The following is a 52,647-nucleotide window of genomic DNA, read 5'->3' on the forward strand; positions in this document are numbered from 1 at the left end:
CGATTTCTGGAGGTGGCTCGGGAGTTCGACGTCGAGAAGGTGAAGTTCACCGGGGGCGAGCCGATGCTCCGTGAGGACTTAGAGGAGATAATCCGCCGGACGCCCGACGAGATGGAAGTGTCGATGACCACCAACGGCACGTTCCTGCCGGGTCGCGCGCCCGACCTCGTGGACGCCGGACTGGAGCGAGTGAACGTCTCCCAAGACGCGCTCGACCCGAAGGCGTTCGCCGAGGTGACGAAGAGCGGCGCGTACGACAGAGTGATGGAGGGGGTCGAGGCGGCGCTCGACGCCGGACTCGACCCGGTGAAGCTCAACATGGTCGTCTTCGAGAAGACCGCGGGCTACGTGCCGGAAATGGTCGAGCACGTCGCTGAAAACGACGGACTACAGCTTCAGCTCATCGAGTACATGCCGGAGTTGACGGGCAAGCCCGAGTGGGCAATCGACATCGAGCGCGTTCACGGCTGGCTCGAAGAGCAGGCCGAGGAGGTCGAGATTCGGCGGATGCACGGTCGGCGCCGGTACTGGGTCGGCGGGTCGGCAGAGTCGGGCGAGGGCGGAATGGTAGAAATCGTGGACCCCGTGGAGAACGAGAGCTTCTGCGCGAACTGCCATCGCGTGCGCGTCACGCACGAAGGATACCTCAAGGGGTGTCTGAATCGAAACGACGACCTCAGACCGATGGGCGAGATGACCAAGCCCGAGATTCGCGAGACGTTCCGCGAGACGGTCGCGAACCGGGTGCCGTACTACGGCGAGTACATGGTCCGGGGCGACGACGACGAGTGGGAAATCAACGACGAGTACATCGAAGCCTGATTTTCGAGGGATTCGAGCGTCGTTTTCGAGGAATTCGGGTCCAGATCGAGGAGTTCGGAACCAGCCTGCGGGCCGCGAGGTCTCGCGGCCCGCAGGCTTAACCGGATTCCAAGCGTTTCGCCGGTATGAGCGACCTCGTCGAAATCCTCGGTGACGTGGACGTGGACGACCACCTCCGGGTGACACTGGACGACGGAACCGAGTTCGAAGGGTGGGCGAGTCCCGTCGATTACGTGCCCGAGGAGTCGCTGCGAATCGAAGTTCGACCAGAGGGCGGGACGACCGACCGCTACGAAATAAGCGCGGCGTACGACGACGGATGGACCGACCCGACGGTGCGCCACGCGGAAGCCGACGCCGAGAGCGGGTCGTGGGGGGACCTCGGGGGAGTCGAGGGCGTCGAAGTGGAATCGGAGAGCGGGCAGATGCAGGGTCGAACGGACGCGCCGTAGCTTCCTCGATTCGTTGCGTTTATATAGGTACCGCGGATAGGTTTGGATGCAAACCTGTAGGGGCGTCGGGTCCCGAGTCCGGAAGGGCGAAAATGAATGCACGCGTGTCGAGGTAGCCTAGTCTGGCCCACGGCGCAGGGTTGCTAACTCTGTGGCGTCAAGCCTCGAGGGTTCGAATCCCTCCCTCGACGCTTTCAACACATCAAACTATGAGCACGGAAGAACCACAGGAGGAAGACGAGGACCTCCAGTACTTCGTCCGCATCGGTCGAACAGACCTCGATGGGACGAAATCTGTCGAGCGGTCCCTGTCCGAGATGAACGGGATCGGTCGCCGAGCGGCGCGCATCATCGCCGACAAGGCGGGCGTTGACCGAACGGCGACGTTCGGCCGCCTCGACCAGGAGACTATCGACACGGTCGTCGAGACCGTCGAGAGTTTCGCCGACGAGGTCCCCGAATGGCTCACGAACCATCGCAACGACTACTTCTCCGGTGAGACGACTCACGAGATCGGCAACGACCTCCAGATGAGCCGTCGCCAGGACATCAACCGGATGAAGATGATTGACTCGTACCGAGGCGTCCGCCACAAGCGCGGCCAGAAGGTCCGCGGGCAGCGAACCCGTTCGACCGGCCGTACCGAGGGCACCATCGGCGTCAACGTCGAGGAAATCAAAGAAGAACAGGCCGCCGAAGAGGCCGCCGAGGAGGGTGACGAATAATGGCGCTCGGACAGAACACCAAGTTCTACGAGACGCCGAACCACCCGTTCCAGGGCGAGCGAATCTCCGAGGAGCACAGCCTCCTCGACCGCTACGGGCTTCACAACAAAGAGGAGCTGTGGCGCGCCCAGAGTGAGCTTCGCGGCTACCGCCGCGAAGCCCGGAACATCCTCGCACAGCGAGCGCAGGGCGAGGCCGACGCCACCGAGGGCGAGGAGTTCGTCGGTCGCCTCAAGCGACTCGGCATCCTCGACGACGGCGACGAACTCGACGACGTGCTGTTGCTCGACGTGACCGACGTCCTGGAGCGCCGTCTCCAGACCGTCGCGTACCGAAAGGGGCTGGCCCAGACGCCACAGCAGGCGCGCCAGTTCGTGGTCCACGGACACGTCACCGTCGAAGGACAGCGCGTTCAGGCACCGTCCCGAAAGGTCGAGGTCGCCGAACAGGACACCGTCACGTTCGACGAGAACAGTCCGCTGGCCGACGACCTGCATCCCGCGAGAGCGGAGGGTAACGAATGAGCGCAAACGACGACGAAAAATGGGGCGTAGCCCACGTTCACGCATCGTTTAACAACACCATCATCACGGTCACCGACCTGACCGGCGCGGAGACAATCGCGAAGTCCTCCGGCGGAACCGTCGTCAAGCAGAACCGCGACGAGTCCTCGCCGTACGCGGCCATGCAGATGGCCGAGACAGTCGCCGAGGAGGTCAAAGCCGCTGGCATCGAGGGCGTTCACGTCCGCGTGCGCGGCCCCGGCGGGAATCTCCAGCAGAACCCCGGACCGGGCGCACAGGCGACGATTCGTGCGCTCGCCCGTGCGGGTCTCGAAATCGGTCGCATCGAAGACGTGACCCCGATTCCCCACGACGGCACGCGCGCGCCCAAAGGCAAGAGTGGATTCTAACCCATGACCGAGGACTTCGACGTTGAGTTCATCGAACGCGGGGACCGGAAGTCGCGGTTCCTCGTCCGGGGCGTGACCCCGGCGTTCGCCAACGGGATTCGGCGGGCCATCGTCGCCGACGTGCCGACGCTCTCGATAGATTCGGTGCGGTTCATCGAGAACTCGTCGGTCATGTTCGACGAGCAAATCGGGCTTCGGCTGGGTCTCGTCCCCCTCAGCACGCCGCTGGGCGAGTTCGAGGAGGGCGACAGCGTCACCCTCAGTCTCGACGTGTCGGGACCGGGGACCGCCTACTCGGGCGACCTCGTGAGTTCCGACGAGATGGTCCAACCGGCCGACGACAACGTCCCCATCATCGACCTGAAGGACGACCAGCGCCTCGAACTCGAGGCCGACGCCGTCCTCTCGACGGGGAAGGACCACGCCAAACACCAGGGCGGCGTGGCGGTCGGCTACCGACATCTCCAGCGCGTGGAAGTCGTCGGTGACCGCGACGAGTACGACGACGCCGAGGAGACGAACATCATCCGCGGCGTGATAGCCGACGACGGCGAACTCGTCCCGACCGAGTCGTTCGACCACGACCTCACCAACCGGTATCCCGGAAAGGAGGTCGAGGTCCACGACGTGGACGGCGCGTTCGTCTTCCACGTCGAGACCGACGGCTCGCTCTCGATAGACGAAATCGTCACCGAAGCCGCCGAATCCATCGGCGCTCGCGCGGACGAACTCGAACAAGCGGTACAGCTTTAGAACCATGCAGGCCACTTCGAACCACGTTTCGGCGCTCGCGCCCGGCAGAGAGCGGAGCGACCGTCCTCCCGTCGGGCGAACCCCGAGTTACATCGAAACTGGTTTGAAGGGCCACCCAGTACACACTGATGCCCACGAAGGGGCGCACGTGTGTTCTACGTGCAGGGATAGCCAAGTCAGGCCAACGGCGCAGCGTTCAGGGCGCTGTCTCGTAGGAGTCCGCAGGTTCAAATCCTGCTCCCTGCACTTCAGTTCTCATTCCAATCAGGAGGCAGTAGTATGAGTAAGACAAATCCGAGGCTCACCAGTCTCATCGCCGAGCTGAAGTCGGAGGCCCGCGATTCGGGCGCCGACGTGTGGAGTACTGTTGCGGACCGCCTCGAGAAGCCCCGGAGCACGCACGCGGAAGTCAACCTCGGTCGTATCGAACGATACGCCCAGGAAGACGAAACCGTCATCGTGCCCGGTAAGGTTCTCGGAAGCGGTGCCATACGGAAAAACGTCACCGTCGCCGCAGTGGACTTCTCGTCCACGGCGGAGACGAAGATTCAGCAGGCAGACGGTGAGACTCTTGAACTTGAACAGGCAATCGAACAGAACCCCGACGGGACGAACGTGCGGGTGATTCGATGAGTATCGCAGAATTCGACGCCAACGTCGTAGTCGATGCCCGCGACTGTATCCTCGGTCGCGTGGCGAGTCAGGTCGCACAGCGCGCCCTCGACGGCGAGCGCGTCGCGGTCGTCAACGCCGAAGACGCAATCATCACGGGGAGCAAAGACGACGTGATGGAGACGTACGAGACCCGCGCCAACCTCGGTTCGGACCGCGGTCCGTACTACCCCAAGCGCCCCGACATGATATTCAAGCGAGCGATTCGCGGCATGCTTCCCTACAAGAAGGCCCGCGGGCGCGAGGCGTTCGAGAACGTCCGCGTCTACGTCGGCAATCCCTACGACGACGACGGCGAGATACTTGAGGGAACGTCGCTCGACCGACTCTCGAACATCCGATTCGTCCAACTGGGCGAAGTCAGCGAAAACTTAGGTGCTAACGTCACATGGTAACGAACACCAGTGGAAAGAAGAAGACGGCCATCGCCCGCGCCACCGTCACCGAGGGCGAGGGTCGCGTGCGAATCAATTCCCGACCAGTCGAACTCGTCGAACCCGAGATGGCCCGCCTCAAGATGCTCGAACCGTTCCGCATCGCGGGCGACGACCGGCGAGACGCCGTCGACGTCGAAATCGACGTGCAGGGCGGCGGCATCAGCGGGCAGGCCGACGCGGTCCGCACCGCCATCGCCCGCGGGCTGGTCCAGCACAGCAACGACGCCGAACTCCGTGACGCGTTCATCGAGTTCGACCGCTCGCTGCTGGTCAACGACTCCCGGCGCTCCGAGCCCAAGAAGTGGGGCGGCCCCGGCGCTCGCGCTCGATACCAGAAGTCTTACCGTTGATTACCATGACAGGAAACCCGAACTCGATTACGGAGGCACGATAACCCATGATGGTACCAGTCCGCTGTTTCACGTGCGGTAAAGTCGTCGGGGAGTACTGGGAGGAGTTCAAGGCGCGCTCCGAGACGAAAGAGGGCGACGAGGACCCCGATAAGGTCCTCGACGAACTCGGCGTCGAGCGTCAGTGCTGCCGTCGGATGCTCGTCTCGCACAAGGACCTCGTGGACATCGTCTCACCCTACCAGTAATGGCTCAGCAACGTTACTCCCGATACGAGAAGGCACGCATCATCGGGTCGCGCGCCCTGCAAGTGTCGTACGGCGCGCCCGTGCTGGTCGAGACCGACCAGACCGAACCCATCCTCATCGCGGCCGAGGAGTACGACGCTGGCGTCCTTCCGTTCACGGTTCGACGAGGCCAGCGATGACGTTGGTCAGCGACGTTCGACTCCGCCAGATTCTCGACTCGCGCGGGAATCGCACTGTTGAAGCCGACGTCGTGACCGAGAGCGGCGGATTCGGCCGGGCGGCCGCACCCAGCGGCGCTTCGACCGGCGAGTACGAGGCAATCGAACTCGACCCCGGCCAAGCCATCGCTTCGGCCCGCGAACACGCTGTCCCTCGCTTAGAGGGGAAGGTGTTCGTCGGCGACCAGCGCGACGTGGACCGCACGCTTCGGGCGGCCGACGCCACCGACGATTTCTCTGAAATCGGCGCGAACAGCGCTGTCGCCATCAGCATGGCCGCCGCGAAGGCCGCGACCGACGTGCTCGGCACGCCGCTGTACCAGCACCTCGGCGGCGCGTTCCGCGGGGACTCGCTCCCGACGCCGCTGGGTAACGTCATCGGTGGCGGTGAACACGCCGCGGACGCGACCGCGATTCAGGAGTTTCTCGCCGCGCCGGTCGGCGCGCCGAACGTCCAAGACGCGGTGTTCGCGAACGCCGCGGTCCACGCCGAAGTCGGCGACCTGCTCGACGAGCGAGGAATCGCCGCCGGGAAGGGCGACGAAGGCGCGTGGGCACCCTCTATCGACGACGCCCAGGCGTTCGAGTTGATGGCCGAGGCGACCGACGCGGTCGAAGACGAGTTCGGCTTCGAAATCCGATTCGGTCTCGACGTGGCCGCCTCCGAGATGTTCGAGGACGGCGAGTACCACTACCGAGACGAGACGCGCGACACCGACGAGCAAATCGCGCACATCGCCGACCTCACAGACGAGTACGACCTCGCGTACGTCGAGGACCCGCTCGACGAGGACGACTACGACGGCTTCGCCGAACTCACCGAGCAGGTCGGCGACCGGACGCTAATCTGTGGCGACGACTTGTTCGTCACCAACGTCGAGCGACTTCGAACGGGCATCGAGCGGGGCGCGGCCAACTCGATTCTGGTCAAGCCGAATCAAATCGGCACGCTGTCGGACGCCTTCGACGCCGTGGAACTCGCGGTCGAGAACGGCTACCAGCCGGTCATCTCCCACCGGAGCGGAGAGACCGAGGACACAACCATCGCACACCTCGCCGTGGCGACCGCCGCGCCGTACATCAAGACGGGCACGGTCGGCGGCGAGCGAACCGCCAAGCTGAACGAACTCATTCGCATCGAGCAGAACGTTTCACAACTATGAGCGAAAACGAGAGCGAACAGGTAGAAGAAGAAGGCCTCGAAGCCGCCGAATCGGAGACCGACCTCGAACCCGAGGGCGAATCCGGTGCGGAGCCGTCGGTAGACCCCGACGACGACGTGGCGGCACAGGCTGACGAGGAGGAAACGACGGCGGCCGACGAGGCCGAAGACGAGGGACCGAACCTCGACGAGAACGTGATGGAAAACCAGGAGGAAGCCGACCTCCTCATCCCGGTCGAGGACTACCTCGGCGCTGGCGTCCACATCGGTACTCAGCAGAAGACCCAGGACATGGAGCGGTTCATCCACCGCGTTCGAACCGACGGTCTCTACGTCCTCGACGTGTCGAAGACCGACGAGCGAATCCGCATCGCCGCGGACTTCCTCGCGAACTACAACCCCGAGCAGGTGCTCGTCACCTCCTCGCGCCAGTACGGTCGGTTCCCGGCCGAGAAGTTCGCCGAGGCCGTGGGGGCTCGCGCCCGCACGGGACGGTTCATCCCCGGTACGCTCACCAATCCGAAGTACGACGGCTACATCGAACCGGACGTGCTGGTCGTGACCGACCCCATCGGCGACGCACAGGCCGTCAAGGAGGCCATCACGGTCGGCATCCCGGTCATCGCGATGTGCGACTCGAACAACAACACCAGCAACGTGGACCTCGTGGTCCCGACGAACAACAAGGGTCGCAAGGCGCTGTCGGTCGTCTACTGGCTACTCGCCAACGAGACGCTCGACCGCCGCGGTGCAGAGCCGACCTACGGTCTCGACGACTTCGAGAGCGGCATCTGAGTTGGGTTGTTGGAATTTTGGAGCGGGCGTTTTTGTAGGGTGTTTTCGTGAGGTGTTTCGGTTTTGCGTAGTCGTGGCTGTGTTCTGAGTGGTCGTGGGATTCTGTACGAAGCCAGCTACTTCCGATACGGGTAGTAGAACCTCATCTTTCGAAAACTGGGAGAGTATACGTGGAGCTTCGGACACTGGGAGAGAATACGTGAGGCTAGCTACTCCCGGTACCTATGAGGACCGCACCGCGACAGCCACACGCCTCCCCAACCGATTCCTTCGTTCGCGCCTTCGGCGCGTCACTCAGTCATCCCTCGCGCGTCTCGGCGCGCTACGAGAGCGCGCCGGCACGCGCCGTGACCCACGGACGAGGATTCGCGTGATTCGACTGATTTCGTGGCGCGTGCGGTCGCACCCCTCGTGGGTGCGACAAACCGCGCGAGGGATGACCGAACGAGTGAAACGAGTGAGGAAATCGGTTGGGGAGGGTGTGGCTGTCGCGGTGCGGTTTCCCCGAGGTACCGGAAGCAGGTCGATTCGTACTGAATATCGCGACTGCGGCGCGGCTGACCGAGACGTAGTCGTGTACCCGGAGTAGGTAGCTTCGTACTGAATATCCTCGAACCTCCACCGCGACCGAAACTCCTGCTGTTACTGATACCGACCACCGAAAACAGACGCATCCAAATTACGAGTCGTCCAGACACCCTTCGAGCGGGTCGATGACTTCGTCGGCAACCGAGTAGGGGTCGGTCTCGCGGGCCATCACGCCCGCGACGAGTTCCGCCATCCCGCCCCGTCGCTCGATTTCGTCCTCCAGCAGTTCCCCCACATCGTCGCGCAGCAGATTTCGAATCTCCTCGGCGTACCGCGTTCGGGCCTTGGCTTCGAGGCGACCCGAGCGTTCGAGATACGCGCGATGGTCGGCGAGCGTCTCCACGAACTCCGGAACGCCGTCGCCGTCTTTGGCGACCGTCTCGACGATTCGAGGGTCCCAGCGTTCGCGCTCGTCGTCGCCGTCTTCGCTGTCTTCGCTTCCGCCCTGACTCCGACTCGCGCCGTGGTGGCCCGTCGAGAGGGTCGCGGCGCGGTCGTCGCGCATGTGGAGCATCTCGCGGAGTTCTTGGACCGTGCGGTCCGCGCCGTCGAGGTCGGCCTTGTTGACCACGAACACGTCGCCGATTTCGAGGATGCCCGCTTTGAGCATCTGGACGTTGTCGCCCGATTCGGGCGGGACGAGGACAGCGACCGTGTCGGCGGTCTTCACGACGTCTATCTCGTTCTGGCCCGCGCCAACGGTCTCGATGAGAATCTTGTCCTTGCCGAAGGCGTCGAGCGCCTTGACGGCGTCGGTCGTCGCGGTCGAGAGGCCGCCGAGCGTCCCGCGGGCAGACATCGACCGGAAGAACACGTCCATGTCGCCGACGTTGCTCGCCATCCGGATGCGGTCGCCCAGCACCGCGCCGCCGGTGAACGGTGAGGAGGGGTCCACCGCGATGACGCCGACGGTCTCGCCGCGCTCGCGGTAGTAGTTCGCCACCTTGTCCACCAAGGTTGATTTGCCAGCGCCCGGACTCCCGGTGATGCCGACGACTTCGCTACTGCCGGTGTGGTCGTGGAGCGCCGAGACGAGGTCGCGGTAGCCGGGGTCGCGGTTCTCGATTTTGGTGATGACCCTGGCGAGCGCGCGGTGTTTGCCCGCGAGCAGGTCGTCCAAGAGGTCGGCGTGTTCGCCGCCGATGCGTCCGGTGTCGCCGGTCATCGTCGCGGGGCGTTCTCGCGGACGAACTCGATGGTCTCTTCCATCGGCGTGCCGGGGCCGAACACCTCGGCGACCCCCATCTCCTTGAGTTCGGCCTTGTCGTCGTCCGGAACGACCCCGCCGACGAGGATGAGAGTGTCTTCGAACGCGTCGTACTCCTTGAGACCCTCGATGACCTTCGGGACGAGGGTGTTGTGTGCGCCCGAGAGGATGGAGATACCGAGCACGTTCACGTCCTCTTGGACCGCGGCCTGCACGATTTCGTCCGGCGCGTTGTGAAGCCCCGAGTAGATGACTTCGAATCCGGCGTCCCGGAACGCGCGAGCGATGACGTGCGCTCCCCGGTCGTGGCCGTCGAGACCGACCTTGGCGACGAGGCATCGAATCGACTGCTGGTCCGAATCTGCGCTCATACCCCACAGTTCCGTCCGTTCGCGTTTCACTTTAACGGAAATATTTGCCAACTTCGGTTGGACTCCTGCAAGTGGATTTGGAGACGACTTGTGCTGGTGTCCTTCCGAATCGGCGCGCGCTGGCGCGACCTCGTGTCGCGCCACCGTCGCGCGAGGGACGAGTAGCGCAGGCCTCCGGCCGAGCAACGCAGGAGGCTGGGGAGGTGTGAGGCCTGCGGTCGCGGTGCTGTGCGGTTCTCAGAGGTACCGGGAGTAGCTAGCCGCAAAAGGGAACTCACTATTTTTCCGTCTCCGTCTCCGTCTCCGTCTCCGTCTCCGTCTCCGTCTCCGTCTCCGTCTCCGTCTCCCCGCAACCCCACCGCTGATAGCCCTGCAAGCACCAGACAGGAACGCACTTACGAAAGTAGTCCCAACCTCGAATTATGGCAACTGCAACCGCGAAGCGCCGGGTCAAGGACAATCCGCGCGCCGCGACCGTCGTCCTCTCGGTCATCGGCTACGTCCTCGTCCTCGGGACGTTCGCAGGCCTGCTTCCCATCTACCCCGAACTCGACCGGGCGACCGTGGACCTGCTGAGTCACGCCATCGCGGTCGTGAACACGGTCGCGCTGACCGCGCTCCTGCTCGGGTGGCGGTGGATTCGTCAGGGCGAGATTCGCAAGCACCGGGCCGCGATGCTCACCGCGTTCTCGCTCATCCTCGCGTTCCTCGTCATCTACCTCGTGAAGGTGGGCGGGGGCGGCGAGAAGTCCATCGACGTGACCGGACTCGTCTACTACGCCTACCTCCTGATGCTCGCGATTCACATCTTCCTCTCGGTCGTCTCCGTTCCCGTGGTGGTGTACGCCGTCGTGCTCGGCCTGACCCACACGCCCGAGGAGCTACGGGACACCGCCCACGCTCGAATCGGTCGCATCGCGGCCGCGGCGTGGAGTCTGAGCCTCGCCCTCGGCATCGTGACGTATCTCATGCTCAACCACATCTACGGCGTCGACGAGTACATGGCTGCGCTCGTGCCCGTCCTCGCGCTCCGGCGATGACCGAGAACGGCAATTCTCTCCGTTCCCAAGTGGCCGACGCGCTCGGATGCCCGGTCGAGTCCGCCCGCGAACTCGACGGCGGGGAGGTCGGCCGGGTGGTCCGCGTGACGCTGGCTGACGGCCGCCGCGTCGTCGCCAAGACGAGCGACACGCCCCTCGACGTGGAGGCCGACATGCTCGAATTCCTCGGAAGGCGCGGCCTCCCGATTCCGGAACTCCACCACCGGAGTGCGGACCTGCTCGTGATGGCGTACGTTGAGGGCGATGGGAATCTCACGCCGAGCGCGGAGGCCGACGTGGCCCGTCACCTCGCGGCGCTCCACGAGGAGCGACCCGAAAACCCCGCGAACTGCGGCGACTTCGGCTTCCCGTTCGACACGCTCGACGGCCCGTACCGCCAGCCGAATCCGTGGACCGACTCGTGGGTCGCGTTCTACCGTGACCACCGACTCCGCCGGATGGCGGAGAAGGCCCGAAACGCGGGCCTCCTCTCGGCCGACATCGCCGAGCGAATCGAGCGCCTCGCGGGAAATCTCGATTCGTGGCTCCCCGAGTCGCCACCCGCCGCCCTGCTCCACGGCGACGTGTGGGCCAACAACGTCGTCGTGCGAGACGGGGCGATCCGGGCGTTTCTCGACCCGGCGTGTTACTTCGGACACGCCGAAGTCGAACTCGCGTACGTGGACTTCGGGAGCGCGCTCGGCGACACCTTCTTCGAGACCTACCGCGAGGAGTGCGGCATCGACCCGGGGTTCTTCGATGGTCGATGCGAAATCTATCAGCTCTATCCCCTGCTTGTCCACCTGCTGTACTTCGAGGACGAGGGCTACGCCTCCGAAATCGACCGCACACTCGACGCGGTCGGGTACTGAAATACAAAACCACTAACACGTCTCGTCCCGAACGGTTTATTCGACAGATGCTCGACGAATGGGAGTTCCGGACCGACCGCGGTCGCGGCGAAGTCTCCGGCGGTGCGCTCCGAGTCGAGAACTCGCTCGTGGGGGTGGCCCGAAAGCGGTTGCGTGACCGGAACGGATTCTTTGTCGTCTTCTCGACGCTCACGACGCTCGTGGGAGTCCCGCGAATCCTCGACGCCGGGCGAAGTCTGATTGCAGGGAACCTCGGACTCCCCGAGGGGCTCCTGCTCGTGGGCCTCGCCGTCGCCGTACTCGCGCTGGCTTGGCGGGTTCGCTGGTCCACGACCGTTCCCCTCCATCGAGTCCAATCTGCCGAGCGCGTCGATGACGAACGGATTCGCGTGACCTACACCGACGGCGGCGACGCCGACGACACCGACAACTTCGAAATCGAGACGCCGACCGAAGACGACGCCGACGAGGCCCTCGAAATTCTCCGGCTGAAGGGCGTCGACGGTGAGACGGCGGCCGAATCCGACGGGCCGAACTCCCGCTACGCCGCCGTCCGAGAGCGACTTTCGAAGCTTCGCGAGTGACCTCCTCGCGAGTGAGTCGGTCAGTCGCTCAGTCGGTCTCGGGAATCGCGTAGGCTCCGGCCGCGAAGAACGCGAGCGCTAACCCCGCGAGAACGAGCAGGTCGCCGCCGAACGCGCCACCCGAGAACGTCAACTCCCGGACCCCGCGAGCGAAGTACGTCAGCGGCGAGAGGTCCATCGCAGGTCGGAACCACGCGGGCAGGAGGTCGGGAGTCACGAACGTCTCCGAGAGGAACAGAAGCGGGAGCGCGATGGCGTTGCTCGCGGCGATGACGCCGTCTTGGGAATCGGCCGTGCTTCCGAGAACCGCGCCGAGTCCGCAGAACACGACGGACGCGAGCGCGACGAACGCCGCGACGAGCAGGAGGCTGACCGGCCCGAGCGTGAGCGTCGCGTCGGTCACGAGCGCCATCAGGCCGAGGATGATGAGTCCCGCGAGACCGATGATGGCGGCGTTGACGAGCGTGTGAGCCAACAACCACTCAGCGCGCGTCAGCGGCGTGGTCGCGAGTTTCTCGAAGCGGTTGCCCTCGCGGTGGCGCGCCACCGTGCTTCCGACTCGCGAGAGCGGCGTGAACAGCACGACCACCGCGAGGTAGCCCGGCAGGTAGTAGCCCGCAGGCTCGGCGAACAGGCCGCCGCCGCCGGGGTTCGTCCCGACCAGCACCGCGAAGATGAGGATGAGGATGACCGGGAAGAAGAACGTGAAGAACACCGCGGTCCGCCGCCGGACGAACGAGTGCCACGCCGCGGTCGCCTCCGCCCGGACCCGACTCGCGGCCGTCATCGGTCGCCCTCCGCGACGGCGGTCTCGCCGTGGTTTTCGCCCACGTCGTCGTTCATTCCGGCGAGGGCGGTCGGGTCGCCGTCGGCGACCGACCGCCCGGCGAGTTCGAGGAAGGCGTCTTCGAGGTCGGGTTCCGTCCAGGCCAGCGCGTCGTACGCGACCGCCTCGGCGTCGAGCGCGGCGACGACTTCGCCGATGTCCTCGGGGGAGACGCCCCGGACCACGAGACTGTCGTCGGTCGTCTCGACCTCGAAGCCCGCGTCGGCGAGCGCGGACGCCGCGGCGTCCGCGCTCGCGGGGATGTCGGTGGTATCGGTCGTTAGGTCCACCACGACCCGTGTTCGCCCGCCGAACTCGGCCACGAGTTCGGCGGGCGACCCGACCGCGACGAGGCGGCCGTCGGCGAGCAGGCCGACCCTGTCGGCGAGTCGCTCGGCTTCGGCCATGTCGTGGGTCGTCAGGAACACCGTCGTTCCGCTCGCGGCGAGGTCCTCGACGAGGCTCCACAGCGCGCGCCGCCCCGCGGGGTCGATACCGGTCGTGGGTTCGTCGAGAAATAGCACGTCGGGGTCGTTGACGAGCGCGGTCCCCACGCAGGTCCGGCGCTGCTGGCCGCCCGAGAGCTTCTCGTACCACGTCGCGTCGTCGTCCATCCCGACCGATTCGAGGACCGAACCGGGGTCCCGGGCCTCGTCGTACAGTCCCGCGTAGTACGCCACGAGTTCGCGCGCGGTCAGGCGCTCGGGCGGGTCGAACGACTGTGGGAGCAAGCCGAGTCGGGACCGGTCGAGGTTTCGGGGGTGGTCGCCGAGCACCGACACCGACCCCGAATCGAGCGTCGTCGTGCCCGTGAGCGCCCGGACCAGCGTGGTCTTGCCCGCGCCGTTCGGGCCGACGAGCGCGAACACCTCGCCCGCGCCCACCGAGAGCGAGACGCCGTCGAGCGCCGCGGTGTCGCCGTACTCTCTGCGGAGTCCCTCGGCGACGATTGCGTCGGTCATAATCGAGGGTTAGTCGGTTCGCAGGTAAGGAGTTCGGTTTCGGAGCTATTCGTCCATCAACCCCTCCTTCCGGCGCTCGAACTCCTCGGTGTCGATGAGGCCGCGCGCGCGTGGGCTTCGCCGAGTCGTTCGAGTCGCTCGCGCTGGCTCTGCGAATCGCTCGCGGTCTCCTCGGAGTCCATCCCGTCACCCCCGGTGTCGGGCGTCTCCTGCTTGTGACGGTACGTCGCGTACTCGACCGCGCGCTCGACCGCGTCCCGGTCGAACTTGGTCGGTGTCCAGAGATGGTAGCTCGTGCCCTCGAACGCGAGTTCGACCCGGTGGCGGCGGACGGCCCGGTGGTAGCTCGCGGACGAAACCGATTCGTACGCCAGACTGAGCGTCTTGTCCTCGTCGCCGACGCCGACGACGAGACACACTCGGAGGTCGGTGAACAGGAACACGCCGCCGCGGTCGGGCGAGACGGTCGCTTCCGGGCCGCCGATACCGACGCCTTTCTCGTCGGCGTCGAACAGGAATTTCGGCTCCTCGCCGCGCACGAGGCGTCCGACCACCGGCGTTCGGAGACCGGAGACCGCGTCGGCACTCCCGGAGAGGCGGTCGGCGGTCACCGAGTCGTGGTCGGCCCGCGACGCGAACATCGACGCCAGTCCGCGGGCGTCCTCGCCAGACGGTGGCATGGCGACTCGACGCACAGTTCGGCGTCCGACCGCATGTATCTATCTCGAATTATCATCTGGAATAATGACCGACGGCGCGGCCGACTCCGACGCTGGCGGTCGATTTCTCTCGGTCACTTCCCCACGGTCGGCCGCCAGTACAGCAGCCCGACGGTGAGGACGAACACGACGGTTCCGAGCGCGTACGACCACTCGTTGGCCGCCGTGGCGACCGCACTGCCAGCGCCCGCGACGCCCGTGAAGACGGTCGCCAGTACGGGCCACGTACAGCTCACGCACGACAATAGCCCTAGCGCTCCAGAAATCGCCGACCCCGCCGCGTCGAGGACCGTGGCGTAGACCAGATACGCGAGCGCGGCGTAGCCCACCAGATTGTACGGCATCAGCGCGAGCGTCACCGTCTCGCCCGCGTAGGTCAGCGCGGGACCCCATCCCGGCGGGAGCCACGCGACCCGCCACCCGAGCGCGTGGTGACTGCCGAAACCGACGATTCCGCCGGCGTACGCGAGAACGAGGAAGTAGCCGACCGCGAGCGCGCCGCCGAGGTAGCGCGCGCGGGTCGAACGAGCGACCGGATTCGTTCGAACGAGCGCCCAGACGCTCACGTTCAGCCAGACGAACGGGTAGACGAGGTAGCGAAACTCATCGACCTGCACGTCGGCGAGGAGGAGGTACGCGATGGTGACGACGAGTTCGGTGTTGACGAGTAGGCCCGCCCAGAGGAGCGTGTCTCGGCTCGGGCGAAATCGGCCGAGGTCGAAGTCGATGGTTCGGGTCATGGGCTCACAGCACGAGCGCGTCGGCGACGATGGCGAGCAAGAGCGCGCCGAGGTACGCGTTCGACGCGTGGAACGACCGGAAGGCGGCCTCCTCGGTCCGCTCGTAGTGGAGGCGGACGACCGCCCAGAGGAACACGCCGCCGAACGCCACGCTCGTCAGCGCGTAGAGCCACCCGAGGGTCGTGACCGTTGAGAGCGCGCCAGCCGCGAGGAGGGTCGCGCCGAGGTACCAGAGGATGTGCTTGCGCGTGACCGCTTCGCCGCGGACGACCGGCATCATCGGGAAGCCGCCACGCGCGTAGTCGTCCTTGTACGCGAGCGCGAGGTTGTAGAAGTGGGCGGGCGTCCAGAGGAAGATGACCCCCGCGAGCACTATCGCGGGCAGACCGATATCGCCCGTGACCGCGGCCCAGCCGATGAGCGCGGGGAGCGCCCCGGCGAAGCCGCCGATGACGGTGTTCTGAACCGTGTTGGGTTTGAGCAGGAGGGTGTACACCACGCTGTAGAAGACGATGGCGAACAGCCCCAGCACCGCGGCCAGCACGTTCACCGAGAGGAACGCAGCGAGCGAGAGCGCGGCCAACAGCAGGCCGAACGCCATCGCGTTTCGAATCGGAATCTGGTTGGTCGCCGCCGGTCGGTCGGCGGTCCGGGCCATCTTGCGGTCCACGTCGCGTTCGAACACGTGGTTGAACGTGCCCGACGCGCCGATGGAGAGGACTCCGCCCGCGAGCGTGGCGAGGACGGTGGTCACTCGGAGGCTGGGACCCGCCGCGAGCGCCATCCCGGCCGACGCGACCAGACACAGCAGCCACATCAGCCGGGGCTTCATGAGTCGGAAGTAGGCGTTCGCGGTGCGGGCGGCGCGCGCGAGCGGGTCGTCCGATAGCTCGCGGGCCGGGGCGGGAGTCTCGCTGGCGGGCGGGAGTTCGTCGGGGTCCTCGACGCCCCGGGGTTCGTCGTGGGTGTCGGGTTCGAGCGTCCACGCGAGCGCGAGGACGACGCCCGAGAAGATGCCCATCCCGGCGAGCAAGTGGACTGCAGACAACAGCGCGGGGGTACCGGTCGTCGCGGCGAACGCGCCGAGCGCGACCTGCACGGGGTAGAGCGCGGCGGCGACGCCGACCGCGGCCCTGATGCGCCGGGAGGTTCCGGACGCGAGCCACGCGAAAATCGCGGTCGCGGCCAGCAGGAGGCCGACCGCGAGCGCGGCGACCCGGTGGCCCCAGGCGACCGCGAGCATCGGGTCGTCGAGCGGGACGACCCACTGGCCGTGACACGCGGGCCACGTCTGACACGTCGCGGCGGCGTCGGTCAGCGCGGTGGTCGCGCCCACGACCACCAGCAGGTAGACGCCCATCGCGGTCGCTGCGAGCAAGGAGACGAACCGCCGGGAGTGGCTCTGTTCGGTCACGCGAATCGTACTCGGAGCTTGTATCTCGCCGTATTTAGTAGAACCGAAATCGGGGTCGGACGGCCCGGAAGTCAGTAGGTATTTATGGAAATCACCCTAAGCCCGAAGTAGCATGAACTCCAAGCGGACAGCGTTCGCAACGCTTCTGGGCGTCGGGGCGCTCGCCCTGTTCGCCGACCCGGTACTCGCCCAGGGCTACGACTCCACGACCGAAGAGCTGATTCGGGGACTCAACACCCAGCTCCTCTACATGGCGATTCCCATCACCGTGCTGGTCGAGGGAATCCTCATCTACACGGTGTGGAAGTACCGCAACAACGACGACCCGAAGCCGACGAAGGAGAACCGCCGTCTCGAAATCTCGTGGACCATCGCGACCGCGCTCGTCCTACTGGTGGTGGGGTACGCCTCCTACGGCGTGATGGCGAACGAGTACGTCGCGACCACCGGCGACGACCTGAACCCCGGCGAAGACGCGGTGGAGGTCGAGGTCGTCGGCGAGAAGTACCTCTGGAACTACAACTACGAAGGTGAGAACGTCTCGACGCAGGGCACCCTCGTCTTGCCGAGTAACACCGACATCTACCTCCACGTCACCTCCACCGACTGGATACACGCGTTACACGTTCCCGAACTCGGGCTGAAGCAGGACGCGATGCCCGGCCAGCACAACACCATCAAGACGCAGATAAACTCCAGCGCCGAGGGCGAGACCTACCAGCTCTACTGCGCGGAGTACTGCGGTGTCGGCCACTCGAAGATGCTCGGTGAGGTCGAAGTCGTCTCCGAAGACGAGTACCAGGACTGGCTCGACGAACAGAGCGGCAACGCTTCGAGCTAACGCCGCTGGCTGTCTCTCTTTTCTCTCCGCGACTCTTACACCGATAGCGAGCGATGCGAGTCGGCTGGCAGGCGCGTTCGGTGGCGCGCCGCTCGGTGACCCATCGGCTTTCAAGAATCGGCCGGTGACGCATCCACCGGGAATCGCTCGGTGAACCGTCCGCTAGAAAACCCGGACGTGGAGTTTCCGACGCCACGGTCCGGCCGGACCTCTCGACCGCTCAGACCGCACAGATTTGGTGGAGGTCGTCGAGCGAGTCGATGTCCCACGTGGGCCAGACGTTGAGGTCCCAGTCGCGGCGGTGGGGCCGGCGGATGAACGCCGAATCGACGCCAGCGTTCTCCGCCGCTCGGATGTCGGATTCGTTGTCGCCGACGAACAGCACCGAGTCGGCCCCGAGGTCGGCGACCGCTTGGTCGATGTAGTAAGAGTTGGGCTTGCGCCGCTGGAGGCTCTGGACCGTGGGTTCGCGGCCGTAGGCGGTGTCGAAGAGGTCCGACACGCCGAGGTGGTCGAGCACGAAATCGACCGTGGCCTGTTGGTTCGAACTCACGATGCCCATCGGCACGTCGAGGTCTCGGAGCGTGTCGAGGTCGTCGTAGAGCGCCTTCCGGCCGGTGCGAATCTCGACCTGTTGGGCGCGGGTCAGCGTCCGGTCACGCGCGGCGAAGAACTCTGCGATGTCGAGACCGTAGGTGTCGCACACGTCCCCGACCGATTCGGGGGTCGCGCCGATGGTCATTCCCTCGACGTGGTCGGGGTCGGGGTCGGTAATGTCGAACTGCGCGAAGGTGTCCTGCACGGCCTCGTGAAGTACGTCGTAGCTCGTACGGCCGACGAGGACACCGTCGTTGTCGAAAACGACGGCGTCGTAGCTCATACCGGATATGTGGTGCTCGGACTCATAAATGTTTCACACGGCCGGACGCGACCGTAACGAAGCGACCCGTTCGAATCTCACGAGATTTTCGACTCGGCGACCCACGAGGGTAATCAATAGTAGTTTCGGCAAAGGTATTTTATAACCTGATACGGTTATATCGTTCATGAATCGACGGCGATGCGTACAGGCGCTCGGACTCGGAGGAGTCCTGTCGCTCGCCGGGTGCGTCGGCGACCCGCCGTCGGACCGAGACGAGCGGCCGACCGACCGCGACCTGACCCTCGCGACCGCCACGACCGTTCACGACAGCGGTCTGCTCGGGGATATCGTTCCGGAGTTCGAGGACGCGTTCGGCGTGACGATGAAGACGGTTGTACGCGGAACCGGCGGCGCGCTCCGAACGGCGCGGGACGGCGACTGCGACGTCGTCCTCGTCCACGCCCGACCGTTGGAAGACGAGTTCATTCGGGCGGGACACGGCGTCAACCGCCGGTCGGTCATGGTCAACGACTTTCTGGTGGTGGGACCGCCCGACGACCCAGCGGGCGCGGCCGGGCGCGACCCCGTCTCGGCGTTCCGCGCGATTGCCGACGCGGAGGCGACGTTTTTCTCGCGCGGCGACCGGTCCGGAACCCACGTCCGCGAGCGGCGAGTGTGGGACGAGGCGGGACTCGACCCTTCGGGGTCGTGGTATCGCGAGACGGGTCAGGGGATGGGCGACACCCTCGTCGCCGCCGGGAGGTCGGACGCGTACACGCTGACCGACCGCGGGACGTTCCTCACGGTGAGCGACGACGCGCTTGCGACTCACGTCGACCGCGGCATCGACGACCCGCCGTCGCTCCTCCGAAACGAGTACGCGGTCGTCCCCGTCAACCCGGCGCGACACGACGTGGCGTATCCGCTCGCGCTCGGGTTCGTCGGCTATCTCACGGGTCCCGGCCGGTCGCAGGTTCGAGGGTTCCGAGTGGACGGCGACCGGGCGTTCCGCCCGCTCGACTCCTCGGGCGAACCGAACTTCGAGCAGTACGTTCCCTCCGACTGGTGCGCGTGAGGACCGGCGCTCTCGGACTGCTTCGGACGAATCGTTACTGCGAAAAAGAGTCGCTTACAGCGTAATCGCAGCGCCCGCGTACAGCACGACGACGAGGAAAATCCACACCGCGTCCACGAAGTGCCAGTACATCGACACCGTCGAGACCGATACGTCGCGTTCGGCGTTGTACTGCCCGTACAGCGCGCGGACGAACACGATGCCGATGAGGACCGCCCCCAGCGAGACGTGAAGCCCGTGAAGACCGGTCAGTCCGAAGAACGCGCTACTGTAGATGCCCGACGTGAGCGTGAAGCCCTCGTGGACGATGAACTCGTAGTACTCCAGTATCTGTCCGCCGATGAACACGATGCCGAGCAGGAGGGTTGCCGCGAGTCCGACGATGAAGTTCCGTCGGTTGTCCTTGTGGAGTTCGACGTGCGCCCAGTGAAGTGTGATACTCGACAGCACCAACAGCAGGGTGTTGGCGAGCACGAGCGAACTCAGGAGCGGCGGGAGTTCCGCCCCCGTCGGCGGCCACGTGCCCACCCGGATGAAGAAGAAGTACACGAAGCCAGCGCCGAACGTGGCGACTTCCGTCCCGAGGAACAGTATCATCCCCCACCGGAGCGCACTCCCGCCGTGTCCGTCGCTGGTCCAGTACGCCTTGACGAAGGCGTGGTACACCCACCCGTACAGGCCGACGAGGAACACGCCGACCGACCCGGCGAACACCCCCGCGCCGTAGATGGTGTCGAGTATCGGTTGGTCGCCCATCGCGAGCACGAACAGGGCGGCCCCGACGTACACGCCCGCCGCGCCGACGGCGGTGATGAAGGGCCACCAGCTCGCCTCGCCGAAGCCGCGAGGCCAGTCCTCGACCGCCGGGAGGTGGTGGCCGTGCTCTTCTGCTGAGTCGTCCGCTACTGTCATACCTGCCAGTTGCGGGTCGAATAGTAAAAAGCCACCTGAACGCGTCCGTGGTCGGAGACGTTCGATATGATGTCTTTCTTGAAAACTTTGCTTAGCCGCTTTGAGCTGTGAGGTCCAACTCTAACAACAGCCAGAAAGCCCCCGCCCGGTCGCCACTGGCGGACAAACCGCGTCCGCCAAGCCCTCGTTCGCTTCGCTCACGAGGAGGCCGTTGTTCGGCATATCTCGGCCTCTCCGCACAACCCGGCCGAGATAGTGGCCGAGCAAGCGACCAAGCGTTGCGCGACCGGGCGGCCCCTTTCAATCCCGTGAGGAACGAACGGGATGTCGAAAGACGAGTGAAACGAAGTCTTTCGGAATCCCACCCATCGAACGCGTCACCGGCTGATTCCGGCGGACGACTATCCGAGCGCTGCGTTCGAAGTCGGCTTTTTCGGCGGCGTTCGCCGCCGAAAAAGCCGACGCTCAGTTCATCGCTCGACTTCGGGGTTTTCGGGGACTTGCTCGCGCTGGCGGCGGAGCTTCTCGGGCGTCTGGGCGTAGACGTGCTCGAAGATGTCGTCGGCGTCGAGTCCGGTTCGCTCCTCGGCGGCCACGACCGCCTCGGCCACCCGGTCGTCGGCCCACTCGCGGAGGTGGTCCTCGTCGGTGTCGGTCCAGCCGTGGGCGTCTTCGAGGTACTCCCGGGTGCGGTCGACCGGGTCCTTTTCGGCCCACTCGGCGACCTCCTCGTCGTCGCGGTACTTCGAGGGGTCGTCGGTCGTCGTGTGAGCGCCCTGCCGATACGTGACCGCCTCGATGAGTCGCGGGCCCTCGCCGTTTTTTGCGGCGTCGAGGGCGTCCCGGACCGCGCCGTACACTGCCAGCACGTCGTTTCCATCGACGCGCACGCCGTCGAATCCGTAGGCGTGGGCCTTCTGGGCGATGGTCGCGCTCGCGGTCTGGCGCTCGCGCGGGACCGAAATCGCCCACTGATTGTTCTGACAGAAGAATACGGTGGGCGCGTCGAACACGCCCGCGAAGTTCATCCCCTCGTGGAAATCGCCCTCGCTGGTCGCGCCGTCGCCGAAGCTGACCAGCGCCGCGCAGTCGTCGCCCTTGTAGTCGGCCGCCATGCCAACACCGACCGCGTGAGGCAGTTGGGTGGCGATTGGAATCGCGGGCGGGAACGTCCGGAGGTCGGCCGGGTCCTCGCGGTCCACGTAATTGCCCTCACCGAGCAGGTACACCAGCACGTCTTCGAGCGGAAGTCCGCGCGCGAGGTACATCGCGTGGTCGCGGTACGTCGGGAAGCAGTAGTCCGACTCAGCGAGCGCGTACGCCGCGCCGACCTGCGCGGCCTCTTGACCCTGAAGCGGCGCGTACGTCCCGATGCGACCCTGCCGGTGGAGTTTGACTGCCTTCTCGTCGAACGTCCGGGCGAGTACCTGCAGTCGGTAGAGGTCCTCGACCGCCGACCCCGAGAGGTCGGGAGCGGCGCGTTCGTCCACGGTCCCGTCCGGAGCGACGATGCGGTTCACGTCGGGTGCCTGTATTGCCATGTCGTCAATCACCGACTTCCTACCGATTAAACGGGACGAACCGTTATAAAGTGTCGCTGACTCTGAAAAATCCCGAAAGTTGCCTACTTCACTTAAAAAGGATGTTCCCAATCGTTCGTGAGAGTCGCGGCAAAACGCTCCGCAACTGAAGAATCGTCGGCCCTTCGATTCGAAAGGCTTACGCGCGGCCGAGGTGCACGAGAGCGTATGACACAGTGGATTGGCGAGACGTTCACCAGTGACGCCGGGTGGTCGCACCTCGAAGACCTCGTGGACCTCGAAAACCGGATGGCCGGGAGCGAGGGCGAGCGCGAGGGGGCCGAACTTACCCGCGACGCGCTCGAATCGGTCGGCGCACGAGACGCTCGCGTAGAGGAGTTCGAAATTCAGGGCTGGACCCGAGGCGACAGCGGGATTCGCGCGGGCGACACCACCCAAGACTGCATCGCGCTCCCCCGGAGTCCGGCGGGAACCGCGGAGGCGGAACTCGTGGACCTCGGCTACGGACTTCCCGAGGACTTCGAGGAGAACGACATCGAGGGGAAGGTCGTGATGGCGGCCTCGAACGTGCCCAGTTACTACGACCGATTCATCCACCGCCGCGAGAAGTACTACTACGCGGTCGACGGCGGCGCGGCGGCGTTCGTCTTCAAGAACCACGTCGAGGGGTGTCTGCCGCCCACGGGGAGCGTCGGGACCGAGGACGACCCAATCGGGGACATTCCCGCAGTCGGCGTCTCCAAGGAGGTCGGCGCGCGCCTCGCGCGCCGATTCGACGGCGAAGACATCGCAGTCGAGGTGGACGCCGAGATTCACGACGCGACGAGCCAGAACGTCCACGCTGAACTCGGACCGGACACCGACGAGGAGGTCCTCGTGACGAGCCACATCGACGCCCACGACATCGCGGAAGGAGCCGCCGACAACGGTGCCGGAACCGCGATGGTCGTGGAGATGGCGCGCGCGCTCGCCGCGCGCGAGGACGAACTCGACACGAAGGTCCACCTCATCGCCTACGGCTCGGAGGAAGTGGGTCTCGTGGGGTCGGGTTACGACGCGGAGCGCACCGACTTCGATTCCGTGAAGGCCGTCCTCAACAACGACGGGGTCGCGCGCGGGCGCACGCTGTCGTTCTACACGCACGGGTTCGACGCGCTCGACGACGCCGCCGAAGCAGTCGGCGACGACTTCGGCCACCCGGTGAAGACTATCCCCGAGCAGGGACCCCACAGCGACCACTGGCCGTACGTCAAGTGGGGCGTCCCCGGCTACCACGTCATGAGCGAGACGGGTGACGAGGGCCGCGGCTGGGGCCACACCTTCGCCGACACGCTCGACAAGGTCGAGGCCCGGGACCTCCGCGAGCAGGCAATTCTGCTGACCGAGCTCTCGGTTCGACTCGCGAGCGACGAGTTCGAAGTCGAGCACAAAGACCCCGAGGAAATCGCGGCCGCCCTCGAAGCCGAAGACCAGGCCGCGGGCATGAAAATCATCGGCGACTGGCCGTACGACGAGTCGTAGCCGTTCGAGCCCGCGGCCGACTGCGGAACGCTCGTCCGAACCACTCACCGAACTCCGTATCCTTTTCACGGATGGGGCGCAAGACCCAACTAATGGGAGGCGACCGTACAGAGAGTTCGACGGGGCTGGGAGTGGTCGGCGAGGGGTCGCTCGCCGAACGTATCGCGACCGCGGCCCCGGCCGAGTCGGTGGTTCAGGGTTCCGCGACCGACGCGCTCGCGGCCGCCCCCGAGGCGGTCGTCGCGGTCGGCGAGTCGGCGCTGTTCGAACTGGTCCGCGAACGCGTCTCCGTCCCGGTCCTGCCGGTCGCGGCGGGACCGGGCTACTGCGCGGTCCCCGAACCTGACGCGGTTGCAGGCGTCGAATCCCTGCTCGGCGACGAGTTCGACACCGTCTCTCGGATGGTGGTCTCCGCCTCGGTCGGTCGCGAGCGCGCGGGCCGCGCGCTCGCCGACGTGATGGTGGTCACGTCCGAGCCCGCGCGCATCTCGGAGTACGCGGTCCGGTCGCACGGCGAGGAAGTCGGATGCGTCCGCGCGGACGGCGTGGTGGTCTCGACGCCGGTCGGAAGCCACGGCTACGGACGGAGCGCGGGCGGACCGCTCCTCGAACCCGGAACCGACGCGCTCGGCGTGGTTCCCGTCGCTCCGTTCGCGGTGAACGTCGATTCGTGGGTGCTCGACGCGACCGACCGAGTCGAACTCACGGTCGAGCGCGACGAGGGCGAGGTGTCGCTCCTGCTCGACGACCGAATCGTCCGACCCGTGCCGATAGACACTCCGGTCGAAGTGGTTCGCGACGGGGCGATTCGATTGGCGCGGGTCGCGGAGACCCGGTCGTTCTTCGCGCGGTAGCCCGAGACACCGCGCGTGGAAATCAAGGTTTAATACGACGCCTTCACGAGTATTCGGTATGGAATCGCTGTCTATGTTCGGACCGGTGGACGCCGTCGTGGCACCCGTCATCGAGTACGTGGTGCTCGCGCTCGTGCTGGTCAACATGGGGACTCGGCTGTTCGCCTACCGGAGCTACCGTAAACAGGCCCGAAGCGACGACTACGAGGACAATCTGAGCCGGAATCTCGTTCACGAGGCGTCGAACGTGTTGCTCGTCCTCGCGTCGTTCTACCTGCTGACCATCCACTTCCACGCCGGAATGGTGCTCTCGACGCTGGTACTGGGGCTGTTCATCACCGACTTCTTCGAGTTCGAAGCGCGCGAGGTCGAACTTCGAAAGGACGAGAAGCTGGGGACGCCGAGCGGCGCGCTCGCCGCCTCGGTCCTCGTGTTGCTCTACGCGGCCTACCAGAGCTTCTTCTTCCTCATCGAACCGTACTGGAACGCCATCGTCTGAACGCGCGACTCTTTCGTTTGCAGTTTTCGACTGGTAGTCACGGCTCCTCGTCGTTCACGTAGTCGAGCGCTAGCCGAAGACTCGCATCGCCCGCGTAGCCGTACGACTCGAATCGCTCCGGTGTGAGTTCACAGTCCGGGACGAGCACGTCGCCCTCGATGTCGGGATGCCAGCAGAGATACTTCCCGGCGACCCGCAGTTCGAGACCGGTGTTCGGGAGTGGTTCGCGGACGGGTTCGCCGAAGAGAGTCGGGGCCTGCCCGGAGGGAACACCGACGATGTCGTCGCCGAGTCTCGATAGCTGGAGCGCCGGTGCGAGTCCGGAGCTGAAAGTCCGGGCGGACGTGACTGCGACGACTCGGTCGGGTGCGTAGTAGCCCGCGTGAGTCCCGTCAGTCGCTTCCTTGGCGAACGTCTCGACGTGCTGCGTGAGTTGCTCGCGGGTCGTTGCAATCCGGTCGTCGTGGTTGCGGTCGGTCGCGGCGAAGTAGGGCCCGAAATCGAAGTCGGCCGGATTGTCGGCCGCGGTATCGACCCTCGTCTCGAGACTTTTACCGTCGCCGTATCGTCGCCGGTGAGCGTCGGTTCGCCGCGGGATTTCGTAGGCCTGCTTGGCGCGACCGATACCGTCCCAGCCGTAAAGAACGTAGGTCAGCAGGTCGGCGTACACCGAATTTCCACCGGGATTGTCCCGGAGGTCTACGAGTAGCGTTTCGGTTCGCGACTCGTCCATCTCTCGGACAAGTCGAGTCAGTGTCTCGGTCATCGACGGGAGTTCCGAGATGGCCGCCTCGAGGTCGTCGGGAGTCTCTCCGCCCACCGTTCGCTCGTGAGCGTCACGCACGATATCGAAGGTGTCCTCGCTTCCGAGGCTCGCTACCACTTCACAGTGTTCCCGATAGCCTTGGAGGTCTCCGGGGACGAACAGCGCGACGCGGCCGCCGTCGAGGAGTCGGTATCTCGGCCCGGTGCCCGACGGGCGTTCGACGGCGGTCGAAAGGCATTCGACCGCAGAGGCGTCGCTATCGATAGGTGTCAACGTACACGTCTCCGCGGTGCCCTCGTCGGTTCGAAACGTTACAGTCGGTTTCGACGGTGATTTTTGTGTGTCGAGCAGATGTCGAAGCATCTCTGGCGCTTCCAACGACTGGCACAGAAATGCCAACGCGCAGTATCGGTTATCGACACCTCTGAGTTCGGCCTGCCGGTCGGCGAGCGCGTCTACGTCTCGACCTTCGACGTGCGTGAGTCGGGAACCGAGGAGGTCGGTACGCGTCTCGTCGTAGACCGCATCGACGTAGAGTTCCGTCCCGACGACTCGAAGTGATATTGGAAGTCGTCGGTCGTCGTGTGCGAGGTTGTCGTCCGGGGCAATCAGTCGCGTGTGACCGTCCGCGACTTTGGCGGCCAACGGTGCCGCGCGTCGATAAAAATCGCCGGTGGTCGTCTCCTCGGGGAGGTTGCGTATCGTCTCCTCCAATCGACAGTGGAGTTTGATGCGTCCGCCGTGGCCAACGTAGGGGTCCGGGTGAACCCGTTCGAGCGCCTCGACGAGTGCCCGAGCGTCCTCGGCCAGCGCCGCCCGCGAATGCGTTTCGCGTCTCGTCTCCGTCGCTCCGGATTCGGCCGCCGCCGTTTCGTCGGTCATCCAAATCGTATTTCGGCCCAATTGACAAAAATCTTTCAGTTACTCGCACGAGCATTCGACTGAAAGACGTGAAAACACAAAAAGCAGCCGACGACTACGCTTCTCGAAGCTGCTGGAACGCCGGGATGACCACCCAGAATACCAGCACGCCGATGATGGTGAACCAGAACAGCGCGTCCCGGAGCACTATCGCGGCCTGTCCATACGTTCCGAGGCCGCTCGGAATCTCTCCGAACAGTTGGGTGCTCTCGAACCCCTCGTTGGTGTACCACCCCGAGAGCACCATCCACACCAACCCGCCGCCCGTGAGGATACCGAGTCCCTTTGCGAATTCGTCAGCCATTGTTTGATGGTTCGTCGCTGCCGTCTTTAGGTTTTCCCATTCCTTCGGCGCGGAACCGAGTCGCGAACGCGTACACCATCGCCCCCGCCGCAATCATCGCCACGCCGAGGATGGCGAGCGGGACGTCGGCGTCCGAAATCGAGAGACTCGCGCGTTGAGTCGCGGTGTCGAGGACGATGAAGCCGCCGACCACGAACGCCACCGCGAACATCGTCGAGAAGACGGTCACGACTTTGTAGAGGCGTAACGGAACCACGACCTCGCGCGCGCCAGCGTCGTCCGAGTCGGAGTCGGGCATAAAAGAGGTGACCTACTTCGGCGGCCGAAGCCGGTAGTACCGACGGTTGAGGTCGTACATGTAGCCTTCCTGCATCGACTTCAGCAGCGCGTAGCTGATGGTCCCCGCCACGATGGGCAGCAGGAACGTCAGGTCGAACAGGAGGTTGGTGTCCATCGGGACGAGGTTCTGAACCGCGAGCACGCTGATGGTGAGCGCGAACACCACGCCGCCGACGCCGACGCTCGCCCAGAACGGCTGCTCGACCGGTCGCCGCGCGCTCCCCTTGTTGAGGAACGGCACGACCGCGATTGCGCCGACGATGACGCCGTTTGCGAGCACGCCGTACGTCCGGTCGGCCATCAGCTTGTCCCCGCCGAGGATGGCGAGGTCGGGGTTGAGCGGACCGAGCTTCAACAGACCGAACGACCAGTAGAGATACCAGTCGGGCAGGATAATCGCCGGGGTCGAACTCGGGTCGGCGGGCGGCCCGAGGTGGGGCGGGAGCGTCGCCGAGAGGAAGATAATCATCCCGACGAAGAAGCTCGTGAGCGAGAGATTCCGAATCATCTCGTGGGGCCACGTCGGGAACGCCAGCACGTCGCGCTCGACGTAGCTCGACTCCTGACGGAGGTCCTGGTCTTCACGTCGCGACCGCTCGAAGTACTCGTAGGTCAGCCGGGAGAGACCCTGCGTGCGAGCCTTTCGCTCGCTCCACGTCGGGGTCTCGTCGTCCGGCGGGACGATACCCGTACCGCCGCCGTCCGTCTGTGCTTCGCCGCTGTCGGTTTGTTGTTCGTCTGTCATGGTTCTTTAGTGGGGTTCCGCGATGCCCTGAATCCACACGATTGCGATGTGGACGCCGATGACGGCGGTCACCACGAACGGGAGCAGGAACACGTGCAGGATGTACATCCGTTGGAGCGTGGCCTGTCCCAAACTGAAGCCGCCGAACACGAGCTGTGCGACCCACTCGCCCGCGAGCGGTATCGAGAGGCTCATCTCGACGCCAATCTGTCCGGCCCAGAACGCGAGCTGGTCCCACGGGAGCAGGTAGCCGGTGTAGCCGAACACCATCGTGAGGCTGATGAGGATGATGCCGATAATCCAGTTCAGCTCGCGCGGCTCCTTGTACGCTCCGGTGAAGTACACGCGGAGCATGTGGAGGAACACCGCGGCGACCATCACCTGCGCCGCCCATCGGTGGATGGACCGGAGCATGAACCCGAAGTTCAGGTCGGTCATGATGAACGCGAGTTGGTTGTACGCAGACGACGGGTCGCCGGTCGTGGCGGGCGCGTAGTAGAATCCGAGCAGCGCTCCGCTGAGCGCCGCGACCACGTACGCGATGGTCGAGAAGCTCCCGAGCGCGTACAGCGGGTACCAGTACCAGAACTTGTTGTCGAGGTTGTACTGCTCGGTGTGGCTCTTGGGCATCTGGAGGTTGACCCGGTAGTAGAGGGTCTCCAGAATTTCGAGGTAGTCCACGATGCGGAAGCGCTTGTCCATCCAGATGAGCGTCATCAGGAACGTCTGCTCGACCGGCGTCAGTTCCTTTTCTCGCATCCACTCGCCGTGGTCGTACTCGTCTTTGCGTTCGAGACTCATCTCAGTCGTCCTCCGTTCTCGGGAGCGCGACGAACGATTCCTGGATGATGCTGAACGGGTCGTACACCGACTGGTGGCACTGACAGTAAATCTTGTCCTCGCCGCCCACGCTAGCCGACCCGGAGAGTCCCTTGAACGTCGGCACGCAGCAGAAGTGCGTACACTTGTTCAGATTGGCCATGAACCCTTCGTCGGTACTCGCCGAGAGCCACTCGTTGTTCTGCGCCATCTCCTCGACCCGGGTACTTCGGATGACCTGAATCGGCAGCGTCCCGCTGGCGGGCACGTCTTGGGAGCGCCAACTGCCTTGGGCGGGCTTACCGAGTCCGTCCCGTCCGATGCCGTTGCCCCACGTCTCGTAGTCGCTGAAGTCGTCGACGTGGATTTTGTCGCCCTCGCTGACCTCGTCGTTCTGCCAGTCGTACTTCGAGTTGGCCGTGTACCGGAAGAAGTTGTCTTGGTCAGCCTCCGGGTCCACACCGGGGTACGTCTGGACGCCGCAGTACTGGAACCACTCGCTCGAATAGGTGACGCCGCCGAGTTGCATCTCGGCGAGGGTCACTTCTAGACCCTGTACCGTCTCGGTCTTGGTGTCGGGCCAGATGCCCTTGAGATACCCCTCCGAATCGACTTCGACCGGAATCTGGGGCATCCCGCGCGGAGCGGGGCCCTTGGTGTTCTCGACGCCGTAGAACTGCGTGATACCGCCGCCCGCGCCGCTCGGCGCGGTCGCGGAGTCGATTCCCGCCGCCGTGGCGGTTCCGACGCCCGCGAGCGTGGCGCTGCCGACGACGCCCTTCACGAAGCGGCGACGACCTGTGCTTTTCGGATATTTGTCGTCTTCTGCTGGCATGGTTTATTTCTTGTAGTACGGGTACACTGCGCGCTTGACTTGGTCCCACGCGTTACCGACGGTGTCCACGCCGTGTTGTTGGTCTTCGCGGATGTAGAGGTCCTCCCACTTGCGCCGACGCTTCTTGACTATCATCACGTCGGGGAGGAACTCCTTGCGGTACAACAGGAGGATGAACGCGAGGTCGATGAAGATGACCGCGAGGATGAACCCGAGGTACATGTTCCCGACGCCCGTGTATCCCCAGCCGCTCACGAGTCCGTAGGTGAACAGTCCCACGAACACGACTTCGACCACCGTCAACAGGACGATGGCGATGGCCGCCGCCGTACTCTCTCTGGCGGGTTCGTAGCGGTGAATGTCGCCGTACGTCGAGCCTGTGGATGACATAATTAGTTACCTCCCTTGGCGTGTGGCGATTCGCCGTACTTCACGGTGAAGAAGGTGTAGACGAGCGAAACGACGACCATGAGGATGGTCGCGAGACCGACGAAGTGGGCCTGAAACGCCACGCCCATGTGTTCGGGGTCTTCCTCGGCAGTTCCGCCGCCACCGCCGCCGCCACCACCTTCTTGAACCGTGATGCTGGCGACCATTCCGGCCGTCTCGTGGGGCGTGCAGTAGTACTCGTAGTCACCTTCGACCTCGAAGGTGTGTTCGTACTCGTGGCCGGTGTCGTACGTCTGGTCGTCGCCACCTTCGGTCCCGCTCCAGTCGGCGTCGTCCGGCTGGCTGCTCGGAACCACGTTGTGATTGTCCGAGTCCCAGACCCACTGGACCGTCGTTCCAGGCTCGATGGTCAGTTCGGCAGGCTCGAACACGAGGCTCCCACCGGGACCGACCGTCACCTCCTCGGTCGGTCCGCCGCCACCGCCACCGCCTCCGGCCCCGGAGTCGGACTCGTTGCCCGTCGCGGTCTCGTTGGCGGCGGTCGTCGTCTCGTTCCCAGAGGCAGTCGTGGTGTTGCCGTCGGACGTGGTCGTGTCCTGGGCACCCACCGCTTGCGCGCCCGCGGCGGCCCCACCAGCAACACCGCTGGCTGCCATCAGAAATTCCCGCCTCTTCATACAGTTCGAACTCAGGGCACGACTTGCTTAAAGCCACCGATGACGCCGGACTGAGGCGTCGGGCAGGACACCCCGCGAGGGCTCAGTTTTCGTCGTCGGACGGCCCGGACGCGTCGCCGACCCCTTCGACGCCCTCCTCGGCCAGAAACTCGGGGTGGTCGCCCTTCTCGAGACCGACCGCACGGAGTCGGTTCCGGTACTCCTCGGCCCGGAATCTATCGGAGAGGCGAGCGTTCGCCACCAGCAGGAAGACGAAGACGCCGAACAGCAGGAAGCCGAACCCGGCCACGATGGCGATGACGGGGAGTGCGAGCGCGACCGACAGCACGAGAAGCGAAACTCCCGCGAGGACGTGGACCGCCGCGATTATCTGCATCAACTGATTCCCGAGTTGCCCCGACCCTTCGGGCACCTCCGCGGGTTCGGGGAGCACGTCGCCGTCGGGCGCGTCGGGCACTTCGTAGCTCTCCATCGACGCGAGCGCGACCGACGGTTTCACGTCCCGGAGGACGGTCCCCCGTCCCTCGACGGTCCCGTCGGGGTAGACCACGGCGTACCCCTCGTCGGAGTACGCGAGCAGGTGGGTCTCGCCGTCCTGTTCGATGTACTCCACGACTGCGAACACGTCGCGGTCGGCGACCCGACTCTTGAGGTCCCTGCCCACCCGGTCGAGGAGTTCGTCGCCCGTAATCCACGAGTCGTGGTCGAACGCGGCGTCCCACTCCTCGTAGCTCATCTCGGCCATCTCCCGCGGGCCGAACTCCTCGAAGTCGTACTTCTCCTCGACCTCTTGGCGGAGTCGTTCGCGGTCGGCCTCCTCGCGGCCGTCGGACTCGTCGGTCTCTCGGTCGTCCTCGTCGCGACCGTCAACTTCGCCGCGGGCGTCCGCCGACGCCGCGACTTCGCGTTCGTCGCTGACCTGGGCGTCGTCGCGCGGCGACTCGCTCTCGGGGTCGGCCATTGGTCGAAGGTTTGGTTTCGATGGGCTAAACGCTTCTGTCTCGGACGAGGGTTTCGGGGTCGAGCGAGCGTTTCGGGGCGAGACGAGCGTGCCCGACCCCGGCGAGCGTTCCGCACGCCTTAATCCCCCTCGCTCCCAAGCGCCGCGTATGGTCAGCGACGCGATAGTGGCGACCGTGGTCGCGCTCGCCGTCACCGCGAGTTTTCCGTTCTACCTCTACGGCGCGTGGTACATCCTGAACCAAGAGACGGTGACGTGGGGCGTGCTGACCCACCATCTGAAGTTCATCGCGGTGGGTCTCGCGCTCACGACGATTCCGGTCGTGACGTGGATGGCCCCGCGGTTCCTGAGCCAAATCGGCGGCCTGACCGCGGTCCACGTTTTTCTCGGCCTGCAGGCGTACGCGATGTTGCTCCTCGCGCTGACCGGCATCGTCCGCATCTTCCAGGTCAAACACCAACACGACCTGTACCACGACCCCGACGACGACGTGGACATCGGGGACCTCCACGAGAACATGGGTGCGTGGCGGAGTCGCCTCCGAATCGGAGTCGTCGGCTACGTCTTCTTCTGGGTGTTGGCGTGGATTATCGGCATGGTGCGATATCTCGTGGAGTACGTGCTGTACGCCTGAGAAGCCTGTCGCGTATCTACGCGACCGTCGTATATCTGGACAGCCGTCGCCCTTCTGCGCGACTGACGCGGCGCGCGCCGCGTCAGTCGCGCTCGGGAGCGAAGTTTCGGAGGAGTCGGTCGCCGAACGCGACGACGAGGAGCGCGCCAACGAGATTGAACAGTAGGTCGGAGACCGTGTCGCGGGCGCTGTAGGGAACGAGAATCGGTTCGAAACCGAATCGGCGACTCACGGCGTGAATCGCGTACTCCAGCAGTTCCCACACGACCCCGCCGCAGACCACCACCGCGAGGACGCGCGGCCGTGGGTCGCGTCCCCGCCGCCGGGCCGCGGCGTGGGCGACCCCGCCGAGAAGCGACGCCGAGAGAGTATGCGTGACGTTGTCCCACCGGCCTTGGGCGTCGTACGGCCCGAGCATCCCCACGGCGTGTGCGAGCATCGCGACGCCCGCGTAGAGGCGTTGCCACGGTCGGAACTTCACACTGTACCGACGTTCGACCAGTCCGGGGAGGTACGTCACGCCGAGCGTGAGGACCGCGTTCACCACCGCGCCGGGGTCTCGCTGGCGGACGCCGACCCCGAACACGGCGACGATTGCGGCCCGAATCGCGCGCTCGACCGTCCGTGCCGTCGCGACGGGCGCGAGCCGTTTCATGCGTCTCGACCGACAGTACGGGCCCGACCGAGAAATACGTTTATCTCCACCGGAGGGTGTTCACCCCCACGCCTCGCCGCTGGCGAGGTCTACGTCGCTATCGAGTTTTGAGGACGGACACAGGTCTTCGAGAACGCAGTCCGAGCAGTCCGGATTGCGCGCGGTGCAGGTCGCCCGCCCGTGACTGATGAACAGGTGGGTGTACTGCTGCCAGTCGTCCTCGGGCACGATTTCCATCAAATCCCGCTCGATTTTCTTCGGGGTGTGCTCTTCGGTAATCCCGAGTCGTCGCGAGATTCGCTGGACGTGCGTATCGACCACGACGCCCTCCACGATATCGTGGCCGTGCTGGAGGACCACGTTGGCGGTCTTGCGCCCGACGCCCTTCAGTTCGGTGAGGTCGTCCATCGTGTCCGGGACTTCGCCGCCGTACTTGTCTAACATCATCTGCGCCGAGGTCACGATGTAGTCGGCCTTGCTGTTGTGGTACGTGATGGAGTTGAGGTCCTCGGAGAGTTCGTCTTCGTCCGCGTTCGCGTAATCCTCGACGGTGTCGTACTTCTCGAACAGGTCGGCGGTCTCCTTGTTGACGCGCTCGTCGGTACACTGTGCCGAGAGCATCACCGCGATGAGGAGTTCGAGTCGGTTCGAGAAGTTCAGCGAGATTGTGGAGTCGGGGTAGGCGTCGTACAGGCGTTCGAGGACGGCTTCGACTTGGTCTTCGCGCGTGTCGCGTGGAGTTCCCATACGGGAGTGGTCGTGTGGGTCCGGTTTGAATCTTGTTCGTTGTGCGCGTGATGGGGCTACTTTTCGGCTGTTCGATTTGGCTATCGGGATTAGAACAGCGTCGAAGCGTCTGAGCAGGACGGGAGGTCAGAGTCCGAGGTCGAAGAGGACGATAGAGTAGAAGCTAGCTACTCCCGGTACCTATGAAGACCGCACAGCACCGCGACCGCGGGCCACACGCCTCCCCAGCCGATTCCCTCACTCGTTTCACTCGTTCGGTCATCCGCCGGAAGACAAACCGCGTCTTCCGAGCCTGCGGTCGCTTCGCTCCCGCAGACCTCGCGCGCTTTGGGCGCGACCCAAAACCGCCGGGTCGCGCCAGCGCGCGCCGTGACCCTCGGAGGGGGTTTCGCGTATTTTCACCTCCGGCGTGGCGCGCGGGGTCGCGCCCTTGTGGCGCGACATAACCGCGCGAGGGACGAGCACCGCAGGGGACGAACGAAGTGAGTCCCCGAGAAGCGCAGTCGGTTGGGGAGGACGTGGTGCGGTCTCATATGTGACGGGAGTAGCTAGCTTCACGTCTGTCCTCATGTCGTTCGCGCTCACTCTCGATTTGGAGGAGGAAACGATAACGTTCGTTCATCGCTGTCGGCGTTTCGAGAGTTTTAACCCCCCGACCCACACCTGTCCACGCATGAAAGCGACCGCGAAGGCCCACCCGATTCAGGGTCTCGTCAAGTATCACGGGATGCGCGACGAGGAACTTCGACTGCCGTACCACGACTCCATCAGCCTCTGCACCGCGCCGAGTCACACCAAGACGACGGTCGAGTTCGACCCCGACCTCGACTCGGACACCTTCGTCGTCGGCGGCGACGAACTCGCCGACCACGAGGCCGACCGGGTGGCGGCCGTCCTCGCCCGCGTGCGCGAACTCGCGGACGCGGACCACGCCCAGTACCCAGTCCACCTCGAAAGCGAGAACTCCTTCCCGTCGAACGTGGGGCTTGGCTCGTCATCGTCGGGATTCGCGGCGGCCGCGATGGCCCTCACCGAAGCCGCCGACCTCGACCTCACGCGCCCGGAAATTTCGACCATCGCGCGACTGGGTTCGTCGTCGGCCGCCCGCGCTGTCACGGGCGGCTTCTCGGACCTCCACGCCGGACTCAACGACGAGGACTGTCGCTCCGAGCGCCTCGACTCGCCGCTCGAAGACGACGTGCGAATCGTCGCGGGCCTCGTTCCCGCCTACAAAGAGACCGAGCACGCCCACCGCGAGGCCGCCGACAGCCACATGTTCGAAGCCCGACTCGCTCACATCCACGGCCAGCTCGCGGAGATGCGCGACGCCCTGCGCGAGGGCGACTTCGACCGAGTGTTCGAGACTGCCGAACACGACTCGCTCTCGCTCGCGGCCACCACCATGACCGGCCCGGCGGGGTGGGTGTACTGGAAGCCCGCGACCCTCGAAATCTTCGACGCGGTGCGCGAGTTGCGAGACGACGGCGTCCCCGTCTACTTCTCGACCGACACGGGCGCGAGTGTCTACGTCAACACGACTGCCGAGTACGCCAAACAGGTCGAGGAAGTCGTCACCGAACACGCTACCGAGACGATGGTGTGGGAGGTCGGCGGTCCCGCCGAGATTCTGGACGAGAGCGAAGCGCTGTTCTGAATCGGCGTCACAGCCCCATGTAGTCCACAGCACGCTCGACACAGGCATCGACCGCTTCGGCTTTGAGCGTCCCCTGCCAGCGGTCGTGGTCGAGGTCGTCGTGGGCAGGCGAAGCGTGGCCCCACGTCACGACTTTGCTGTTCTCAGGCATGCCACCGCGAAGCCAGTGTTCGTCACGGAGTTCGAATCCCTCGTCGTACCACGATTTCGACGTGAGCGTGAGCGCAATGTACTGCCCTCCGTAGAACGGATGCGAGTCGTCGGAGACGAGTAGCCACGGGCGGGCGTCCGTCCCGTTGTCGAACGGGTCTTCGCCGTAGACGACATCGCCGCGGTCGTAGTTCATTCTCTTTCGTCCTCCCGCTCAGCGTTCGGATGCGGTTCGTCCGGCGCGTGGGCGGCCCACTCCTCGGGGTCTTCCTCGCCGAGTCGCTCGTTGAGCGCCGAAGTCGTCCGAAAGTACGCGCTGAACGATGCGAGTCGTGTCTCCTCGTCGGTGATGGCCCAGTATGGTCCCTTGTGTCGGACGAGATTTCGGTCTTCGAGGCGCGAGAGGACGTTTCCGATGGAATTTCTGTTCACGTCGGTCTGACTGGCGATTTCGGCGGGTTTGAACGCGCGGTCGTCGTTGTGCGCGAGAAATCGGAGGACGCGCTCGGCGTTGGTCATGTCCGCGAGTTCGCGTTCGGTCTTCTCCTCGAACGTCCCGATGTCGATTGACACGGGAGTACAGAGTGTACCCAATGTAATAGACGTTACTCTGTAAGTGTATACGGGAGGTGTATCGAGTACGCATCTACCAACGAGACGGCGGCGGACCGAATCACCGACGATGGCCATACTTCTAAACCCGTTCGCCACCTATCCCCGACCAGATGCGAATCTGCGTCCTCGGCGCGGGCTACGCCGGACTGACCCTCGCCCGAAAACTCGAACGCACCGTCCCCGACGACATCGACCTCCTCGTCGTCGAGCGAACCGGAAGCCACCTCGTCCAGCACGAGGTCCACCGGGTCGTCCGCAGGCCGTCGCTGGCCGACGACATCGTGGTCCCGCTCGAAGACGTGCTCGACCGCGCGGAGGTTCGGCAGGCCGAGGTCGCGGACGTGGACCCCGAAGGAAGCGTCGTCACGCTTGACGGCGGCGAGACCGTCGAGTACGACTACGCCGCGGTGTGCCTCGGCGCAGAGACCGCCTTCTACGACCTGCCGGGCGTCGAGGAACACGCCGCGCCGCTCAAGACGGTTAGGGACGCCGAGCGCATCCGCGAGGGATTCCTCGACGCGCTCGACCGCGCCGAAAATCGAGATGCGGAGACCCGCGTCGTGGTCGGCGGTGCGGGACTCTCCGGCATCCAAGTCGCGGGGGAACTGGCCGCGTTCGCCGACGAGGAGAACGCGACCGACGACGTGGAAATCACCCTGCTCGAACAGTTCGACTCGGTCGCGCCCGCGTTCCCCGAGAACTTCCAGACTGCGGTTCGCGACGAACTCGAAGCCCGCGGGGTGGAGATTCTGACGAACGCCACCGTCTCGCGTGCGACCGACGAAACGGTCGAACTCGAATCCGGCGAATCCATCGACTACGAGCAGTTCGTCTGGACCGGCGGCATCCGCGGCCCGAACGCGCTCGACGGCGAGCGTCCCGAGGTCAGAAACACGCTCCGAGTCTCGGACTCGACGTTCGTGGTCGGCGACGCCGCCCGTGTCGTGGACGCCGACGGTGAACCCGTTCCGGCGAGCGCGCAGGCCGCGGTCCGGGAGGCCCGAACCGTCGCCGACAATCTCGCCAGACTCGTCGAACACGACCGCGAGGACGACGACATCTTCGACCCCCGACTCGACCCGTTCGCGTTCGACTCGCCGGGGTGGCTGGTGTCGGTCGGCGACGGCGCGGTCGCACAGGTCGGACCGACGGTCGTCACGGGCCGGGCGGCGAAGGCGCTCAAGACGACCGTGGGCGCGGGATACCTCTCGTCGGTGGGTGCGGTCAGAAACGCCGCGGACCTCGTGGGAGAGGAGTTAGGGTACGAGAAGTAGCTACATCCCCGGCACGCCGAGCGCGTCGGGCGTCAGGAGGCCGAGCGTGCTGAGCGCGACCAGCACGACCCAGACCGAGAGCCACGCCACGAGACCGACGCCGATGGCCTTCACCCACCCGCCGGGGTACCGGACGTTGATGACCCAAATCCACGCGACGAGCGCGAGGAACGGTCCGAGGAGCGGAATCCAGCCGAGGAACACCGCGACCAGCCACCACACCACCGACCCCACGATGGCGGTGATGACGGCGTACCCGAAGTCCTCGATACCCGTGATGACTCGCGCACCGACGTAGATGCCGAACGCCCCGATGAGGAGGCTCACGACGAACCCGATGACGAAGTCGATAGGTCCTGCTACCATACGTCCACTCCGTTCTCCCCGACCTTTTATCACACGGTTCCGACCGACTCGTGAGTCGGCGTTTTCACTCGAACTCGCGCTCGGTCGAGCGCGAGTTCGAGTTGTCTCGGCCGGACCCGTCCTGACCGGACTCGTCTCGGCCGGACCCGTCGCGACCGACGTGCTCGCGGGCGCTCTCTGGCGTCTCGGTTTCGAGCAGGCGTTCGAGCTTTCGCTCGAAGGCCTCGTCGCTCAGGTCGCCCCGGGCGTAGCGGTCTCGAAGGGTGTCGAGCGCGTCCTGCTTCGACCGGGGGTGTCGGGATTCGGTGCGGTCGTTCGGGGTGTCCACACCCGACACGGTCGTCTCGTCGTGGGTTTCGTCGTCGCTCTCGTCGTCCCCGTAGAGGATTTCGACGATAGGGACGAGCACCGCGAACCCGATGACGAACACCATCCAGAACCACTCGAACCCGGCGAACAGTCCGAGCAGACCCAGTCCGAGGACGACGAGCGAGACGACCTCCGTCACCGGGTGGTCGTCGCCCTCGTCCGTCGGATGGGTCGCGTGCGAATCGTCCATATCCGGGCTACTTCGGTCGCCGCCAAAAAGATTGATACCCGACGTGTCGGATTCTGTCGTCTTCCCCGCGTCAGTGACTTTAAGGTACTGGCCGAACCTTCGCCGCGCATGGCACGCGAGACTGCGCTGTTGGACAAGGCGCTCGTCGGGGCGGTCGGCCTCGCCGCGGGAGCGATTATCGGGACGCGAGCGGTACGATACTATCGACAAACGGCGACCACGAGCGTCGTCTGTACTGACTGCGGCGAATCCATGCCGGTGGACGACGTGCTCGACCCCGCGGTGACGTGTAGCTGTATCACGCCCCGGGACTCTCACGGGCTTCGATAACGACTACAACCCGGGGGCCGTACGAAGTCGTATGGACGCCGACGAACTCCACGACCGACTCGAAGGCCGACTCATGAGCCACGGCGTCTACGTCACGTCGCTCGACCGGACCGAGAGTGCGCTCCGAATCACCTACGAGACCGCCACGCCGGGCGAGGGCGTCCCGCAACGCGAAATCGGTCGCGTCCTGAATCTCCTGCTCGACTCGGTGGCCGAGGGGTGGGAGCCGTCCGACGTTCGGGGACGAGTCGAGGACATCGACGGCGACGACCGCGGGACGTGGCGGGCCCAAAGCGAGTGGCTACGCGCCCACGCACGCGGTGACATCTCTGATGTGGACCTCTCCCAGCGCGTCCTCGACACGGTCGAGGACGCCTGATAGGGTCGGTTGTAATTCGGTACCGGCCCGCATCTGTCGCCGGACTGTTTCACGCCAGACTCATCGGAAATAGCGTACGTCTGCTGAAAATGGTTACAACCGACCCTATGAGTCCGGCTCACGACAGCCAGTACGACGGCGTGAGCAGGACCAACACCGGAATGATTTCGATTCTGCCGACCCACATCAGCACCGTCATGACGAGCTTCGTACTCGCGGGAAAATCGACGTAGCTCCCGAACGGCCCGGCGATTCCGAACCCCGGACCGACGTTGAAGAACGTCGCGGCGGCCGCGCCCATCGCCTCGAACTCCCCGATTCCGAGACCCACCCGCGAGGTGTCGAGCACCACGAATATCGTGGCCGCGATGAAGAGCACGAGGCTCACGAGCGTGTAGGCGTACATGTCCCGAATCGTCGCCTCGTCCACGACCCGCCCGCTCAGCCGAACCGGCTGAATCACGTCGGGGTGGCCCGCGACGAACAGGTCGCGTCGGAACGCCTTGAGGACGACCAGCCACCGGAGCGCCTTGATGGAACACGTCGTGCTCCCGGCCATTCCGCCGATGAACATGCAGACGAACAGGAGGTTCTTCGCGGACGGCGACCAGAGGTCGAAGTTCGCGCTCGCGTACCCCGTCGTGGTCATGATGGAGACCACCTGAAATATCGAGTGCCGAAGCGTGGCCTCGGCGTCTCCGGGGAACGTCGCGTCGAGCCACAGAATCCCAGCGACCGAGAGGCTGAAGAAGCCCAGGACCCCGACGTAGAACCGGAATTCGTCGGACCCGGAGAGCCGACGGGTGTTGCCCTGGAGGACGAGATAGATGAGCACGAAACTGGTCGCCCCGAGCGCCATGAACGGAATCACGGTCCACTGGACCACCGGCGAGAACGCCGCGAGGCTCTCGGGCCGCGGCGAGAAGCCGCTGGTCGAGACCGTGGTGAACGCGTGGGCGAACGCGTCGTAGAGGGTCATCTCGGGTGCGAGACCCACCAGCCGAAACGCGTAGAGAATCGCGACCTGCGCCAGCGTGAGAGCGACGTAGATACCCCAGAGGATGCGCGCGGTCTCGGAGATTCGGGGCGTGAGCTTGTTCACGTCGCGGGTCTGGGTCTCGGTCTCCATGAGCTGGGCACCCGCGACCGAGAGCTGTGAGAGGACCGCGGTAGCGAGCACCAAAATACCCAAGCCGCCGAGCCACTGGATGAGCGACCGCCACAGCATCACCGCACGCGAGTGGACCGAGAAGTCCACCACGACGGTCGCGCCGGTCGTCGTGATGCCGCTCGTGCTCTCGAACAGCGCGTTGACCGGGTCGGCGAGCGTGCCGTTGCCCGCGAGCACGAACGGAATCGCGCCCACGGCCGCGACCGCAATCCACGTGAGCGACACCATCAGGAACGCCTCCCGGGGGTAGAGGTCGCGGTCCTCCGACAGCGATTCGAGACCGAACCCGACGACAAGCGTGAGCAGAATCGTCGCGACGAACGGCACCACGTCCACCCCATCGTAGACTGCGATGGCGAGCGGGACGACGAGCGGAACGCTCAGCCACTTGAGGACGGTCCCGACGAGACTGCAACTGCTCCGCCAGTCCACGTGGATTCTCGTCATCGGAGGCTCCCCCGGTCTCGGGCGTCTGATTCGGCGATAGCTCGCATGCGACGTTGTCGTTGCCGGGATTTACGGCCGAGACCACTTAAATCGGAGACTCACTCCCCGGCCGAAATCGGAAATTCTGCGAGGTCGGGATACAGAAGGTCGTCGGGATGCCGGTCCCACCACTTCGCCTCCGCAATCTCACCCTCGCGCGGGCGTACGTCGCCCGAGACGTACTCGGCGTCGAAAATGATGATGAGCCGATAGATTCGCGGTCGCTCGTCGCGGGGTCCTCGAACCGCGATTCGGTGTGCCTGTCGAATCCCCGTCAGTTCGACCTCGACGCCCGCCTCCTCGCGCACCTCGCGTCGGGCGGTATCTTCGAGCGTTTCGCCCGGTTCGTGTTTCCCGCCGGGGTCCGACCACGCCGTTGCGCCCTCGTGGCGCACGAGCAGGGCTTCCCCGGCGTCGTTTCGGACCCACGCGCCCGCACCGCCGTGGGTTCCCGCGTCGAACCGGTCGGCGACCGACTCGTACGCCTCCGGAGGGTGGTCCCACGTTTTCTCGACCACTTCGAACGCGCCGTACTCGGTTTCGAGGCGGTCGATGGCGTCGGCGACACGGCGGCGCGAACGCTTGGTGAGCGACATGTACTCGTGGTACGCACCCGGCAAAAAAGTCAGTTTTGTTATTCGTTCGTGGATGCCCCGCTGAAGCGAGACCGCGCCCAAATTGGACGATAGGCGATGCCTAACGAGCGCCGACCGATATAAGCCGCCCCTAACGTCGAGCCAACCCCTCGCGGCGGCCGACTGTTTCGCCACCTCCCTCGGCAACCGACTCCCCCCGACCGACTACACGTGTCGGTCGAGGAAGTCGGCGACCGTGGTGTACGCCTCGATGCGATTTTCGAGCTTCGAGAAGCCGTGACCCTCGTCGTCGAAGACGAGCTTTTCGACCGGGACGCCCTGCTCGGCCGCCTCGTCGGCGATTTGCTCGGCCTCGCCGACCGGGACGCGCGGGTCGTTCGCGCCGTGGAGCACCAGCAGGGGTGTCGCGATGTTCTCGACGTTGTTGATGGGACTGATGGATTCGAGGAACTCGCGGTCGTCGGCGAGCGACCCGTACTCGGCCTCGCGGTGTTCGCGCCGCCAGTCGCCCGTGTTTTCGAGGAACGTCACGAAGTTGGCGATGCCCACGATGTCCACCCCGGCGGCCCACAGGTCGGGGTACTCGGTGAGTGCGGCCAGTACCATGAAACCGCCGTACGACCCGCCCATCGCGACGATTCGGTCGGAATCGACCGCCCGCTGGTCGGCGAGCCACGCGACCGCCTCGGCGACGTCGCGCACGGAGTCCATCCGCTTTTCCACGTCGTCCAGGTGGGTGTACGTCTTCCCGTAGCCCGACGACCCCCGGACGTTGGGTTCGAAGTAGGCGTATCCCCGATTCAGGAAGTACTGCTTGACCGGGTGGAACGACGGGCGGCGCTGGCTCTCGGGACCGCCGTGGATGTCCACGATGACGGGCGTCTCGCCGTCCTCGGCGTCGGCCGGAACCGAGTAGAATCCCGGAATCGCCCGGTCGTCGAACGACTCGTAGCGGACGAGTCGCGGCCGAACGAACGACTCCTTCGGAAGCCCCGCGGTCGCGGCGTCGGTCCATCGCTCGGCCGCTCCCGTTTCGGCGTCCACGACGTAGACGTTGGTGTTCTCGGCGCTCGCCGTCACCGTGACCGCGAACCGCTCGGCGTCGGGGTCGAACGCTCCGCCGCCGTAGACGCCCCGCGGGAGGTTCGGCGCGGCGAACTCCCGGACCGAAGTCTCGCCGGTGAGTTCGCCAGCCGTGAGTTCGGTGTAGCCGTCGACGTTCCGGCCGTAGACGAACCGTCCGGTGTCGTCGTCGAGCGTCAGACTCTCGACGTTCCAGTCGCCGCCGTCCTCGACGACCTCGACGTCGCCGTCTTCGAGGTCGAGCCGGGCGAAATAGCTGGTGTCGGCGTCCCGGTCGGTGGTGAGATACAGCGCGTCCCCGTCGGGCCCCCAGTTGACGTTTCGATACCGGGCCTCGCCTTCGTGGGGCGTGACGTGGTCGAAATCCCCCGTTTCGAGGTCCAGCACGTACGCGTCGTAGTCGAAGCTCGAATGGGCTTCGAGCACGGCGAGGCGGTCGTCGTCGGGACTCCACCCCGCGACAGAGAGCCATCCGTCGCCCTCGTGGACCAGTTCGGCGTGGTCGCCGACCTCGTCGCGGCCCTGCACGTACACGTCGAAGACGCTCTCTTCGCGTCGGTTCGACGCGAACGCGAACTTCGAGCCGTCCGAGTTCCACCCGCCCCAGTAGTGAATCGCGTCGGGCGTGTCGGTCAGCGGGGTGACGGTCTCGCCGTCGCCGTCGAGTCGGAACAGCTGAGTGCGCTCGTTGCCGCCGTGGTCCATCCCGAAGGCGAGTTCGTCGCGCTCGGGCGACCACGACGCGAACGTGACCCGCTCGTCCTCGAACGTTAGCTGTTGGGGCCACGTCGCCGGGGCGTCGAGTCGCCACACCTGCGGGACGCCCGTGGTGTCGAGCAGGACCGAGAGTCGGTCGCCGTCTGGGCCGAACGACGGGGAGTGTGCGCTTCTGACGTTGAGATACCGCTCGAAATCGTACGTCGTCATGGGAGTCGATACCGAGCGGAGCGGGAAAGCGTTTTGGACACCGGAGTCGGTCGCGAGAAACGCCGACCAGAAAGCCGGTAATCGGCGGTTCCGCGACCGACGCCCGAATCGAGGTCGAAGCCGACGCGTCGGTCCGGACCGCGCCGCGCCGGGCGACTCTCGGATTCCGAACCGCCGTCGAATTTAGTCGTCGTCGCCGCGTTTCGTTCCGAGCCAAAGCCCAGTTTCCTCGGCGTGCTCCCGACGCAATTCGGTGTTAAAATCCTGAACGATTTTTTCGCGTCCTAAACGTTCGAATCGGTTTATGAACGCTTCTATCTTCCGTTCTCCGAGGTGAGTATGGCTTCCCAGAGCACACATCCGTCACGAGACGAGGTTTTCGACGCCGTGAAGAACCTCCGTCGTCGCTACGTCATCTACTATCTCCAGCGACACGGCGGCCCGGTCGAACTCGGCGACCTCGCCGAGCAGGTGGCGGCGTGGGAGAACGATACGACGGTCGAGAAGGTGTCACCGAACGAGCGCAAGTCGGTGTACAGCGCGCTCCACCAGACTCACCTCCCGAAGCTACAGGCCGCCGGTGTCCTCCGGTACGACGCCGACCGGAGTCTGGTGGCGACCACCGACCACGCCACCCGGATGGACCTCCAACTGGCGAGCGACCCCCACACCTCGGTGCCGTGGCATCACCTGTACCTCTCGCTCGCGGGCGCGAGCCTCGTCGTGCTGACCTCGCTCTGGCAGGGCATCTACCCGTTTTCGGCGATTTCGGGCGTCGAGTTCGCGCTGGCCGTCATCGCGACGTTCGGCGTGACCGCGCTCGGACACACCTACGACCTGCGACGGTGGCGACGGCGGGCGAACGACGCCGCGCCCGACTTCATTCTCGAACTCGACGACTGACCGAATTTCCCGAGTCCGATTCGAGACGGTGGCCCGCTCGCCCCCGAAGCCGAAGGGTTGGGTTTTTAATGGGGCGCTTCGTGGCGCTTGGTATGCGCGTGGCGTTCGTCTCGGAGGCGGTGGCCCAACACCACGAAACGGGGGCCACCAGGCGCATTCGACGCACCGCCGAGGCGCTCGCCAGACGGGGCCACGACCCCGTCGTCTGCTGTGCGAAGTGGTGGGACGGCGACCACGCGACCTTCGAACAGGACGACGTCGTCTATCGCGCGGTCACCGACGAACCGCCCGGCGAGTCCCGACGGTTCGCGCTCTCGCTTCCGGCGGCGCTTCGGGCCGCCGACCCCGACGTGATTCAGGCGACCGGCGCGGTCGCCTCTCACGTCCTCGCGGCCAAACTCGCGAGCGTCGTTCTCCGGGCGCCCCTCGTCGTGGACTGGTACGACTCGCCGGGACCGAACGACTCCAACGAACCCCAGTGGCGACTCGCCGCCACGCTCCCCGACCTCGTTCTTGCGCCCTCCGAGACGATTCGAACCCGCGTCCGGGAACTTGGCGCGGAGGCCGACGCGGTCCGGGTCGTCCCGAACTTCATCGACACCGACGCGATTCAGGAGGCCGAACCCCGCGAGGTGGCCGACGTCGTCTACTCGCGGCGACTCGACGACGACGCCAACCTCGAAAGCCTGTTGCTGGCGCTCGCCGAACTCCGGGACCGCGAGTGGTCTGCGGTCGTCATCGGCGACGGTCCGGAACGCCACACCTACGAGCGACAGGTCAAGGACCTGCGAATCGAGGACAGGGTGTCGTTCGCGGGCGAACAGCCGGTCGAGAACCGACTCGCGGCGTTCAAGGGCGCGCACGTCTACGCCCAGACCGCCCGGAAGGAGTCGTTCCCGACCGACCTCCTGCGTGCACTCGCGTGCGGGTGTGCGGGCGTCGTCGAGTACCACGTCGATTCGAGCGCCCACGAACTGGTCGAACAGGAGGACCGGGCGTTCCGAACCACGAGCGAACAGGAACTCACCGACGCGCTCGTGACCGCCGCCGAGATGGAGCGGATGGACCGCAACGAGAACTTCGGCGAGTACGACGAGCGCGCGGTCATCGAGACGTACCTGAACAGCTACGACGAGGCCCGCGAGCGGATGAGTTGGGTGGAGCCTGCGATGTTAGTCGGCGGCGCTATCGCGGTGGTCGCGGTGGTCGCGCTGTTGGTCGTGGTGCTGTGATTTTCACCCTCGCTGTTTGAGCAGGCTTTCTAGCAGTTTGGTGTAGTATGCGAGCAACCGTTGAGAATAGAGTCCTAGCGACTGCCCCCAGAGATAGGAAGACGCACCACGAAAATCCGAACGGAAAATATAATTATTCATATAATTTTCAGTTAGAAAAATATATGTTTAGCAGGGTCGGACAGCCAATGATGTCCGAGAGAGAACATCCAAAAGAGAACCGACGGTCGATGTTGAACAGCGTCCACGAGGGACACAGCATTTTCGAGAACGACGAGAGCGTGTCCTCTGACCGACGCCCTCTACTCAAAGGACTCGCAGTCTCGGTAGGAAGCCTGCTCGGTCTGGGAGGTACTGCCGCTGCCGGTTCCGACACCGAAGCCGACGAAATACGAAAACAGACCGAAGCCGCGATGGAGGGCTACGATACAGTCGAAGGAGTAGAAACCGCAGTAGCCAACCACGAGAATGGGCTTTTGAATAAACTAACCGATAGCAGTCTCGTCGCGGCCGTCGATTCGGATACCTTCACCGCCAACGATGTCCAACTTTGGAAGGCTCCAGCAGAGAACGAACCTACTGACGGGACGTACGTGACTGCCTCCGAACGCGAGGGAACGTTCGCGGCACAGATTTCCATCGTCCGGAAGACGCCGAACCACATCGTTCGGGTTAATATCGAACCCCAACTCGACCGGAGTTTCGCCACGGTCAGTACGCGTGAGGGTGAGACGATAGCCGTTCTCGACCCCAGTCACGACGGTGAATTGTCGGCTCAGACCGGCGAGAGCACCGATGACACGGTTACACCGCAAAAGGAGTGCGGAACCGACGGGTACACGTGCCCGCCGGGTGCGTGTTGTCTCACCTGTGGAACCCTTCAGACGAAACACGAACGGACGTGTTGCGTTTTTTCCGACGGTTCCACGGATTGTTACGAAGAAGCCATCGACAAATGCTGTGACCCGCTCGTTTGCTGTTAGGTGGTACAGCCGGCCACGGTCACCGTTTTCTCAGACAGAGCGAGATACCTGCCCGACTCGTCACACGAGACCGGAGAGAGCGTGGAAACGCGCTCGAAATCGTACACTTCAGCGTACGTATCGACGAATTCGGTTGCCTGACTTGCACGCTCCCACGTCACTCGCCACGTGACGACGGTCGCGTTACTCGACCGGTAATAGTCCATCCTGTCGTTGGTCCAGCCATCGGTCGCGGCGGTCGCTCGGCTTGGACTGATACCTTTACTTTCGAGTGTTTCCCGGAGAAACAGTTCACCGACACGGTCAGTGTGTACGCGTTCGAGCGAAGTCGTGGATACGTTCGGTGACTCCAGTCGTTCGTCGATAGGTTCGGTCTCGTTCGGATGGAGCAGTTGTGCCGTCGATTCTGGAATATCGGTACCGCGAACGCTCCGCTGGTCCAGTTGCTTGCTGTATCGGTAGCCCGAGTAGTACATCGACTGGGTTATCTGTCGCTTCCACTGTTGCTCAGGTGCGCTCAGTGCTGAGACGTTCAGATGTCCTCCGTACCGGTCGATATACACGTCTGCCACGTACAGCGAGACGCCGTTCGAAACGGCTTGTCGAGCAAGCACTTCGTCCGTGGTCTGTGGAGCGGTCGAACGCGAGCCAGTGGTCGTTCCGTCGTTGGCAGCGGGTATCCCGATGGCGTCGCTGAGTTCGTGAACGACGAGGGCTTCGTAGGACAGCCACGGGACGTTTTCGACGACTGTTTGATTCGCGAGGAACACCTCTACCGGTCCACCGTCCGGTGAGACCGTCGTATGACCTAGTGATGACCGTTCTGTCGAACTCTCTCTCTCGTCGAGTTCGAAGAAACGGAGGCCGTCCTCCTCGACGAAAGCGAACTGAGCTTGATTCGGGGTCGTGTCGATTCCACTGTCTGTCCGCTCGACACAAATCGAGAGATTTCGTTGCAGTTGCTGTCCCGTTATGCGTTCGGTACGGGAGAGCATTCGCTCGAAGTCGTACTCGGGCAGCGATTCGCAGATCTCGACGCGGGCGTTTCGTTCCTCCTCTACCGAATTCAGGTGACCGTTTGCGTAGACGCCCGTGAGTAGTGCTCCGAAAAGCAACGCAGCGAAAAGTACTCCTCTGCGTCGAGATTTCATTTATCTAAAATAATCTGCCCTCGCTTATATGTTTTTGCCGTACTAGAATGCTTAGAAAATATCAGGGAGGGGGTGTCGGCTATTGAGAGTCCTTGGAGTTATCTGCAGCCGCCACGACGTTCACTGCCGCGACGTTCTCGGCCACGTCGTGAACCCGAACGATGTCCGCGCCGCGCTCGGCCGCGATTGCGGTCCCCGCGACGGTCGCCGCGGTCCGGTCGTCGTCCTCCCCGATGAGACCGAACATCGACTTGTGCGAGTGGCCCACGAGGACCGGACACTCCAGCGCGTGGAACTCGTCGGTCCGGCCGAGGAGCTCGAAGCTCTCGGCGCTCGCCTTCCCGAAGCCCAATCCGGGGTCCACCACGATTTGCTCGCGGTCGAGTCCGGCCTTCTCGGCCAGCAGGACCTTCTCTTCGAGTTCGTCGATGACGTCCTCGACCACGTCGTCGTAGTGGACTTGGTTGCTCGGAACCACTGGCGCGTCGATGCTGTGCATCACGACCAGCGGCGCGTCGTACTCGGCGGCGACGAACCGCATCTCTGGGTCTTCGAGACCCGACACGTCGTTGAGTACGTCGGCTCCGGCGTCGAGCGCGGCGCGCGCGACTTCCGCCTTTCGGGTGTCGATAGAGACGAGAGCGTCGAGGTCGGCGATGCGCTCGATGACCGGAACCACGCGCTCGATTTCCTCGGTCGCGGAAATCTCGTCCGCGCCGGGACGGGTCGATTCGCCCCCCACGTCCACGATGTCTGCGCCCGCTTCGACCATCTCCTCGGCGCGCGCCACCGCGTCCTCGACGCGTTCGTACTCGCCGCCGTCGTGGAACGAGTCGGGCGTGACGTTCAGGACGCCCATCACCGCGGTCCGGTCCTCCCACGGGTAGCCCCGCCGGGCCGGGTCGGTCCGGATGTCGAGCGCCTCGCGGAGTTCGTCGGCGAACACCGACAGGCCGTAGGGCTGGCCGTCGAGTTTCTCGCCGAGGCGCTTGAACTGGGCCAGCGTGCCCATCAGCACCACGTCGATGTTCTGCTCGTCCTGCTCGTTCAGTCCCGAGAGCGCACACTCCCCGCCGAGTGAGAGCATCTCCTCTTTGAGATATCGGGCTTGGCGAACCTGCACGCGGGTCTTGAGGACTCGGTGGACCGCCTTCCCGCGCATCCGCCACACGCCGGGGTCGGTGACGTGCGCGCCCTCCAAGGCTTCGCGGGCGTCGTCGAGATTCCGGATTCGCTTGGGAATCTCGGCGCGGGTCCACCGCGACCGGGCCTCCGCCACGCCGTAGAGCGACCCCGCGACGAGGACGAGGTCGTCCGAGTCGGCCGCGTTCAGCGCGTTCTCCAGCGCGCCCTCGACCGAGTTCCGGGTGAGGACCTCGCCAGCGCCCGCCTCCTCGAAGACGCGGGCGACGACCGCCTCGTCTTCGGCGCGGTCGAGGTTCGGGTGGGTCGCAACCACGCGGTCGGGCGTGGGTAGGGCCTCGGCCATCCCGCGGAGGTCCTTGTCGTGCATCGCGCCGAACACGAGGTGGAAGTCGTCGTACGCGCCGTCGAACTCCGCGAGCGTCCGGGCGAGCGCCTCGCACGCGCCGGGGTTGTGCGCGCCGTCGAGGACCACGAACGGGTCGGTTCCCATCACCTCGAAGCGGCCGGGCCAGTCGGCCTTTCGAAGCCCGCGAGCGAGCGTCTCCTCGCTCACGTCCGCGACTTGGCGGGCGAGCGCGGCCGCGACTCCGGCGTTCTGCGCCTGGTACTCGCCGAGAAGCGGGATTCGCGTTTCGACGCTCCAATCGTCTCCCGCAAGCGAAATCGCGGCCTCGGTGTGGTTCGTCCGACCGCCGTAGCTGACCCGAACGTCGGCGGCGTCGTCTTCGCCCACACGAACCACGTCACCGGCCTGTTCACGGACCGCCGCGAGCGCCTCGTCCGCGGTCGCGGTCACGAGCGGCGCGTCCTCCGGCGCGACGTGGGCCTTGTCGCGGGCGATTTCCTCGATGGTCTCGCCGATGATGCCGGTGTGTTCGAGCGTGACGCTCGTGACCGCGGCCGCAATCGGGTCCACGACGCTCGTGGCGTCGTACTTCCCGCCGATGCCGACTTCGAGTATCGCCACGTCCACGTCCTCGCGGCCGAAGTACCAGATGCCGAGCGCGGTCATCGTCTCGAAGAAGGTGGGCGCGTCCCCGTCGGCCGCCTTGTCGTTGACGTACTCGCGAATCGACTCGACGAACTCGACGATTGCGGCCTCCGGAATCTTCCGACCGTCCACGCGGACGCGCTCGCGCACGTCGTCGAAATGCGGCGAGGTGTACAAGCCGACGTTCAGTCCGGCGTCCCGCAGGACGCGCTCGGCCATCCGGGCGGTCGAACCCTTCCCGTTCGACCCCGCGACCTGCACGAAATCGACCCCTTCGTGGGGGTCGTCGAGGTGAGCCAGCAAATCGGCCGTCGAATCCGTCCCCGGTTTGGGTCGGAAGCGACGGATGTCGAACAGGAAGTTCGCCGCCTCGTGGTAGTTCATACCTGCGTGAACAGAGGCGGCGTGCTTTAGATTGTCGGACTCGACCTTTTGCTGCGCTCGCGCCCCGAGAGGCGCTCGCTGGCAAAACGTCGATGAAAAACCGGCGTCACCTCCTCTCTCGCGGCGGGGCGACTTCGCCGCCCCGCCGCTCGCTCGAAGGTTCCTTGGTCCGCTCCTCGCTTCGTCTGCGTTCGCAAAGCGAACGCAGACTCGGAAGACTACGTCTTCCGGCGCTCGTCGCGGTACACTCACTTGTACTCGACCGCAGGCGGACGGTCGGCCAGCACGAAGCGCTCGGCGTCACCGCTCGAACTCGGGGTCGAGGGTTCGCGACGAGCGCCGCGGGCGCTCGTCGCGAACGCCATGTTCGTCGCTCCCACGACGCTCGTCCAGCAGGTCCTCCAGTCGTCGTTCGTACTCCAGTTCGCCGATTTCGTCCGCGACGTACTCGCGCTTGAGGTCAGCGATGCGCTCCTCGGTCGTCGGTTCGAACCGCTCGGCGAGTCCCTTCTCGCGGGCCTGCGGGGAGACGCGCTCGACTCCGCGAGCGACTCGGGCGAGTCGCTCGCTCCGGGGCAACGACGCGCGCCGAATCATCGACACCACGAGCGAGACGAGCAGGACGACCGAGAGGAGCGCGACCACCACCGCGCCAGCGAGGTACGGCACAATCGCGTCGAGGAGGGCGAGGACGAGCGGCACCCCGGCGGTTGGTGTCGCGAGCGCCGAGACGCCCGCGGCGAGACCGAACGCTACCAGACCGACCAGCGCGAACAGCGACAGGACGAACCCCGCGAAGAGCGCCTTCACCCGTCCGTCGCGTTGGGAACTCATCATCGACCGTTCGTAGTGAACGTACTTGAATCCGTCTTCGAGCGACGGCGGAGACCTTTTGTTATCCAAAATCACGGCATTCGGTTCGGGTTCGAACGCTCTGGCTACGTCACTGACGCAACATTTATACGTCGGTCGGCAGAATCATTCTTCATGGCAACCGACGGCGACCGCGCTCGACACTCGCCTGAAGCTGATATGCTTCCCGACGAGCGGGAAGTCATCGCCGACCGTATCGAGTCTCTTGCAGACGAATCGGAGCAGTTGTCTATCGAAGTGGTCGCCGAAGACCTTGGAATCGAACTAGAGTAGGTATGCCGCGTGCGCCTTCGACGCTTCGGTTTCTCCCCGAGGCACGCGACGACCTCGGTACTATCCAGCAGCATAACCCCGACCACGCGGCACGCATTCTCCAAAAAATCGACGATTGGCAGGACAAGATTCAGTGGGGACGCGTCCCGCAGGAACACCTCACGTATCTTACTGGGTCAGGCACGCGTAATTTCTATCGAGAGCGCGTGGGAAACAGCGGCTACCGCGTTATATACGAAATCAGCGACGATACATTGACTGTCGTTGCAATCTTGCCGAAAGGCGACGACACGTACGACTTACAGGAGTTTCGACGCCGGATGGACTCTCGATAACAGTCTCAGCAAATCGCTATCTTCCACTACTCCTTCACTCCGTTCAGTCGTGTCTGAAACACCGGAAGACAAACCGCGTCTTCCGAGCGTCCGGCACTAATCGTGCCGGAAACACCGTCAGAGACAAGCTCTGACGAGCTTCAGACGACTCCTTCACTCCGTTCAGTCGTGTCTGAAACACCGGAAGACAAACCGCGTCTTCCGAGCGTCCGGCACTAATCGTGCCGGAAACACCGTCAGAGACAAGCTCTGACGAGCTTCAGACGACTCCTTCACTCCGTTCAGTCGTGTCTGAAACACCGGAAGACAAACCGCGTCTTCCGAGCGTCCGGCACTAATCGTGCCGGAAGCACCGAGTACCGGTAAACACCATCGCCATGCCGTGTTCGTTCGCGGCTTCGATAACGTCGTCGTCGTTGACCGACCCGCCGGGCTGAACCACGGCCTCGACGCCCGCCTCGGCGGCGGCCTCGATGGCGTCGGGGAACGGGAAGAAGGCGTCGGACGCCATCACTGCGCCCTCGGCGGACTTACCCTCGGCGTCGGATTCGGCTTTCATCTTCGCAATCTCGACGGCATCGACTCGGCTGACCTGTCCCGCGCCGACGCCGACCGTCTCGGTGCCGGTGGCGAACAGGATGGCGTTCGACTTGACGTGCTTGATGGTCCGCCACGCGAACAGCATCGATTCGAGTTGGTCGTCCGTGGGTTCGGTCTCGGTCACGACTTCGAGGTCCTCGCGGGTCGGGGCTTGGAGGTCGCGCTCTTGGACCAAGGTTCCGCCGACGAGGTCGTTTTCGGTGGTCGTCTCCGTGATTTCGCCGAAGTCGCTCTCGTCGCCTGCATCGAGGACGCGGAGGTTCTTCTTCTCGCGAAGGGTCGCCAATGCGTCGTCGGTGTACCCCGGTGCGACCACGACTTCTTTGAACGAGTCGATAATCTTCTCGGCGGTGGCGTCGTCGCACTTCCGATTCAGCGCGACGATTCCGCCGAACGCGCTCTTGGCGTCGGTCGAGAG

The 52,647-nt window shown here is 64.9% G+C and carries 63 protein-coding genes and 2 tRNA genes (2 of these 65 only partly in view); 33 read left to right on the plus strand and 32 right to left on the minus strand.

Going from position 1 to position 52,647, the window contains the following annotated elements; all coding sequences use genetic code 11:
• The 15 genes from moaA to rpsB all read left to right on the plus strand — a co-directional run.
• Nucleotides 1-822: the 3' portion of a GTP 3',8-cyclase MoaA gene (gene moaA / locus EKH81_RS11685; protein WP_132057631.1), read on the plus strand. It extends 159 nt beyond the left edge of the window; 822 of the gene's 981 nt are visible here — the last part of the coding sequence; the start codon falls outside the window, past its left edge; its stop codon occupies nucleotides 820-822.
• A 125-nt stretch (nucleotides 823-947) separates the two neighbouring features.
• A complete protein-coding gene (locus EKH81_RS11690; protein WP_132057632.1) occupies nucleotides 948-1,274 on the plus strand; it encodes a hypothetical protein in 327 nt (108 codons plus the stop codon).
• A 106-nt stretch (nucleotides 1,275-1,380) separates the two neighbouring features.
• Nucleotides 1,381-1,465: transfer RNA gene (locus EKH81_RS11695), tRNA-Ser, on the plus strand.
• A gap of 18 nt (nucleotides 1,466-1,483) precedes the next feature.
• Nucleotides 1,484-1,999, plus strand: a complete 516-nt coding sequence (locus tag EKH81_RS11700) for a 30S ribosomal protein S13 (RefSeq protein WP_132057633.1) — start codon at nucleotides 1,484-1,486, stop codon at nucleotides 1,997-1,999.
• Nucleotides 1,999-2,523 carry a 30S ribosomal protein S4 gene (locus EKH81_RS11705; protein WP_132057634.1) on the plus strand — a complete coding sequence of 175 codons (525 nt, stop codon included), beginning with the start codon at nucleotides 1,999-2,001 and terminating at the stop codon, nucleotides 2,521-2,523. The genes EKH81_RS11700 and EKH81_RS11705 overlap by 1 nt, the downstream gene beginning before the upstream one ends.
• The gene (locus EKH81_RS11710; RefSeq protein ID WP_132057635.1) at nucleotides 2,520-2,912 is read left to right on the plus strand and encodes a 30S ribosomal protein S11; all 393 of its coding nucleotides are present in this window, start codon (nucleotides 2,520-2,522) and stop codon (nucleotides 2,910-2,912) included. Before EKH81_RS11705 ends, EKH81_RS11710 begins: the two co-directional genes overlap by 4 nt.
• Before the next feature lie 3 nt (nucleotides 2,913-2,915).
• On the plus strand, nucleotides 2,916-3,665 hold the full coding sequence (locus EKH81_RS11715; RefSeq protein WP_132057636.1) for a DNA-directed RNA polymerase subunit D: 750 nt from the start codon (nucleotides 2,916-2,918) through the stop codon (nucleotides 3,663-3,665).
• Between the two features lie 161 nt (nucleotides 3,666-3,826).
• Nucleotides 3,827-3,911, plus strand: a tRNA-Leu gene (locus EKH81_RS11720).
• 33 nt (nucleotides 3,912-3,944) lie between these two features.
• Nucleotides 3,945-4,298, plus strand: coding sequence for a 50S ribosomal protein L18e (locus EKH81_RS11725; protein WP_132057637.1), 354 nt, complete (start codon nucleotides 3,945-3,947; stop codon nucleotides 4,296-4,298).
• Nucleotides 4,295-4,732, plus strand: a complete 438-nt coding sequence (locus EKH81_RS11730) for a 50S ribosomal protein L13 (RefSeq protein ID WP_132057638.1) — start codon at nucleotides 4,295-4,297, stop codon at nucleotides 4,730-4,732. Before EKH81_RS11725 ends, EKH81_RS11730 begins: the two co-directional genes overlap by 4 nt.
• On the plus strand, nucleotides 4,726-5,124 hold the full coding sequence (locus tag EKH81_RS11735; protein ID WP_132057639.1) for a 30S ribosomal protein S9: 399 nt from the start codon (nucleotides 4,726-4,728) through the stop codon (nucleotides 5,122-5,124). The genes EKH81_RS11730 and EKH81_RS11735 overlap by 7 nt, the downstream gene beginning before the upstream one ends.
• Nucleotides 5,125-5,171: 47 nt before the next feature.
• Entirely contained in the window at nucleotides 5,172-5,372 is a 201-nt protein-coding gene (locus tag EKH81_RS11740; protein WP_132057640.1) for a DNA-directed RNA polymerase subunit N, read from the plus strand.
• Nucleotides 5,372-5,551 (plus strand): DNA-directed RNA polymerase subunit K, encoded by a 180-nt coding sequence (locus EKH81_RS11745; protein ID WP_132057641.1) that lies wholly within the window; start codon nucleotides 5,372-5,374, stop codon nucleotides 5,549-5,551. The genes EKH81_RS11740 and EKH81_RS11745 overlap by 1 nt, the downstream gene beginning before the upstream one ends.
• Complete coding sequence (gene eno / locus EKH81_RS11750; protein WP_132057642.1) at nucleotides 5,548-6,753, plus strand: phosphopyruvate hydratase; 1,206 nt, start codon at nucleotides 5,548-5,550, stop codon at nucleotides 6,751-6,753. Before EKH81_RS11745 ends, eno begins: the two co-directional genes overlap by 4 nt.
• Nucleotides 6,750-7,547 (plus strand): 30S ribosomal protein S2, encoded by a 798-nt coding sequence (gene rpsB, locus EKH81_RS11755; protein ID WP_132057643.1) that lies wholly within the window; start codon nucleotides 6,750-6,752, stop codon nucleotides 7,545-7,547. The genes eno and rpsB overlap by 4 nt, the downstream gene beginning before the upstream one ends.
• A gap of 679 nt (nucleotides 7,548-8,226) precedes the next feature.
• Here rpsB and meaB read toward each other — a convergent pair.
• Together meaB and EKH81_RS11765 are read right to left on the minus strand one after the other, a co-directional pair.
• Nucleotides 8,227-9,300, minus strand: a complete 1,074-nt coding sequence (gene meaB, locus EKH81_RS11760) for a methylmalonyl Co-A mutase-associated GTPase MeaB (protein WP_132057644.1) — start codon at nucleotides 9,298-9,300, stop codon at nucleotides 8,227-8,229.
• Nucleotides 9,297-9,713 carry a cobalamin B12-binding domain-containing protein gene (locus tag EKH81_RS11765; RefSeq protein WP_132057645.1) on the minus strand — a complete coding sequence of 139 codons (417 nt, stop codon included), beginning with the start codon at nucleotides 9,711-9,713 and terminating at the stop codon, nucleotides 9,297-9,299. Before EKH81_RS11765 ends, meaB begins: the two co-directional genes overlap by 4 nt.
• A gap of 422 nt (nucleotides 9,714-10,135) precedes the next feature.
• Between EKH81_RS11765 and EKH81_RS11770 the strand changes: the two genes are divergently transcribed.
• Genes EKH81_RS11770 through EKH81_RS11780 form a run of 3 tightly spaced genes read left to right on the plus strand, consistent with a single transcriptional unit; the run spans nucleotide 10,136 to nucleotide 12,209 of the window.
• Entirely contained in the window at nucleotides 10,136-10,753 is a 618-nt protein-coding gene (locus EKH81_RS11770; RefSeq protein WP_132057647.1) for a DUF420 domain-containing protein, read from the plus strand.
• Nucleotides 10,750-11,625, plus strand: a complete 876-nt coding sequence (locus EKH81_RS11775; protein WP_132057648.1) for a fructosamine kinase family protein — start codon at nucleotides 10,750-10,752, stop codon at nucleotides 11,623-11,625. The genes EKH81_RS11770 and EKH81_RS11775 overlap by 4 nt, the downstream gene beginning before the upstream one ends.
• 47 nt (nucleotides 11,626-11,672) lie before the next feature.
• Complete coding sequence (locus tag EKH81_RS11780; RefSeq protein WP_132057649.1) at nucleotides 11,673-12,209, plus strand: hypothetical protein; 537 nt, start codon at nucleotides 11,673-11,675, stop codon at nucleotides 12,207-12,209.
• Nucleotides 12,210-12,237: 28 nt separating this feature from the next.
• On the opposite strand, the gene EKH81_RS11785 is transcribed toward EKH81_RS11780, so the two are convergent.
• From EKH81_RS11785 to cyoE, 5 genes are all read right to left on the minus strand, one after another.
• Nucleotides 12,238-12,996, minus strand: coding sequence for an ABC transporter permease (locus EKH81_RS11785; protein WP_132057650.1), 759 nt, complete (start codon nucleotides 12,994-12,996; stop codon nucleotides 12,238-12,240).
• Nucleotides 12,993-13,997, minus strand: coding sequence for an ABC transporter ATP-binding protein (locus tag EKH81_RS11790; protein WP_132057651.1), 1,005 nt, complete (start codon nucleotides 13,995-13,997; stop codon nucleotides 12,993-12,995). The genes EKH81_RS11785 and EKH81_RS11790 overlap by 4 nt, the downstream gene beginning before the upstream one ends.
• Before the next feature lie 56 nt (nucleotides 13,998-14,053).
• Nucleotides 14,054-14,677, minus strand: coding sequence for a hypothetical protein (locus EKH81_RS11795; protein ID WP_132057652.1), 624 nt, complete (start codon nucleotides 14,675-14,677; stop codon nucleotides 14,054-14,056).
• A 113-nt stretch (nucleotides 14,678-14,790) separates the two neighbouring features.
• Nucleotides 14,791-15,456 carry a DUF7546 family protein gene (locus EKH81_RS11800; protein ID WP_132057653.1) on the minus strand — a complete coding sequence of 222 codons (666 nt, stop codon included), beginning with the start codon at nucleotides 15,454-15,456 and terminating at the stop codon, nucleotides 14,791-14,793.
• A 4-nt stretch (nucleotides 15,457-15,460) separates the two neighbouring features.
• A complete protein-coding gene (gene cyoE, locus EKH81_RS11805; RefSeq protein WP_132057768.1) occupies nucleotides 15,461-16,816 on the minus strand; it encodes a heme o synthase in 1,356 nt (451 codons plus the stop codon).
• 166 nt (nucleotides 16,817-16,982) lie between these two features.
• On the opposite strand from cyoE, the gene coxB reads away from it, so the two are divergent.
• Nucleotides 16,983-17,711: a cytochrome c oxidase subunit II gene (coxB, locus tag EKH81_RS11810; protein ID WP_132057654.1), complete on the plus strand. Its 729-nt coding sequence runs from the start codon at nucleotides 16,983-16,985 to the stop codon at nucleotides 17,709-17,711.
• 220 nt (nucleotides 17,712-17,931) lie between these two features.
• Here coxB and EKH81_RS11815 read toward each other — a convergent pair whose 3' ends face one another.
• Nucleotides 17,932-18,591, minus strand: a complete 660-nt coding sequence (locus tag EKH81_RS11815) for an HAD family hydrolase (RefSeq protein ID WP_132057655.1) — start codon at nucleotides 18,589-18,591, stop codon at nucleotides 17,932-17,934.
• A gap of 166 nt (nucleotides 18,592-18,757) precedes the next feature.
• On the opposite strand from EKH81_RS11815, the gene EKH81_RS11820 reads away from it, so the two are divergent.
• Nucleotides 18,758-19,648, plus strand: a complete 891-nt coding sequence (locus EKH81_RS11820; protein WP_132057656.1) for an ABC transporter substrate-binding protein — start codon at nucleotides 18,758-18,760, stop codon at nucleotides 19,646-19,648.
• A 54-nt stretch (nucleotides 19,649-19,702) separates the two neighbouring features.
• On the opposite strand, the gene EKH81_RS11825 is transcribed toward EKH81_RS11820, so the two are convergent.
• Nucleotides 19,703-20,560, minus strand: coding sequence for a cytochrome c oxidase subunit 3 (locus EKH81_RS11825; protein ID WP_132057657.1), 858 nt, complete (start codon nucleotides 20,558-20,560; stop codon nucleotides 19,703-19,705).
• A gap of 470 nt (nucleotides 20,561-21,030) precedes the next feature.
• A complete protein-coding gene (gene pdhA / locus EKH81_RS11830; protein ID WP_202935128.1) occupies nucleotides 21,031-22,101 on the minus strand; it encodes a pyruvate dehydrogenase (acetyl-transferring) E1 component subunit alpha in 1,071 nt (356 codons plus the stop codon).
• A gap of 207 nt (nucleotides 22,102-22,308) precedes the next feature.
• Here pdhA and EKH81_RS11835 point away from each other — a divergent pair, with 207 nt between their 5' ends.
• From EKH81_RS11835 to EKH81_RS11845, 3 genes are all read left to right on the plus strand, one after another.
• Complete coding sequence (locus tag EKH81_RS11835) at nucleotides 22,309-23,622, plus strand: M28 family peptidase (RefSeq protein ID WP_132057658.1); 1,314 nt, start codon at nucleotides 22,309-22,311, stop codon at nucleotides 23,620-23,622.
• 92 nt (nucleotides 23,623-23,714) lie between these two features.
• Entirely contained in the window at nucleotides 23,715-24,476 is a 762-nt protein-coding gene (locus EKH81_RS11840; protein ID WP_162224607.1) for an NAD(+)/NADH kinase, read from the plus strand.
• A 58-nt stretch (nucleotides 24,477-24,534) separates the two neighbouring features.
• Complete coding sequence (locus EKH81_RS11845; protein WP_132057660.1) at nucleotides 24,535-24,975, plus strand: DUF7313 family protein; 441 nt, start codon at nucleotides 24,535-24,537, stop codon at nucleotides 24,973-24,975.
• A 37-nt stretch (nucleotides 24,976-25,012) separates the two neighbouring features.
• Here the strand turns inward: EKH81_RS11845 and EKH81_RS11850 are convergent, their stop codons facing one another.
• The 9 genes from EKH81_RS11850 to EKH81_RS11890 form a co-directional block, all read right to left on the minus strand.
• Nucleotides 25,013-26,623, minus strand: coding sequence for a S41 family peptidase (locus tag EKH81_RS11850; protein ID WP_132057661.1), 1,611 nt, complete (start codon nucleotides 26,621-26,623; stop codon nucleotides 25,013-25,015).
• A 94-nt stretch (nucleotides 26,624-26,717) separates the two neighbouring features.
• A complete protein-coding gene (locus EKH81_RS11855) occupies nucleotides 26,718-26,966 on the minus strand; it encodes a DUF7314 family protein (protein WP_132057662.1) in 249 nt (82 codons plus the stop codon).
• Nucleotides 26,959-27,264, minus strand: coding sequence for a DUF7315 family membrane protein (locus EKH81_RS11860; protein WP_132057663.1), 306 nt, complete (start codon nucleotides 27,262-27,264; stop codon nucleotides 26,959-26,961). The genes EKH81_RS11855 and EKH81_RS11860 overlap by 8 nt, the downstream gene beginning before the upstream one ends.
• Nucleotides 27,265-27,276: 12 nt before the next feature.
• Nucleotides 27,277-28,050 (minus strand): cytochrome b family protein, encoded by a 774-nt coding sequence (locus EKH81_RS11865; protein ID WP_132057664.1) that lies wholly within the window; start codon nucleotides 28,048-28,050, stop codon nucleotides 27,277-27,279.
• A 6-nt stretch (nucleotides 28,051-28,056) separates the two neighbouring features.
• Complete coding sequence (locus EKH81_RS11870) at nucleotides 28,057-28,851, minus strand: cytochrome b (protein WP_132057665.1); 795 nt, start codon at nucleotides 28,849-28,851, stop codon at nucleotides 28,057-28,059.
• Between the two features lies 1 nt (nucleotide 28,852).
• Nucleotides 28,853-29,704 carry a ubiquinol-cytochrome c reductase iron-sulfur subunit gene (locus EKH81_RS11875; RefSeq protein ID WP_132057666.1) on the minus strand — a complete coding sequence of 284 codons (852 nt, stop codon included), beginning with the start codon at nucleotides 29,702-29,704 and terminating at the stop codon, nucleotides 28,853-28,855.
• 3 nt (nucleotides 29,705-29,707) lie between these two features.
• Nucleotides 29,708-30,094: a DUF7318 family protein gene (locus EKH81_RS11880; RefSeq protein ID WP_132057667.1), complete on the minus strand. Its 387-nt coding sequence runs from the start codon at nucleotides 30,092-30,094 to the stop codon at nucleotides 29,708-29,710.
• Nucleotides 30,095-30,096: 2 nt separating this feature from the next.
• A complete protein-coding gene (locus tag EKH81_RS11885; protein ID WP_132057668.1) occupies nucleotides 30,097-30,771 on the minus strand; it encodes a plastocyanin/azurin family copper-binding protein in 675 nt (224 codons plus the stop codon).
• Between the two features lie 82 nt (nucleotides 30,772-30,853).
• Nucleotides 30,854-31,732, minus strand: coding sequence for a DUF7319 domain-containing protein (locus EKH81_RS11890; protein WP_132057669.1), 879 nt, complete (start codon nucleotides 31,730-31,732; stop codon nucleotides 30,854-30,856).
• Between the two features lie 148 nt (nucleotides 31,733-31,880).
• Here EKH81_RS11890 and EKH81_RS11895 point away from each other — a divergent pair, with 148 nt between their 5' ends.
• Nucleotides 31,881-32,366 (plus strand): DUF7321 family protein, encoded by a 486-nt coding sequence (locus EKH81_RS11895; RefSeq protein WP_132057670.1) that lies wholly within the window; start codon nucleotides 31,881-31,883, stop codon nucleotides 32,364-32,366.
• A gap of 82 nt (nucleotides 32,367-32,448) precedes the next feature.
• Here EKH81_RS11895 and EKH81_RS11900 read toward each other — a convergent pair whose 3' ends face one another.
• Together EKH81_RS11900 and nth are read right to left on the minus strand one after the other, a co-directional pair.
• A complete protein-coding gene (locus tag EKH81_RS11900) occupies nucleotides 32,449-33,021 on the minus strand; it encodes a DUF2238 domain-containing protein (RefSeq protein WP_132057671.1) in 573 nt (190 codons plus the stop codon).
• A gap of 60 nt (nucleotides 33,022-33,081) precedes the next feature.
• Entirely contained in the window at nucleotides 33,082-33,768 is a 687-nt protein-coding gene (gene nth / locus EKH81_RS11905; RefSeq protein WP_132057672.1) for an endonuclease III, read from the minus strand.
• A gap of 673 nt (nucleotides 33,769-34,441) precedes the next feature.
• Here nth and mvaD point away from each other — a divergent pair.
• Entirely contained in the window at nucleotides 34,442-35,422 is a 981-nt protein-coding gene (gene mvaD / locus EKH81_RS11910; RefSeq protein ID WP_132057673.1) for a phosphomevalonate decarboxylase MvaD, read from the plus strand.
• A gap of 7 nt (nucleotides 35,423-35,429) precedes the next feature.
• Here mvaD and EKH81_RS11915 read toward each other — a convergent pair whose 3' ends face one another.
• Nucleotides 35,430-35,768, minus strand: coding sequence for a type II toxin-antitoxin system PemK/MazF family toxin (locus tag EKH81_RS11915; RefSeq protein ID WP_132057674.1), 339 nt, complete (start codon nucleotides 35,766-35,768; stop codon nucleotides 35,430-35,432).
• Nucleotides 35,765-36,145 carry a MarR family transcriptional regulator gene (locus EKH81_RS11920; protein ID WP_132057675.1) on the minus strand — a complete coding sequence of 127 codons (381 nt, stop codon included), beginning with the start codon at nucleotides 36,143-36,145 and terminating at the stop codon, nucleotides 35,765-35,767. The genes EKH81_RS11915 and EKH81_RS11920 overlap by 4 nt, the downstream gene beginning before the upstream one ends.
• 152 nt (nucleotides 36,146-36,297) lie before the next feature.
• Here EKH81_RS11920 and EKH81_RS11925 point away from each other — a divergent pair, with 152 nt between their 5' ends.
• Entirely contained in the window at nucleotides 36,298-37,461 is a 1,164-nt protein-coding gene (locus EKH81_RS11925; protein ID WP_132057676.1) for an NAD(P)/FAD-dependent oxidoreductase, read from the plus strand.
• On the opposite strand, the gene EKH81_RS11930 is transcribed toward EKH81_RS11925, so the two are convergent.
• The gene (locus tag EKH81_RS11930; RefSeq protein ID WP_132057677.1) at nucleotides 37,462-37,827 is read right to left on the minus strand and encodes a hypothetical protein; all 366 of its coding nucleotides are present in this window, start codon (nucleotides 37,825-37,827) and stop codon (nucleotides 37,462-37,464) included.
• A gap of 64 nt (nucleotides 37,828-37,891) precedes the next feature.
• The gene (locus tag EKH81_RS11935; protein ID WP_132057678.1) at nucleotides 37,892-38,386 is read right to left on the minus strand and encodes an SHOCT domain-containing protein; all 495 of its coding nucleotides are present in this window, start codon (nucleotides 38,384-38,386) and stop codon (nucleotides 37,892-37,894) included.
• A 108-nt stretch (nucleotides 38,387-38,494) separates the two neighbouring features.
• Between EKH81_RS11935 and EKH81_RS11940 the strand changes: the two genes are divergently transcribed.
• A complete protein-coding gene (locus tag EKH81_RS11940) occupies nucleotides 38,495-38,716 on the plus strand; it encodes a hypothetical protein (RefSeq protein ID WP_132057679.1) in 222 nt (73 codons plus the stop codon).
• Between the two features lie 31 nt (nucleotides 38,717-38,747).
• A complete protein-coding gene (locus tag EKH81_RS11945) occupies nucleotides 38,748-39,095 on the plus strand; it encodes a DUF8159 domain-containing protein (protein WP_132057680.1) in 348 nt (115 codons plus the stop codon).
• A 118-nt stretch (nucleotides 39,096-39,213) separates the two neighbouring features.
• On the opposite strand, the gene EKH81_RS11950 is transcribed toward EKH81_RS11945, so the two are convergent.
• The 3 genes from EKH81_RS11950 to EKH81_RS11960 all read right to left on the minus strand — a co-directional run bounded on the left by EKH81_RS11950 (nucleotide 39,214) and on the right by EKH81_RS11960 (nucleotide 43,358).
• Nucleotides 39,214-40,713 carry a TrkH family potassium uptake protein gene (locus tag EKH81_RS11950; protein ID WP_132057681.1) on the minus strand — a complete coding sequence of 500 codons (1,500 nt, stop codon included), beginning with the start codon at nucleotides 40,711-40,713 and terminating at the stop codon, nucleotides 39,214-39,216.
• Nucleotides 40,714-40,811: 98 nt separating this feature from the next.
• Nucleotides 40,812-41,348 carry an NUDIX hydrolase gene (locus EKH81_RS11955; RefSeq protein WP_132057682.1) on the minus strand — a complete coding sequence of 179 codons (537 nt, stop codon included), beginning with the start codon at nucleotides 41,346-41,348 and terminating at the stop codon, nucleotides 40,812-40,814.
• Nucleotides 41,349-41,552: 204 nt separating this feature from the next.
• On the minus strand, nucleotides 41,553-43,358 hold the full coding sequence (locus tag EKH81_RS11960) for a S9 family peptidase (protein ID WP_132057683.1): 1,806 nt from the start codon (nucleotides 43,356-43,358) through the stop codon (nucleotides 41,553-41,555).
• A 339-nt stretch (nucleotides 43,359-43,697) separates the two neighbouring features.
• Here EKH81_RS11960 and EKH81_RS11965 point away from each other — a divergent pair, with 339 nt between their 5' ends.
• The 3 genes from EKH81_RS11965 (at nucleotide 43,698) to EKH81_RS11975 (ending at nucleotide 46,476) form a co-directional block, all read left to right on the plus strand.
• Nucleotides 43,698-44,261, plus strand: a complete 564-nt coding sequence (locus EKH81_RS11965) for a DUF7344 domain-containing protein (protein ID WP_132057684.1) — start codon at nucleotides 43,698-43,700, stop codon at nucleotides 44,259-44,261.
• Between the two features lie 92 nt (nucleotides 44,262-44,353).
• Entirely contained in the window at nucleotides 44,354-45,493 is a 1,140-nt protein-coding gene (locus EKH81_RS11970; RefSeq protein ID WP_132057685.1) for a glycosyltransferase, read from the plus strand.
• A gap of 191 nt (nucleotides 45,494-45,684) precedes the next feature.
• A complete protein-coding gene (locus EKH81_RS11975; RefSeq protein WP_132057686.1) occupies nucleotides 45,685-46,476 on the plus strand; it encodes a hypothetical protein in 792 nt (263 codons plus the stop codon).
• Here the strand turns inward: EKH81_RS11975 and EKH81_RS11980 are convergent.
• The 3 genes from EKH81_RS11980 to EKH81_RS11990 form a co-directional block, all read right to left on the minus strand.
• Complete coding sequence (locus EKH81_RS11980; RefSeq protein WP_132057687.1) at nucleotides 46,473-47,627, minus strand: hypothetical protein; 1,155 nt, start codon at nucleotides 47,625-47,627, stop codon at nucleotides 46,473-46,475. The genes EKH81_RS11975 and EKH81_RS11980 overlap by 4 nt on opposite strands.
• Before the next feature lie 79 nt (nucleotides 47,628-47,706).
• Nucleotides 47,707-50,148 carry a dihydropteroate synthase gene (gene folP / locus EKH81_RS11985; protein ID WP_132057688.1) on the minus strand — a complete coding sequence of 814 codons (2,442 nt, stop codon included), beginning with the start codon at nucleotides 50,146-50,148 and terminating at the stop codon, nucleotides 47,707-47,709.
• 300 nt (nucleotides 50,149-50,448) lie between these two features.
• Nucleotides 50,449-50,982, minus strand: coding sequence for an SHOCT domain-containing protein (locus EKH81_RS11990; RefSeq protein ID WP_132057689.1), 534 nt, complete (start codon nucleotides 50,980-50,982; stop codon nucleotides 50,449-50,451).
• A gap of 153 nt (nucleotides 50,983-51,135) precedes the next feature.
• Here EKH81_RS11990 and EKH81_RS11995 point away from each other — a divergent pair, with 153 nt between their 5' ends.
• The gene (locus tag EKH81_RS11995; RefSeq protein WP_162224608.1) at nucleotides 51,136-51,294 is read left to right on the plus strand and encodes a hypothetical protein; all 159 of its coding nucleotides are present in this window, start codon (nucleotides 51,136-51,138) and stop codon (nucleotides 51,292-51,294) included.
• Between the two features lie 2 nt (nucleotides 51,295-51,296).
• Entirely contained in the window at nucleotides 51,297-51,629 is a 333-nt protein-coding gene (locus tag EKH81_RS19860) for a type II toxin-antitoxin system RelE family toxin (protein ID WP_132057690.1), read from the plus strand.
• Between the two features lie 334 nt (nucleotides 51,630-51,963).
• Here the strand turns inward: EKH81_RS19860 and purH are convergent, their stop codons facing one another.
• Nucleotides 51,964-52,647 carry the 3' end of a bifunctional phosphoribosylaminoimidazolecarboxamide formyltransferase/IMP cyclohydrolase gene (purH, locus tag EKH81_RS12005; RefSeq protein ID WP_132057691.1) on the minus strand. Its footprint extends 942 nt past the window's final position, so only the last 684 of its 1,626 coding nucleotides appear in the window; its start codon lies off the right edge, out of view; its stop codon occupies nucleotides 51,964-51,966.

Origin of the sequence: Halorussus amylolyticus (assembly GCF_004143485.2) — an archaeon.
In the GTDB taxonomy this organism is placed as follows: Archaea; Halobacteriota; Halobacteria; order Halobacteriales; family Haladaptataceae; genus Halorussus; species Halorussus amylolyticus.

What these genes read in the sequence shown, in the direction of transcription:
- EKH81_RS11690 (WP_132057632.1), top strand. Translation starts at nt 948, where the DNA reads ATGAGCGACCTCGTCGAAATCCTCGGTGACGTGGACGTGGACGACCAC.
- EKH81_RS11700 (WP_132057633.1), top strand. Translation starts at nt 1,484, where the DNA reads ATGAGCACGGAAGAACCACAGGAGGAAGACGAGGACCTCCAGTACTTC.
- EKH81_RS11705 (WP_132057634.1), top strand. Translation starts at nt 1,999, where the DNA reads ATGGCGCTCGGACAGAACACCAAGTTCTACGAGACGCCGAACCACCCG.
- EKH81_RS11710 (WP_132057635.1), top strand. Translation starts at nt 2,520, where the DNA reads ATGAGCGCAAACGACGACGAAAAATGGGGCGTAGCCCACGTTCACGCA.
- EKH81_RS11715 (WP_132057636.1), top strand. Translation starts at nt 2,916, where the DNA reads ATGACCGAGGACTTCGACGTTGAGTTCATCGAACGCGGGGACCGGAAG.
- EKH81_RS11725 (WP_132057637.1), top strand. Translation starts at nt 3,945, where the DNA reads ATGAGTAAGACAAATCCGAGGCTCACCAGTCTCATCGCCGAGCTGAAG.
- EKH81_RS11730 (WP_132057638.1), top strand. Translation starts at nt 4,295, where the DNA reads ATGAGTATCGCAGAATTCGACGCCAACGTCGTAGTCGATGCCCGCGAC.
- EKH81_RS11735 (WP_132057639.1), top strand. Translation starts at nt 4,726, where the DNA reads ATGGTAACGAACACCAGTGGAAAGAAGAAGACGGCCATCGCCCGCGCC.
- EKH81_RS11740 (WP_132057640.1), top strand. Translation starts at nt 5,172, where the DNA reads ATGATGGTACCAGTCCGCTGTTTCACGTGCGGTAAAGTCGTCGGGGAG.
- EKH81_RS11745 (WP_132057641.1), top strand. Translation starts at nt 5,372, where the DNA reads ATGGCTCAGCAACGTTACTCCCGATACGAGAAGGCACGCATCATCGGG.
- eno (WP_132057642.1), top strand. Translation starts at nt 5,548, where the DNA reads ATGACGTTGGTCAGCGACGTTCGACTCCGCCAGATTCTCGACTCGCGC.
- rpsB (WP_132057643.1), top strand. Translation starts at nt 6,750, where the DNA reads ATGAGCGAAAACGAGAGCGAACAGGTAGAAGAAGAAGGCCTCGAAGCC.
- meaB (WP_132057644.1), bottom strand. Translation starts at nt 9,300, where the DNA reads ATGACCGGCGACACCGGACGCATCGGCGGCGAACACGCCGACCTCTTG.
- EKH81_RS11765 (WP_132057645.1), bottom strand. Translation starts at nt 9,713, where the DNA reads ATGAGCGCAGATTCGGACCAGCAGTCGATTCGATGCCTCGTCGCCAAG.
- EKH81_RS11770 (WP_132057647.1), top strand. Translation starts at nt 10,136, where the DNA reads ATGGCAACTGCAACCGCGAAGCGCCGGGTCAAGGACAATCCGCGCGCC.
- EKH81_RS11775 (WP_132057648.1), top strand. Translation starts at nt 10,750, where the DNA reads ATGACCGAGAACGGCAATTCTCTCCGTTCCCAAGTGGCCGACGCGCTC.
- EKH81_RS11780 (WP_132057649.1), top strand. Translation starts at nt 11,673, where the DNA reads ATGCTCGACGAATGGGAGTTCCGGACCGACCGCGGTCGCGGCGAAGTC.
- EKH81_RS11785 (WP_132057650.1), bottom strand. Translation starts at nt 12,996, where the DNA reads ATGACGGCCGCGAGTCGGGTCCGGGCGGAGGCGACCGCGGCGTGGCAC.
- EKH81_RS11790 (WP_132057651.1), bottom strand. Translation starts at nt 13,997, where the DNA reads ATGACCGACGCAATCGTCGCCGAGGGACTCCGCAGAGAGTACGGCGAC.
- EKH81_RS11795 (WP_132057652.1), bottom strand. Translation starts at nt 14,677, where the DNA reads ATGCCACCGTCTGGCGAGGACGCCCGCGGACTGGCGTCGATGTTCGCG.
- EKH81_RS11800 (WP_132057653.1), bottom strand. Translation starts at nt 15,456, where the DNA reads ATGACCCGAACCATCGACTTCGACCTCGGCCGATTTCGCCCGAGCCGA.
- cyoE (WP_132057768.1), bottom strand. Translation starts at nt 16,816, where the DNA reads ATGGGCGTCTACCTGCTGGTGGTCGTGGGCGCGACCACCGCGCTGACC.
- coxB (WP_132057654.1), top strand. Translation starts at nt 16,983, where the DNA reads ATGAACTCCAAGCGGACAGCGTTCGCAACGCTTCTGGGCGTCGGGGCG.
- EKH81_RS11815 (WP_132057655.1), bottom strand. Translation starts at nt 18,591, where the DNA reads ATGAGCTACGACGCCGTCGTTTTCGACAACGACGGTGTCCTCGTCGGC.
- EKH81_RS11820 (WP_132057656.1), top strand. Translation starts at nt 18,758, where the DNA reads ATGAATCGACGGCGATGCGTACAGGCGCTCGGACTCGGAGGAGTCCTG.
- EKH81_RS11825 (WP_132057657.1), bottom strand. Translation starts at nt 20,560, where the DNA reads ATGACAGTAGCGGACGACTCAGCAGAAGAGCACGGCCACCACCTCCCG.
- pdhA (WP_202935128.1), bottom strand. Translation starts at nt 22,101, where the DNA reads ATGGCAATACAGGCACCCGACGTGAACCGCATCGTCGCTCCGGACGGG.
- EKH81_RS11835 (WP_132057658.1), top strand. Translation starts at nt 22,309, where the DNA reads ATGACACAGTGGATTGGCGAGACGTTCACCAGTGACGCCGGGTGGTCG.
- EKH81_RS11840 (WP_162224607.1), top strand. Translation starts at nt 23,715, where the DNA reads ATGGGAGGCGACCGTACAGAGAGTTCGACGGGGCTGGGAGTGGTCGGC.
- EKH81_RS11845 (WP_132057660.1), top strand. Translation starts at nt 24,535, where the DNA reads ATGGAATCGCTGTCTATGTTCGGACCGGTGGACGCCGTCGTGGCACCC.
- EKH81_RS11850 (WP_132057661.1), bottom strand. Translation starts at nt 26,623, where the DNA reads ATGACCGACGAAACGGCGGCGGCCGAATCCGGAGCGACGGAGACGAGA.
- EKH81_RS11855 (WP_132057662.1), bottom strand. Translation starts at nt 26,966, where the DNA reads ATGGCTGACGAATTCGCAAAGGGACTCGGTATCCTCACGGGCGGCGGG.
- EKH81_RS11860 (WP_132057663.1), bottom strand. Translation starts at nt 27,264, where the DNA reads ATGCCCGACTCCGACTCGGACGACGCTGGCGCGCGCGAGGTCGTGGTT.
- EKH81_RS11865 (WP_132057664.1), bottom strand. Translation starts at nt 28,050, where the DNA reads ATGACAGACGAACAACAAACCGACAGCGGCGAAGCACAGACGGACGGC.
- EKH81_RS11870 (WP_132057665.1), bottom strand. Translation starts at nt 28,851, where the DNA reads ATGAGTCTCGAACGCAAAGACGAGTACGACCACGGCGAGTGGATGCGA.
- EKH81_RS11875 (WP_132057666.1), bottom strand. Translation starts at nt 29,704, where the DNA reads ATGCCAGCAGAAGACGACAAATATCCGAAAAGCACAGGTCGTCGCCGC.
- EKH81_RS11880 (WP_132057667.1), bottom strand. Translation starts at nt 30,094, where the DNA reads ATGTCATCCACAGGCTCGACGTACGGCGACATTCACCGCTACGAACCC.
- EKH81_RS11885 (WP_132057668.1), bottom strand. Translation starts at nt 30,771, where the DNA reads ATGAAGAGGCGGGAATTTCTGATGGCAGCCAGCGGTGTTGCTGGTGGG.
- EKH81_RS11890 (WP_132057669.1), bottom strand. Translation starts at nt 31,732, where the DNA reads ATGGCCGACCCCGAGAGCGAGTCGCCGCGCGACGACGCCCAGGTCAGC.
- EKH81_RS11895 (WP_132057670.1), top strand. Translation starts at nt 31,881, where the DNA reads ATGGTCAGCGACGCGATAGTGGCGACCGTGGTCGCGCTCGCCGTCACC.
- EKH81_RS11900 (WP_132057671.1), bottom strand. Translation starts at nt 33,021, where the DNA reads ATGAAACGGCTCGCGCCCGTCGCGACGGCACGGACGGTCGAGCGCGCG.
- nth (WP_132057672.1), bottom strand. Translation starts at nt 33,768, where the DNA reads ATGGGAACTCCACGCGACACGCGCGAAGACCAAGTCGAAGCCGTCCTC.
- mvaD (WP_132057673.1), top strand. Translation starts at nt 34,442, where the DNA reads ATGAAAGCGACCGCGAAGGCCCACCCGATTCAGGGTCTCGTCAAGTAT.
- EKH81_RS11915 (WP_132057674.1), bottom strand. Translation starts at nt 35,768, where the DNA reads ATGAACTACGACCGCGGCGATGTCGTCTACGGCGAAGACCCGTTCGAC.
- EKH81_RS11925 (WP_132057676.1), top strand. Translation starts at nt 36,298, where the DNA reads ATGCGAATCTGCGTCCTCGGCGCGGGCTACGCCGGACTGACCCTCGCC.
- EKH81_RS11930 (WP_132057677.1), bottom strand. Translation starts at nt 37,827, where the DNA reads ATGGTAGCAGGACCTATCGACTTCGTCATCGGGTTCGTCGTGAGCCTC.
- EKH81_RS11935 (WP_132057678.1), bottom strand. Translation starts at nt 38,386, where the DNA reads ATGGACGATTCGCACGCGACCCATCCGACGGACGAGGGCGACGACCAC.
- EKH81_RS11940 (WP_132057679.1), top strand. Translation starts at nt 38,495, where the DNA reads ATGGCACGCGAGACTGCGCTGTTGGACAAGGCGCTCGTCGGGGCGGTC.
- EKH81_RS11945 (WP_132057680.1), top strand. Translation starts at nt 38,748, where the DNA reads ATGGACGCCGACGAACTCCACGACCGACTCGAAGGCCGACTCATGAGC.
- EKH81_RS11950 (WP_132057681.1), bottom strand. Translation starts at nt 40,713, where the DNA reads ATGACGAGAATCCACGTGGACTGGCGGAGCAGTTGCAGTCTCGTCGGG.
- EKH81_RS11955 (WP_132057682.1), bottom strand. Translation starts at nt 41,348, where the DNA reads ATGTCGCTCACCAAGCGTTCGCGCCGCCGTGTCGCCGACGCCATCGAC.
- EKH81_RS11960 (WP_132057683.1), bottom strand. Translation starts at nt 43,358, where the DNA reads ATGACGACGTACGATTTCGAGCGGTATCTCAACGTCAGAAGCGCACAC.
- EKH81_RS11965 (WP_132057684.1), top strand. Translation starts at nt 43,698, where the DNA reads ATGGCTTCCCAGAGCACACATCCGTCACGAGACGAGGTTTTCGACGCC.
- EKH81_RS11970 (WP_132057685.1), top strand. Translation starts at nt 44,354, where the DNA reads ATGCGCGTGGCGTTCGTCTCGGAGGCGGTGGCCCAACACCACGAAACG.
- EKH81_RS11975 (WP_132057686.1), top strand. Translation starts at nt 45,685, where the DNA reads ATGTCCGAGAGAGAACATCCAAAAGAGAACCGACGGTCGATGTTGAAC.
- EKH81_RS11980 (WP_132057687.1), bottom strand. Translation starts at nt 47,627, where the DNA reads ATGAAATCTCGACGCAGAGGAGTACTTTTCGCTGCGTTGCTTTTCGGA.
- folP (WP_132057688.1), bottom strand. Translation starts at nt 50,148, where the DNA reads ATGAACTACCACGAGGCGGCGAACTTCCTGTTCGACATCCGTCGCTTC.
- EKH81_RS11990 (WP_132057689.1), bottom strand. Translation starts at nt 50,982, where the DNA reads ATGAGTTCCCAACGCGACGGACGGGTGAAGGCGCTCTTCGCGGGGTTC.
- EKH81_RS11995 (WP_162224608.1), top strand. Translation starts at nt 51,136, where the DNA reads ATGGCAACCGACGGCGACCGCGCTCGACACTCGCCTGAAGCTGATATG.
- EKH81_RS19860 (WP_132057690.1), top strand. Translation starts at nt 51,297, where the DNA reads ATGCCGCGTGCGCCTTCGACGCTTCGGTTTCTCCCCGAGGCACGCGAC.